The 57671-nt window shown below is 45.9% G+C and carries 44 protein-coding genes and 3 tRNA genes (1 of these 47 only partly in view); 21 read left to right on the top strand and 26 right to left on the bottom strand.

The annotated features are described in order from the left end of the window. Positions 1-596: 596 nt before the first annotated feature. The 14 genes from panP to CKQ84_RS23540 all read right to left on the bottom strand — a co-directional run bounded on the left by panP (position 597) and on the right by CKQ84_RS23540 (position 23120). The gene (gene panP, locus CKQ84_RS23605; protein ID WP_105252952.1) at positions 597-2246 is read right to left on the bottom strand and encodes a pyridoxal-dependent aspartate 1-decarboxylase PanP; all 1650 of its coding nucleotides are present in this window, start codon (positions 2244-2246) and stop codon (positions 597-599) included. Positions 2247-2527: 281 nt separating this feature from the next. After that, complete coding sequence (locus CKQ84_RS23600) at positions 2528-3742, bottom strand: glycerate kinase (protein ID WP_105252951.1); 1215 nt, start codon at positions 3740-3742, stop codon at positions 2528-2530. 232 nt (positions 3743-3974) lie between these two features. Then, complete coding sequence (locus tag CKQ84_RS23595) at positions 3975-5333, bottom strand: GntP family permease (RefSeq protein ID WP_028760489.1); 1359 nt, start codon at positions 5331-5333, stop codon at positions 3975-3977. Positions 5334-5659: 326 nt separating this feature from the next. Next, positions 5660-6667 (bottom strand): catalase family peroxidase, encoded by a 1008-nt coding sequence (locus CKQ84_RS23590; RefSeq protein ID WP_028760488.1) that lies wholly within the window; start codon positions 6665-6667, stop codon positions 5660-5662. Positions 6668-6876: 209 nt separating this feature from the next. Then, a complete protein-coding gene (locus CKQ84_RS23585) occupies positions 6877-8115 on the bottom strand; it encodes a sugar diacid recognition domain-containing protein (protein WP_028760487.1) in 1239 nt (412 codons plus the stop codon). An 8-nt stretch (positions 8116-8123) separates the two neighbouring features. After that, positions 8124-8804 (bottom strand): uracil-DNA glycosylase family protein, encoded by a 681-nt coding sequence (locus CKQ84_RS23580; protein WP_105252950.1) that lies wholly within the window; start codon positions 8802-8804, stop codon positions 8124-8126. A gap of 110 nt (positions 8805-8914) precedes the next feature. Then, positions 8915-9520 (bottom strand): hypothetical protein, encoded by a 606-nt coding sequence (locus CKQ84_RS23575; RefSeq protein ID WP_105252949.1) that lies wholly within the window; start codon positions 9518-9520, stop codon positions 8915-8917. A gap of 216 nt (positions 9521-9736) precedes the next feature. Beyond that, the gene (locus tag CKQ84_RS23570) at positions 9737-11824 is read right to left on the bottom strand and encodes an MtrB/PioB family decaheme-associated outer membrane protein (RefSeq protein ID WP_105252948.1); all 2088 of its coding nucleotides are present in this window, start codon (positions 11822-11824) and stop codon (positions 9737-9739) included. Positions 11825-11836: 12 nt separating this feature from the next. Continuing rightward, positions 11837-12838 carry a decaheme c-type cytochrome MtrA gene (mtrA, locus tag CKQ84_RS23565; protein WP_028760483.1) on the bottom strand — a complete coding sequence of 334 codons (1002 nt, stop codon included), beginning with the start codon at positions 12836-12838 and terminating at the stop codon, positions 11837-11839. Positions 12839-12906: 68 nt separating this feature from the next. Further along, positions 12907-14859, bottom strand: a complete 1953-nt coding sequence (locus CKQ84_RS23560; protein WP_105252947.1) for an OmcA/MtrC family decaheme c-type cytochrome — start codon at positions 14857-14859, stop codon at positions 12907-12909. Positions 14860-15261: 402 nt separating this feature from the next. Then, complete coding sequence (locus CKQ84_RS23555) at positions 15262-17790, bottom strand: OmcA/MtrC family decaheme c-type cytochrome (RefSeq protein ID WP_254053155.1); 2529 nt, start codon at positions 17788-17790, stop codon at positions 15262-15264. Between the two features lie 251 nt (positions 17791-18041). After that, positions 18042-19961: an OmcA/MtrC family decaheme c-type cytochrome gene (locus tag CKQ84_RS23550; RefSeq protein WP_105252945.1), complete on the bottom strand. Its 1920-nt coding sequence runs from the start codon at positions 19959-19961 to the stop codon at positions 18042-18044. A 35-nt stretch (positions 19962-19996) separates the two neighbouring features. Beyond that, on the bottom strand, positions 19997-22147 hold the full coding sequence (locus tag CKQ84_RS23545) for an MtrB/PioB family decaheme-associated outer membrane protein (protein ID WP_105252944.1): 2151 nt from the start codon (positions 22145-22147) through the stop codon (positions 19997-19999). A 13-nt stretch (positions 22148-22160) separates the two neighbouring features. Continuing rightward, entirely contained in the window at positions 22161-23120 is a 960-nt protein-coding gene (locus tag CKQ84_RS23540; protein WP_173913212.1) for a DmsE family decaheme c-type cytochrome, read from the bottom strand. A gap of 440 nt (positions 23121-23560) precedes the next feature. Between CKQ84_RS23540 and CKQ84_RS23535 the strand changes: the two genes are divergently transcribed. The 3 genes from CKQ84_RS23535 to glnS all read left to right on the top strand — a co-directional run bounded on the left by CKQ84_RS23535 (position 23561) and on the right by glnS (position 27974). Continuing rightward, positions 23561-23800, top strand: a complete 240-nt coding sequence (locus CKQ84_RS23535; RefSeq protein WP_028760477.1) for a FeoA family protein — start codon at positions 23561-23563, stop codon at positions 23798-23800. After that, on the top strand, positions 23793-26087 hold the full coding sequence (gene feoB, locus CKQ84_RS23530) for a Fe(2+) transporter permease subunit FeoB (protein WP_105252942.1): 2295 nt from the start codon (positions 23793-23795) through the stop codon (positions 26085-26087). The genes CKQ84_RS23535 and feoB overlap by 8 nt, the downstream gene beginning before the upstream one ends. Positions 26088-26303: 216 nt before the next feature. Then, complete coding sequence (glnS, locus tag CKQ84_RS23525; RefSeq protein ID WP_105252941.1) at positions 26304-27974, top strand: glutamine--tRNA ligase; 1671 nt, start codon at positions 26304-26306, stop codon at positions 27972-27974. A gap of 180 nt (positions 27975-28154) precedes the next feature. On the opposite strand, the gene CKQ84_RS23520 is transcribed toward glnS, so the two are convergent. Next, positions 28155-28751 (bottom strand): Yip1 family protein, encoded by a 597-nt coding sequence (locus CKQ84_RS23520; RefSeq protein WP_105252940.1) that lies wholly within the window; start codon positions 28749-28751, stop codon positions 28155-28157. A 283-nt stretch (positions 28752-29034) separates the two neighbouring features. On the opposite strand from CKQ84_RS23520, the gene miaE reads away from it, so the two are divergent. Next, the gene (gene miaE, locus CKQ84_RS23515) at positions 29035-29805 is read left to right on the top strand and encodes a tRNA isopentenyl-2-thiomethyl-A-37 hydroxylase MiaE (RefSeq protein WP_105252939.1); all 771 of its coding nucleotides are present in this window, start codon (positions 29035-29037) and stop codon (positions 29803-29805) included. Between the two features lie 167 nt (positions 29806-29972). On the opposite strand, the gene CKQ84_RS23510 is transcribed toward miaE, so the two are convergent. Together CKQ84_RS23510 and CKQ84_RS23505 are read right to left on the bottom strand one after the other, a co-directional pair. Continuing rightward, complete coding sequence (locus CKQ84_RS23510; protein ID WP_105252938.1) at positions 29973-30698, bottom strand: UDP-2,3-diacylglucosamine diphosphatase; 726 nt, start codon at positions 30696-30698, stop codon at positions 29973-29975. An 8-nt stretch (positions 30699-30706) separates the two neighbouring features. Continuing rightward, on the bottom strand, positions 30707-31201 hold the full coding sequence (locus CKQ84_RS23505) for a peptidylprolyl isomerase (RefSeq protein WP_105252937.1): 495 nt from the start codon (positions 31199-31201) through the stop codon (positions 30707-30709). Between the two features lie 140 nt (positions 31202-31341). Between CKQ84_RS23505 and cysS the strand changes: the two genes are divergently transcribed. Next, on the top strand, positions 31342-32721 hold the full coding sequence (gene cysS / locus CKQ84_RS23500) for a cysteine--tRNA ligase (protein WP_105252936.1): 1380 nt from the start codon (positions 31342-31344) through the stop codon (positions 32719-32721). 106 nt (positions 32722-32827) lie between these two features. On the opposite strand, the gene folD is transcribed toward cysS, so the two are convergent. Beyond that, a complete protein-coding gene (gene folD / locus CKQ84_RS23495) occupies positions 32828-33682 on the bottom strand; it encodes a bifunctional methylenetetrahydrofolate dehydrogenase/methenyltetrahydrofolate cyclohydrolase FolD (RefSeq protein ID WP_014610292.1) in 855 nt (284 codons plus the stop codon). 364 nt (positions 33683-34046) lie between these two features. Here folD and CKQ84_RS23490 point away from each other — a divergent pair. From CKQ84_RS23490 to CKQ84_RS23450, 9 genes are all read left to right on the top strand, one after another. Then, a tRNA-Pro gene (locus tag CKQ84_RS23490) sits at positions 34047-34123 on the top strand. Between the two features lie 117 nt (positions 34124-34240). After that, positions 34241-34317 (top strand) — tRNA-Arg (locus CKQ84_RS23485). Positions 34318-34326: 9 nt separating this feature from the next. Then, positions 34327-34402: transfer RNA gene (locus CKQ84_RS23480), tRNA-His, on the top strand. A gap of 261 nt (positions 34403-34663) precedes the next feature. Next, the gene (gene tig, locus CKQ84_RS23475) at positions 34664-35968 is read left to right on the top strand and encodes a trigger factor (RefSeq protein WP_105252935.1); all 1305 of its coding nucleotides are present in this window, start codon (positions 34664-34666) and stop codon (positions 35966-35968) included. 89 nt (positions 35969-36057) lie between these two features. Next, positions 36058-36666 carry an ATP-dependent Clp endopeptidase proteolytic subunit ClpP gene (clpP, locus tag CKQ84_RS23470; RefSeq protein WP_063883148.1) on the top strand — a complete coding sequence of 203 codons (609 nt, stop codon included), beginning with the start codon at positions 36058-36060 and terminating at the stop codon, positions 36664-36666. Between the two features lie 84 nt (positions 36667-36750). Continuing rightward, positions 36751-38031, top strand: coding sequence for an ATP-dependent protease ATP-binding subunit ClpX (clpX, locus tag CKQ84_RS23465; RefSeq protein WP_028760467.1), 1281 nt, complete (start codon positions 36751-36753; stop codon positions 38029-38031). A gap of 132 nt (positions 38032-38163) precedes the next feature. Then, positions 38164-40521 (top strand): endopeptidase La, encoded by a 2358-nt coding sequence (lon, locus tag CKQ84_RS23460; RefSeq protein ID WP_105252934.1) that lies wholly within the window; start codon positions 38164-38166, stop codon positions 40519-40521. 259 nt (positions 40522-40780) lie between these two features. Next, positions 40781-41053 (top strand): nucleoid-associated protein HU-beta, encoded by a 273-nt coding sequence (gene hupB / locus CKQ84_RS23455; RefSeq protein WP_006081127.1) that lies wholly within the window; start codon positions 40781-40783, stop codon positions 41051-41053. A 225-nt stretch (positions 41054-41278) separates the two neighbouring features. After that, positions 41279-43144, top strand: a complete 1866-nt coding sequence (locus CKQ84_RS23450; protein ID WP_028760465.1) for a SurA N-terminal domain-containing protein — start codon at positions 41279-41281, stop codon at positions 43142-43144. Between the two features lie 192 nt (positions 43145-43336). Here CKQ84_RS23450 and CKQ84_RS23445 read toward each other — a convergent pair whose 3' ends face one another. From CKQ84_RS23445 to pspF, 8 genes are all read right to left on the bottom strand, one after another. Beyond that, positions 43337-43549 carry a molybdopterin-binding protein gene (locus CKQ84_RS23445; protein WP_006085368.1) on the bottom strand — a complete coding sequence of 71 codons (213 nt, stop codon included), beginning with the start codon at positions 43547-43549 and terminating at the stop codon, positions 43337-43339. A gap of 138 nt (positions 43550-43687) precedes the next feature. Then, positions 43688-44890 carry an enoyl-ACP reductase FabV gene (gene fabV, locus CKQ84_RS23440; RefSeq protein WP_105252933.1) on the bottom strand — a complete coding sequence of 401 codons (1203 nt, stop codon included), beginning with the start codon at positions 44888-44890 and terminating at the stop codon, positions 43688-43690. 105 nt (positions 44891-44995) lie between these two features. After that, on the bottom strand, positions 44996-45781 hold the full coding sequence (locus CKQ84_RS23435) for an ATP-binding cassette domain-containing protein (protein ID WP_105252932.1): 786 nt from the start codon (positions 45779-45781) through the stop codon (positions 44996-44998). Next, positions 45762-46769 carry an oligopeptide/dipeptide ABC transporter ATP-binding protein gene (locus CKQ84_RS23430; RefSeq protein WP_028760462.1) on the bottom strand — a complete coding sequence of 336 codons (1008 nt, stop codon included), beginning with the start codon at positions 46767-46769 and terminating at the stop codon, positions 45762-45764. The genes CKQ84_RS23435 and CKQ84_RS23430 overlap by 20 nt, the downstream gene beginning before the upstream one ends. A gap of 3 nt (positions 46770-46772) precedes the next feature. Then, on the bottom strand, positions 46773-47663 hold the full coding sequence (locus CKQ84_RS23425) for an ABC transporter permease subunit (RefSeq protein WP_105252931.1): 891 nt from the start codon (positions 47661-47663) through the stop codon (positions 46773-46775). After that, entirely contained in the window at positions 47650-48681 is a 1032-nt protein-coding gene (locus CKQ84_RS23420) for an ABC transporter permease subunit (protein ID WP_028760461.1), read from the bottom strand. The genes CKQ84_RS23425 and CKQ84_RS23420 overlap by 14 nt, the downstream gene beginning before the upstream one ends. Beyond that, positions 48681-50306 carry an ABC transporter substrate-binding protein gene (locus tag CKQ84_RS23415; RefSeq protein ID WP_105252930.1) on the bottom strand — a complete coding sequence of 542 codons (1626 nt, stop codon included), beginning with the start codon at positions 50304-50306 and terminating at the stop codon, positions 48681-48683. The genes CKQ84_RS23420 and CKQ84_RS23415 overlap by 1 nt, the downstream gene beginning before the upstream one ends. A gap of 69 nt (positions 50307-50375) precedes the next feature. Beyond that, on the bottom strand, positions 50376-51467 hold the full coding sequence (pspF, locus tag CKQ84_RS23410; RefSeq protein WP_105252929.1) for a phage shock protein operon transcriptional activator: 1092 nt from the start codon (positions 51465-51467) through the stop codon (positions 50376-50378). Positions 51468-51644: 177 nt separating this feature from the next. On the opposite strand from pspF, the gene pspA reads away from it, so the two are divergent. The 7 genes from pspA to CKQ84_RS23375 all read left to right on the top strand — a co-directional run. Continuing rightward, complete coding sequence (gene pspA / locus CKQ84_RS23405) at positions 51645-52328, top strand: phage shock protein PspA (protein ID WP_006081137.1); 684 nt, start codon at positions 51645-51647, stop codon at positions 52326-52328. 17 nt (positions 52329-52345) lie between these two features. Next, positions 52346-52585, top strand: coding sequence for an envelope stress response membrane protein PspB (pspB, locus tag CKQ84_RS23400; protein ID WP_006081138.1), 240 nt, complete (start codon positions 52346-52348; stop codon positions 52583-52585). Then, on the top strand, positions 52572-52958 hold the full coding sequence (pspC, locus tag CKQ84_RS23395; protein WP_028760457.1) for an envelope stress response membrane protein PspC: 387 nt from the start codon (positions 52572-52574) through the stop codon (positions 52956-52958). Before pspB ends, pspC begins: the two co-directional genes overlap by 14 nt. Positions 52959-53071: 113 nt before the next feature. Then, the gene (locus tag CKQ84_RS23390; protein WP_105252928.1) at positions 53072-54532 is read left to right on the top strand and encodes a YcjX family protein; all 1461 of its coding nucleotides are present in this window, start codon (positions 53072-53074) and stop codon (positions 54530-54532) included. Continuing rightward, positions 54529-55749 carry a TIGR01620 family protein gene (locus tag CKQ84_RS23385; protein ID WP_105252927.1) on the top strand — a complete coding sequence of 407 codons (1221 nt, stop codon included), beginning with the start codon at positions 54529-54531 and terminating at the stop codon, positions 55747-55749. Before CKQ84_RS23390 ends, CKQ84_RS23385 begins: the two co-directional genes overlap by 4 nt. 341 nt (positions 55750-56090) lie before the next feature. Further along, on the top strand, positions 56091-57284 hold the full coding sequence (gene megL, locus CKQ84_RS23380; protein WP_105252926.1) for a methionine gamma-lyase: 1194 nt from the start codon (positions 56091-56093) through the stop codon (positions 57282-57284). Between the two features lie 226 nt (positions 57285-57510). Further along, positions 57511-57671, top strand: partial view of a ComEA family DNA-binding protein gene (locus CKQ84_RS23375; RefSeq protein ID WP_105252925.1) — the beginning only. Its footprint extends 202 nt past the window's final position; the window shows 161 of its 363 coding nt (coding positions 1-161); it begins with the start codon at positions 57511-57513; the stop codon falls past the right edge of the window.

Raw genomic sequence — 57671 nt, 5'->3', positions numbered from 1 at the left:
TAAAACTGGTTGTGCCACCGATAAAACAGCAGCCTTGTTTGAAAAGCCAAATCCAGCCACCTATTCAAAAACAATAACATAATGTGCTTTCTGCTTACATTCAAGCGAATAGTCACTGACGTGAGGTTTAGCTAGCCATCTATGGACGTTCCCGGTGAGTCAAGCCAATACTCTGTTCACCAAAGGTTTTTTACCTTCGTTTTCTGTTCAAGAAAAGAGTGAGGACACCCACAGCTTTCATGATTGCTCTTGCACACCATAATTCCTATGGGCTGTGGTTAAAATCGTAGCGATGTTATCACGGTATTTGTGTTTTAATATTCAGCAGATTACGCAGAAATTAGCCAAGGCGAATTCAGATGCGGACGTGACCTTCGATGACATGGATGTCATCGTAGAGCCGCCATGGATGGCTTCACGGCGTGTCACGGAAGCAGTTGAATTCGGCGAACGAGTGATGGATAAGCGCTTTGTCTTGTCTCTTAATGTTCAGCTTATTTCGTGTCGCGTAGCAAACAGCCGCAAATAATTTGCGGCTGTTTGCGATTAACACACTGTATTTGAACTGGGATTTAAAGCTTACATCAAACCACTTACTATTCAGCCACCATCGCCATGAGTGCGGGTAAAAACTCGTTATCTAATGCGGCGATTTCGCTTTGTTCGACCAGCACTTGATTGAGAATGTCATGGCTGGTGAGGGGGTTGGCGAGTACTACGCGAAACACCACGGTTGCTTGTCTAAAATAGCGGGCTGGCTGAATGCGGGTGCGGGAGACGAAGGACTTACCCTGTTCGCGTTGGTGCTTTTGAATAAACTGAGTAAGACCATCGAGCAGCTCGTTAAAGCGGGCGATTCTTATCGTGTCTGCTTGCTCACAGGCAAGCTGCATGGCGGCTTGGACGCGGGCGGGCACATAACGGTAAGTCAGCAGACAAAGTTCTGGCTCAGTGATTAGCTCAAAATCCTCATGGGCTTTGATTTGTTCGGCAAAATAGCGCGCTTTTTCAAGGCTGTTATTGATTAAGATTTCGTAGCCATCGCGGCCGATGATCTGTAAGCAAGCGTGCACTAACATCGCCATGCCGGGGCGTGAACCTTCCAGCGTTTGGCTGCCTAAGTCCTTTGAACCACGGCGCAGAATATACTCGGCGTGATGGGCAATGGCGTGGGCAAACTCTGGATCTTTAAATAACACCATGCCTGCGCCCATGGGCACGTACATTTGTTTGTGGGCATCGATAGTGACTGAGTCCGCAAGTTCGATACCTGCGAGTAAGTGGCGGTATTTATTGGATAATAAACTTGCGCCGCCCCACGCTGCATCCACATGGAAATGGCAGTTTAACTCTTTTGCCAGCGCAGCTAATTCTGTCAACGGGTCAACATTACCGGTTTCTGTGGTGCCAGCCACGCCAACAATCGCTAACACTTTGATGTTTTTGCTAGCAAGTTCAAGGGCGGCTTGGCGCATTTTTGCGACATCGACCTTGTTATCGCTGCCCGTGGGAATGCTGATGATATTATCACGGCCGATGCCAAGCAGATCGACGGCTTTGCCCAGCGAGTAGTGACCGCGCTCTGAGACCAAAATCGCTAAATCGTCATAGCCATAGTGGCGTAGTGCCTTGAGTAAGCCTTCGCGGCTGACGCCTTTAAAGTCGCCATCGGCCTTGAGCAGTTGGTTGCGGGCAATCCACAGGGCCGTGATGTTGGCAACCGTGCCGCCTGAGCAAAATGCGCCGAGGGAATGATTGGCGCTGTGCATCCAGCTTTGATAAAAATCCGTATCTTGGTCGTAAATCAAATGGTGCATCATGCCGAGCACTTGGCGCTCAAGCGGCGTAAATGCCTTAGAGGTTTCGATTTTGACCAGATTTTGATTGAGTCCCACCATCATCTTCGACAGTGGCAACACAAAGTAGGGCAGTGCAGAGGTCATGTGGCCGATAAAACTTGGCGCCGCTGTGTGTACCGAATGCGCCACCAAATTTTGCATGATTTCGTCGGTGTAATCGGAGACAAAACGCGGCTGAGTTGGGATCTCAAAGGCTTGAAAATCTGTTTCGATTTCCGACAAGGGTTTTTCGAGCGCGGCGATACTATCACCCAAAAAGCCTGCTAAGTCCTCGGAGAGCTTTTGCTCAATAATACTCAGCGTTGAGCTTGCATCTTCCGGTGCAGTAAAAATGCGCAGCAAACTTGCTTCGGATGCGGTGGCTTGGCGAGGGAGTTTCTGGGTCATGGGGCTTGCCGTCTATTAATTTTTATAGTGAAACTGCAAATTGGCTCGAAGAGTATAACGGACCAGTGACTTTCGACCAGTGATGCGCGATCAGTGACTCTCAAATTTTCAATCAGCGGAATACTAAAAAGGGAGCTCACTTTACTGCAAGGCCTTTTAGGCATCAAGCACTAAAATTTGGTATTACCAAAGCGTTGCGGCCTAAATAAGCAAAGGCGCCGTTATGGCGCCTTTCTTCAAATCATTAAACAGAGGGAATTACTTAAGTATTAGTTCCAGTATTAGCGTTGGCCTAACATGAGTACCGCGCCGATATTTCGGGCGGTATTGCAAAGGTTTAGCTTGGCATTGGCCAGTACATCATCAAGTGGACTTAAGTGCGGGATGATAGGGAAGATCGCCGCCATACCGTGATCCAATATGGCATTGGCGTTTTCACCGAGGCAGCCCGCGATACCGATAGTGGGAATGCCCTGCAGTTTGGCTTGCTTTAACACGCCCATTGGGGTTTTACCAAACACGGTTTGACCATCGATGCGGCCTTCACCTGTGATCACTAAATCGGCACCACGGATTTTGTCCGCAAGGCCAACGGTTTGCATTACAATCTCAACCCCAGGTTTAAGCTCGGCATTTAAAAAAGCCATCACGCCAAGACCCATACCGCCAGCAGCACCAGCTCCGGCATGATCGCGGTGATCGCTAATGCCATTGCGAGCAATCACATTGGCATAATGGGCAAGAGCGGCATCTAGCTGCTTAACCATCTCGGGCGTCGCACCTTTTTGCGGACCAAAAATTGCCGATGCGCCGCGTTCGCCACACAGTGGATTGTCAACATCGCAGGCAACTTCGAAGCTGCACTCACGTAAGAGTGGATGAGCGTTTGATATATCGATTTGGGTGAGTTTCGCCAGCGCTGCGCCGCCAGAAGGTAGCGTTTTACCTTGGCCATCGAGCAATAAAATATCCAGCGCTTGGGCCATACCCGCGCCGCCATCGTTGGTGGCACTGCCGCCTAGCCCCAAAATGATGTGCTTTATCCCCCGATTAAGCGCATCACAAATTAGCTCGCCCGTGCCATAACTTGTGGTAAGCAGCGGGTTACGTTGCTCCCTCGGCACATGGTGTAGCCCAGACGCTGAGGCCATTTCAATCACGGCAATCGCGCCTCGATGTGGCGATTTGTTCGTTGGATCTGCACGTGAAACTGAAGCAGAACTTGTATTGATCGCAGCGCTGAGAATACCTTCACCAAGAATGCCATAGTGTGCTTGCACTCTATGTCCCAGTGGCCCCATGACTTCTAAGCTGACAATACTGCCGCCCGTGGCGTCCACCATAGATTGCACTGTGCCTTCGCCACCATCAGCAACGGGTATTTTGACTATGTCGCAGTCGGGGATCACTTGTTTTAAGCCTTGTTCTATGGCGTTGGCCACTTCGAGCGCGCTTAAGCTTTCTTTAAATGAGTCGGGGGCGATAACTATTTTCATTAAAAATCCTACAGCTAAATGGGATAAAACAGGGCTCAATGTTGAACACTAAACCCAAGGCCACTTACGTTGGGCGCAACAACATCCCTGTGCTAAAACTGAGGTGATATAAGGGCATTTATATCCATCACTGGCACATTAATCTGTTGCAATTATTAGGGCGTATAACAGAGATATATCTTGGGCACGGTATGTGCCCAAGGGACAATATTGAATCAAGAACTCATTAATATTAGAGCAACACTAGGCTTAGCACATACACAGTTACCATGGACGTCACACCTTGGATTAGGGTCGCCATAGTTTGGGCTTTATAGGCTTGTTTGACGCTCATGCGGCTAAATTGGGTGACGACCCAAAAGAAGCTGTCATTGGCGTGGGAAACTGTCATTGCACCTGCGCCAATGGCCATTACTGTTAACACTCGGCCCATATCGCTACCGAGACCAATATCGCCAAGCATAGGCGCAACCAGTGCAGAGGTTGCGACTAACGCGACTGTCGATGAACCCTGCGCTGACTTAAGCGCGGCAGCGACGATAAATGGCATGAAGATACCGATACCCAGTGCCGACAGTGATGTGCCCAAAAAGTCACCGATAGGCGTGGCTTTTAATACCGCACCAAAGGCACCACCTGCACCTGTGATTAAAATAATCGGCGCGGCAGTGACGAGCCCTTGGCTGATGCGTTCGCTAAATTCGCTGATCTTATTCTCACCCTTTAACAGCAGCAGGGATAAAAACAGGCCAATCATCAGGGCATTAACGGGCTGACCGAGGAACACGAGCGCATCAAACACACCTTCTTTACCCAAAGGCGCTGAAGGGAGGTTAGCGATAGAACCTAAACAAATTAATACGATAGGCACAAAAATTGGTGCGAAAGCTTTTAATGGACTTGGTAGCGTGCCATAGCTTTTTTTCAGCGTTTCATAGTCACTGGCCTGCGCTTTAAGTTCTTCTGCGCCTTCACCATCGGGCTCAACATCGGCAAAGCGGTTTGCCCATAACATACCCGCGAGTGCCGCAACGGCGGCCACAAAGAGACCCACACCGATCACTAAACCTAAGTTGGACTCTAAGCCTAAGTTGCCTGCGGCGGCGATAGGGCCTGGCGTTGGCGGTACAAAGGTGTGAGTGGCGTACAGACCTGTGGCTAAGGCAACGCTCATGGAGACACTAGAGACCTTCATGCGGTTCGCCATCGATTGTTTCAGTGAGTTTAAGATCACAAAACCCGAGTCACAAAAGACCGGAATAGACACAAGATAACCGATAATTGACATAGTGAGTGTCGGGAAGCGTTTACCTAATATCTTGATCACCACATCGGCCATGGTGATGGCGGCGCCGCTTTTTTCCAGAATAATCCCTATGATAGTGCCTAAGACGATCACTAAGCCGATATAGCCTAAAATATTGCCAAACCCTGTGGTAATGGTTTTAGCGATTTCTCCGCTTGGCAGGCCATAGGCGAAGGCCGCGATAAAGGCGGCCAGAATTAAGGTTAAAAAGGGGTGGAGTTTAAATTTTGAGGTCGCGATAACAATAAATGCAATCACGCCGATGAGAATAAGCACTAAGTTCATAGTTTGTCCCGTTCAGTTCTTGGCTGAAGTTTTTGAGTAAGTTTTTTGACTTATAGTGTAGGGCGCAGTGCTTATTTGGGCCTGAGTCCAAATGAGGGCTGCTTTAAGGTCATCCTATTATTGTGCAGGTATGTTTGAATAGCTTTGGCTAAATCCACGGAATTACCGCGTTATGTTTCGCCATTTTTGTGCTCATGCACAAAAATGCTTAGGTGAATTCGAATGCAGGAGGAGGCGTTTTGTCGGTAAAGGAGGCGCTTGTCGATAAGGATTGGCAAATAGGGCTATTTGCCAATCCTAAACAGGAGGGACTTAACTCGACATCTTTATTGACGACGAATAAAGGATTCTACATAGGCTGCGGTGCGGGCATTGAGTATCGGATCGGCAGATGCAGTAATGCCCTTAGGTAATAACAGTGGGTTAAATATGCCTTTATCACACTGTTGAACTAGGGGATCGCTATCTCGCTCACCGTTAATCATCACTTGGCCTACCAGTAAACGCTGGCGAGTTTCAGGCCAGATCACGGTTGGGTCATTAATCTCATCACCCATTTCGGCGAGTTGAATATAGAGGTTCCATTGTGCTGGCTGGATTTTAATGCGCTCGAGTAATTCCGCCTTTAAAAAATCATCACTGAGATTGGCAAGTTCACTGGCTGACAGCGCGGCAGTACCTGCGACAGGTTCAAAAATCCATTTACCCGCGACCGTTTCACCTTGTTGAACACTGTTTTTTTGCGTGCTGAACAGGAAACTATTTACACCAAAGTAGCGGCTGTTGGCAAAACTTGGGCTAGGAGGCAACTGTTTAACATAGTCGAAAAAAGCTTTAGCGCTGGGTTGATTATCAATAAGCCACTGTTTACCTTCAGGGCCTTGTTTCACTTTGGTCTGAAAGTTAAAAAATTCTTCGAGATTTTTGGCAAAGAAAACAGGAACGTTAGTGGTGACAAAGTTAAGGTTTTCTTTATCGCCGTCAATTTTGAGTGACATAAAGCGCCCAGCGGTTTTATCTGAGATCTGCGGATTTGTACCGCCGAGGGAAAAGCGGGCTGTGACCTTGATACTATCTTGATTAAAAAATGGAATTGCCAACGTTTGTTGTAATTGTGGATTCGGTTTAAAACTGCCTGAGGTACAAAATCCCTTAGTGTGATTACGCAGTTTGACATTTTTACCCGCCTCGCGACTTGCCGCATCGGGTGTGCCGTTGACGGCATCGACCAGTTCGGGAATGGTTTTCTCGGCCGCGATTAACGAAGGTGAAGTCAGCGCAATGCCGCTAATGAGACAAGCTTTGGCGAGTAAAGTCAGTTTGATTGAGGTCATTATCATTCCTTTCAATGGACTAAGTCGAGAGCGCTAGCATATCGACGCGATACTATATGAAAGGATAGGAAAGGGGATACGGTATAAATCTTTCAATTAATTTTTTAGTACAGGCCAAGTTTTACTCAATTGATCTGGTTATAAGGTTTGCGCCGTCATCTGCGGGCTTTTTTCTGGCTAATCTGTTGAGTTGCTAAGTCATTTGAGCGTTAAGTTAAGCGAGTCGAAGTATCAATTAATTGCCCAAGATACAGGCTTAATAATCCATGCAGGGATTGAATGTCGGCTTGGGTGATTTGCTGAATTTTATCAAGGCGATATCTGAGTGTATTGCGATGAATAAACAGGGCATTCGCGCATTGCTGTGCATCGCCAAAGTGGGTGATGTATGCCGCTAAGGTTTTGCGTAATTGGCCGTTTTTGTCCGCCTTGGCGAGTTGCTGGTAGGGCGTTGCCAGCGCCTGACCGCGCCAGTCATGTTTTAGCCCTGCAAGTAACACTTGTAGGGAATAATCTTCAAACAGGTATTTATTCCCTTCTGCATTGAGCTGCTTACCGAGTGCTAAGGTTTCTTGAGCCGTGTGATAGGAGCGCGCTATCCCACCTTTTTCCGGGAAGAAATGGCCTAGGGCAATTTTAAAGTTTAAATCCATTTGGGCGGGTAAGCGCTGCAACAGCTTATCGATACGCTGATTTTCAAGCTCAGGATCCCATTGTTTTCCATCTAAAAAAGCAGGCTTTAGGATCACCAACTGCGACATTGAGGTCATGGCAATCAAGTTACCACGGTCAGGATATTGCAATAGATGCAGCACTTGCTTGAGGGTTTCACTGACTCTGGGGCTACGTTCATCGGCGGGCTGAGTGGATGCCTCAGCTAAGTACAAGGCCGCTGGGGTGGTGTCGGTTTTTAAATGGTGTTTCTGGATGTTTTTCTCGCTGATCTCAATAATGGCCGCGACTCTTGGCAGGCTGATATCAATGTCGAGCTGTTTTGCCCAGCGGTGCAACTGTGCATCATCGGTTTCAGCTTTGATCAGTTGCAGAATAAATTCTTCACGCTGGCGATTCTCCCATTGCAATTTATCCTGCAGGTTGGCTTGTTCAACAATCATTTCGGCGGTCATTTTAAGTAACTCACCATAATGGGTAAGCTCACGTGGATCACCGGTAATGCCGACGACGCCGATAATTTGTCCTTGATAATGTAAGGGTAAATTGATGCCAGGCTTAACGCCATGCAGCCCTGAGGCGACTTCTTGACTGATCTCAACATTGCGATTTTGGGCAATCGCCAGCAGCGCGCCTTCGTGGGTTGAGCCAATGCGCTTAGGGTCGCCTGAGCCTAAAATCACCCCTTGGCCGTTCATCACATTGATATTGTGGCCAATGATTTTCATTGTACGACTCACAATTTGCTTAGCAATGGCAGAATCAAGCAGATACATACAGGCGCCTAGTGGGGTTGAAGGTTTAACAGGGATGCAATACGCATTCTTAATCTGGGTAGCATATCGCTTTCAAACTCAGGATGCTGCTTAAGCCAAAGATTATTACGCGGGCTTGGGTGCGGCAAGACAAGATACTTAGGCCAATATTGCTGCCATTGCGCGCATGCTTGGGTCACTGTTATTGGTTTCAGTTTGGGGATGACTGTTACGTTAGTGCTGGTTGTTTGAGGCTTAGTGATTGGCGAAGTGGGGTTTACGGCCTCGGACGATTCGCGCGGTAGATGATAGTCGATGGCATATTGGCCGAGGATCACAATTAGCTCTATTTGCGGCATTAGGGCGAGCAAGGCCTGATGCCAAGTGGCAGCACATTCGGGGCGCGGTGGTTTATCACCCTGCTTTTTAGCGTTTTTTTCGATACTGCCCGGAAAACAAAATCCCATAGGGATAATGGCAAAAAGATTGGGGTCGTAGAATTGCTCCCGCGTGACATTTAACCAAGTGCGCAGCCGTTCACCGCTGGCATCGTCAAAAGGTATGCCTTTATGGTGGGTTTTCACGCCCGGAGCTTGGCCTGCAATCAAAATCCGCGCTTGGGTACTGGCCTGCAATATCGGCTTGGGCGCTAAGGGTAAATGGGCCTGACATAAAGTACAGGCGCTGATTTTTGCCAGCAGTTTGGCCATTGATGCCGAGCATGATGGCGATACAGTTACGCAAAGTGGCGATGGCGCTTTAGTGAGATTCGTCTTAGTCAATTTAATCGCTAATTTTATCGTTGCTCATTCATTTTCAATCAGGATTGGAGCATCATCACTGTTTGATATACCCAGTAGCCAAAAAGAGAATAGCCAAGGATTAAACCGATATAACTTAATATCTTAGGAATTTGATTTGGGCTTGAAGCTAAACAGATGTGGGCCAGTACAATCGTAAAGAAGGCTAAGGGGGCAATCACATAGCTTAAAGTTAAGATGAATAATGCCCCTAGGCTGATGATCCAATCAGCATTGCGATTGGTGGGCTTATCGATTTGGTAAAGCTGTAGTGGCAATAAAATCAGTCCAATACCGACACAGATAATACCTAAGTTAAGGGCGAAATCACTCCAACCTCTATGATCATAAATGGCTAACGCAATGGCAATTAATGGCACTATTAGTGCGCTTAATACATGGCGTTTAGCAAAAGTGGCGCTGCGATACTGACCCGCAAAAAAGAATAAGCCCTGTAGAAACAGATTGATTAAGGTAAAACCACCTAGGCCTAAAATGATAAATAGGCTCGCTGCGCCACCCGAAGGGTCGAACGCCATGGCGGGTAAGGGTAATAGGCTTAGCCCCAATAGTGCTTGAATTGATAACAGCCACTGAGATTGGGAGAGTGAAGAATAAATACGCATGGGCTCAGAGGATTAACTAAAAGATTGAATTAAGATCCGCTAAAGTGAGCCAAAACTCAAGGATTAAGGTTTTTATGGGCGGACTTTCGCGCCAGAGTCTGATCTTATTCAAGATTTTTACTGTTATCTGCCATGACGTTATCGCTTTAAAAGATCCTGCTGCACTTAAACAAAAGCCCGCAAAATGCGGGCTTTTCGTGTTATGAACAGTATCGATTAGAGTTTGTAACTCATGCTCAGCATGATCATTTGCGCTGTGTAGTCATGGCTATTGCTGCCAAAGCCTACGACGTTCCAGATCCCATCGACGGCGATATCATTGGCGGCATCATTGTCTTTATAATTCTCAATTTTATAATCCAAGCGCAGCGCCATTTTCTCGGTGGCTTGATATTGAGCATATAAGTTAATGTTGTGCACTTTGGCAAAATAATCGCCATAGTCGCCTGTGATACCTTGTCTGACTTGAGTGTTACTGTCGGAGTTTGAATAAGTGTAATCCAATCCCATGCGTAACTTGTTCTCAAGCAAGTTGTTGTAGCTCAGGCCTGCCCCGATCACATCTACATTGTCTTCAATGAATCCTGTCCATGTCGGGGTGCTGTAATTACTGCTTCCCGCTTGTTCTGACTCAATGATTTGGTAGTTGTAGAAGGCTGTCGCCAGTAAATCATCGGTGATCATGTAGCTGATGTTGGCATCATAACTGGTGTCTTTTGACTCCGTTAAGCCAATAACTGTGTCAGAGTAGTCATCTAATGCGTAACGGGCACCGAAATCTATGGTCAAGCTGTCGATTGGCGAGTGGGTGACTCGAGCTTCAATCTGGGTTCTGTCGCGGTTAGCCAGATTGTACTTACGTAACAGGCTGTTGGTTTCAGAAGATGTCCATTCAGAAGCTTGATATTGCGAGCCATCACGCTGACCGTAACTGCCCTTAACCCACATATCCCAAGTTTCAAAGCTGTTAACGCGCAAACGTGCCCAAACGGTATTTTCATCCGTGGTTTCACGGTCTTGATAATTACGGTCGTCACGTTTGAAGTCATAGCCGCCATCAAGCTTCAGTCCATGGGTAATACGATAATCCGCCGCCACTTTGAAGCGTTGGCTAGTGTTATCGTAAGGGGTGTTATAGGCCACCTTACCATTGACATTGTTGATGCTGACTTGGGTCCACTCTTCAATTTGAGTATTGTTATCACGGTCGCTATAGTCGTAGCTACCACTTAAGCGCAGTGAGTTAGTTACTTTACTGACGACTTTTAAGTTCAACCCTGTGAGGTCAACTTTGGCATCAACGGCCTCTGTTGGCACTTGATAGCCATAGCCTGAAGTGACTAATGCTTGGTCTTGACTCATTTGTCCCGCAAGCACACGACCTGTTAACACATTGGTATTGTCGTTGTATTGGCCCATGAGCGAGACTGTGTGTGACTGGTTGTCAGGGTCAAGGGCGAGTGTGCCAGAGGTTTGAGCACCAAAAGTTGGATTGAAGGCACTGTCGAAGTTTAACTGGTTGTACTCGTTCTTAAAAATTGAGCCATTGTAGTTAAGTGCAGTGAACCAACGATCGCCTTTTAGTTTAATGCCAGCTTCAATGGAGTCAGTGGTGTAATCAACTGGCTCAGCTAACATCATGGATTGGTTAAAGAATCCACCTGATGTTTTTTTCAAGCCGGTTTTTTCTTCACGCATGTAGCTCACATGCGTACTCCACAGCGATTCACCTTGATAGTCAAAACCTAACCCTGTGCGCTCACGTTTGAGCGACAGTTCTAAGGCATTTAGGTTATCCATCAGTAACGGCATCTGGTTGCTTGAACCCGCAGTTACCCAGTTGTCTGGCAAGGTTAAATTATCGCTGCCGACACCAGAGTAGGGCGTTAAGGCACTATTACTGTTGTAAGTGGCGATTTGGCGATAGTTTACATTGATATTATACTGGCCTTGTTTGCCCGCATTGACATCTAAACGGCCACCATCCATGCCCAGTTGATAAGCTTCAACGCTGGCTTGATAGCCTTTCTCACCACGGAAGGTGACATCGGCATCAAATTTACCTGCAACTTCGTTTGAAGTCCCAAAGGCATTCGCCGAGCGAATATCCTCTTCGCTGTTGTAACCCACGCCCACACCCACAGTGCCAGATGTACCCGTTTCAACAACGCAGCCTTTACAGCTCCAAGCGGACATTTTGACTTTTTCTGTATTGGCATTGGCTAAGCCATACCCGTCGGCCGCTATTGCAAAACCTGTGTTTGCTAGTAACGCCAGAGTGATCAAATTGAGTTTAAATTTCATTTTCTCGTCTCCTTAGCGCTGTAATAGCTTGCCAGATGGATGGTTTGAACCATGGACCTGACTGTGGCAATTTAAACAGCTTCTTCCACCCGTAAAGGCATTGTCGCCGACGTTTGAACCTAAACCAGTGTTACCTAAGTAAGCATTGCTGGCGTGGCCATCGCTGGCGTGACATTGCTGACACAGCTGCGGTGCGCGGGTTTTCAACATGGCATCATTCACACTGCCGTGAGGATTGTGGCAAGTCACACAGTTCTCAGTCACGGGTGCATGTTCCCACAGTTTTGGGCCGCGTTTCTCGGCGTGGCAGGAGTAACAGGTTTCGTTAATGCTAGGCTTGTTTAGATCGGAATCTGTCATGCTCCCATGGGGATTATGACAATCGCTACAGGTCATTTGAGCCCATTTTAGTGGGTGACTCGAGCGTTTATTCATATCTGCTTTTTGCTTAGTGTGGCAGCTAGTACAGACTTCCATTTCGGTGTTTTTTGATAACACAGGATCTTTTGCGACATGCACTTGGTGGCATGAGGCACAAGCGACATCGGCATTGTCATGGTGACTACCGTTCCAAGATACGCGTTTATCATCTTGGTGACAGCTCATACAGACACTGTTTTGTTTTTCTGCACTTAAGGTCGATTGCTTACCAAAAGTGATCATCGGCTCGTTGCCGCCTTTATTGTGTTGACCCATAGGACCATGACAGGCTTCACATTGCAGGCCAGCCATTGGGCTCTTTGATGAATCAATGGCGCCATGAACACCTTTGAAGAGGTCCATCACTTTTTCAGATTTTTTGTGGCACATCAAACAAGAATCGGCACCTTTAGGGGAGTAGCTGCCTTCGGCAAACTTCTTATCTAAGGTGGCTTCGACTTGTTCTGGAGTCATTTTGTCATCCCACTTTGAGGCGTGTGCACTCGGTGTGATGCATAAAGACATCACTGCAGACATTGCCATGGAGATGACAAGTGCCGGCAGTAGGTTTTTCATTTTTAGGCTGTTCTTCATAATAGGCTTCCCAATTTGTCCCAACAAAATTCAAGAAAGGGGGAGCGAACTCCCCCTGCTTGGGCAAATTACATCTTCACCTGAGTGTGATCTGTTGGTGTGGGTTTGTGACAGTAGAAACAGGTTTCTGACTGCGCCGCTTGATTGGCTTGAACATAATCACCGTTCACAATCGCGCCCATATTTTCTAAGCCGTGGCCAATAGATTCTGGCGCGTGGCATGAAGTACAAGTGGCAGTGATTGGTGTGGTGTATTTACCCGCAGTTGTTGCCAGAGCGCCTTTGACCTTGAATGCATCTAGGTTGAAGTCGTTATGACATTGGGTACATTCTTTGATGACACCTTGTTTACCATGAACAACGTGTAACTTCATCTCCAACGCACCTTTGTTAGCACCATTTGCATAGGTACCATCTGGGGTATGACAAGCGACACACGCATCCACACCGACGATTGGCTTACCGCTGGCATCTTTTGCATGTGATAGCTGTTCTGTCATCACAAAACCCGCATGGTGGCCTTTGTGAATTTCGAAGCTATCACCGTGACAACCTTGACAGGTACCAAACTCAACTGAGTTAACATGACGCATGCTCGGTGCTTTACCAGACTTAGTGCCAAAAGCTAGCTCGGCTTTCATGCTTGTTGTTGCGCTGTCAGCGGTACATGCGGTTAAGCTTGTACCAGTGCTACACACTTCTAAACCGATAATGGTAAAGGCGGTATCAGTATCGCCTGCACCGAAAGGTAGAGCGGGTGTTGTAAAGACCAATTTACCGTCAACTAAGGTTACACCTTCTTGCAGTGCGCCATCTTTGACTAAGTCTTTCGCTATTTTCGCTTTACCGCTACCTGGACTTGGATTGTAGCCCATGATCGGGAAGTTAGGGCCAACGTTGGTAACAGACTCTAAACGTTTAATCTTATCTTGAACGGTTGCCGCATCAATTGGGTTACCATCTTTGTCTAAGATAGACACGGTTAATACTGCTGTATCATCAGCTTGACCAGCAAGTACTGCTGACATACCTAACTGAGCGATAACGGTTTTTTTGTCTGCAGTCTTACCTGTGTGCAGTTCTGCAGTCCAATCGCTGTTATGACAGGCGATACAGTTAGAGTTATCTAGCTGTTGTGAGTGACCTTTACCGGCTGCAAAGTCCACTGCGCTATGGCAGCTTCCACATGAGGCGGCAGTTGGGATACGTGACCAATTACTCCAATCAGGCGTAGCCTCATTTGCTGCGTGACAGCTTTGACAGCTTTCTAATGAGCCTAAGGTGAGGTCTTTGTGTTTAGCGTGAACGAGAACATTGAACTCTTTACCTACGCCAACTTTTCCGGCAGTGTGGCAAGTTGCACAGTAATTAACGTCAGAATACGCGCCGCCATGTTTAACATTGGCTAAATCTTGGTGACAAGTATTACAGCTTTCTGTGGCGACAATTTTGCGACTATATGTTGGCAGTGCGCCAGTATCGGCAGTGAAGTCGACAAAGGCGTTACTATTTGGTACTTGAGTACCATCGGGAAGCGGAGTGTTATAAGCGCGGATTAATACTCGTTGAGCTAACTGTTCGTTATAGGTGACTTTAGTGTTAGCGGTCAGGTTCATACTAAAAGTATAACTGTAGTGACCGTTTTTCTTGTCAACGAAAGTCCCTGGGCATGTTGCAGCGACATCACAGGTTTCATCACCAAAGTATTGCCATTGTGACGCATTACCTGCACCAGTTGCACCTTGTGGGATTAATTGTGCTGCGGCAAAACGCATTTTTTGTAGGCCAACAACGGGTAAATCATTTTCGTTAGTGACGGTAAACTCAACACTCGGAATACCGTTAGTGACGACAGATTTGTCAAAGGCGAAATTAAGGGTTTGAATCGCTGGAGCAGGTTCGCCACCAGGTTCACCGGGATTACCATCATTACCATCGCTGCCACCACAGCCCGCTAAGGCCATAGTGACTGCACTTGCTGCTAACAGCAGTGCGATTTTAGTTGTTTGTGCGTTCATCATTTTTTTCCCTGCATAGGTTTGGCATTGCTTAAACGCTATGTTCTAGAGCCAACAGATTCTATGTCTGTGTTTTTGGTCACTAGAAGCGACTTAAGTGGATGCTGGAAATAGAATTCCCCAAGGAAAGGCTAACCTAACATGACCTTAAAATCTCCAAGGCCTTTGCTAATGTGTGACTTGGATCTTTCTATTTCTAAAGAGGTATTTAAAGCGAGAGGTAAAAATGATTCTAGAACAAAAAAACAGCGGATTTTATCTGGGTAATGTGCGTTGACTTTATACTATAAAAGCAAGGTTTGAATGGGATTGCTGTTATGTAAATAAAATCCCCCGCAGTGCGGGGGATTTTGCTGAATTTAATGTGAGTAACGACTGATTTGCGATTCGTTACTCGGTTCCATATTAGTATTTCACTGGGTGAACTTTATCCACACCAAATGATTTACCTTCACCATGGCAGGTCGCACAGGTTTCGCTACCAGGAGTATAAGTGCCAGCAGCAGCGTTATATACACCACCATTGGTTTCGAAGTGACCTATCACTGCGCTGTCAGTTGCGGTCGTTGCATGGCAAGATGCACAAGCTGCAACGGTTGGTGAGTATTCACCAGTACTTGCTAAGAACGCAGGTTTATCGCCTAGTGTAGCTAAGCTAAGTTGACCTTTATCATGACAAGCCGCGCAGTTCGCTGGGTTTTCAGGGAAGGTTGCTGCATCTGTTGTTAAACGGCGCACACTGCGAGTATCAGCGTGAATTTGGTGGATCATGACTTTAAAGTCAAAACCACGTTCAAATGGCTTTTTACTGTGAGCAGGAGCGCCATTGTGACAAGCCACACAACTACCATCGGCTAAAGCTACCGCGGTATTAGGTACAGCAGAGTGACAAGTACCACAGCTGTTATCAGGCTTGTCTGCCGCATGGGTCAGCGCATGAGAGGCTGAAAAGTCAGCTTTCTCACCATGACAGTTAGCACATTTTGCTTCAGAGACGACTATGCTACGTGCGGTAACATTACTTGCATCGGCAGAGAATGAAGCTTTATTACTGCCAACAATCACTTCGTAGATTGGTGCTTCAGTGTTACTACAATCAATCGCAGCATCCATCGTTGGATCGAGTTCTGCAGAGTTTGCACAGATCAGCAATTTGCCGTCCATGAAGCCTTTACCAATACTAACAATTTGTTTGTATGGAACAGAACTTGTGCCAATAACAGCTTTAATGCCTGTTAATGTGTATGTTACTTTTGAGCCATTTGGTACCGCTGTTAAGTTAGCGTTAGTCTCAACTTTGGCCAAATTTACAGAAATACGGTTTTCGCTACGACCTAAAGTACCATTCGATGGACGTGGGCCCATGGTGTATTCAGTGCCATTGAATGCCGTTAAGCTGACCCAAAACTCTTTCACTTTAGGATCTTGATGTGGAGCAACATCACTGTGCCAATCGACTGTGAATGTTAACTCTCCTTTAGCCACATCAAATGTGCCATTTTCTAACTTATAGGCATATTCAGTTCGCAGTAACTTAGTGGCATTAGCTTTTGCTAAGTGATATTTAGCGCTGCCTTCTTCACCTTGTTCGGCGTGACAAGAAGCACAACCACCAGTTTGGAATACATTGACTAGGTTTGCACCTGGAATACCGTCAATTTCAGGTGTTGCATAGTAATGGAAATAGTTACCAACGAAACCACGGTCTTTTTGACCTTCAGGTGGCGTTAACCATTCGCTGTTATCTACTGGATTAAAACCTGACATGTGACAAGATGCGCAGGCTAAACCTTTGTGATGTTTAAAGCTCGCGGCATCAACGGGTCCTTTGTCATCTGTGCTATGGCAAGACTGGCAGTTCCCGATAGAGACTGGCAGAGTGACTCGTTCAGAAACGTCTTTACCTTCACGGTATTGTGGGTAGCCACTTTCAGCCGCAGCTTTAGCCATAGTACCGCTAAAGTCATAAGCCGTTCCGCTGTAACCCACCATAGCGTAAGTACCTTTGTGAATGGCATGAACCATGGCGCCCATATCTAAAGGTGATCCTGTTTCTGGATCTTTACTGTAGCTGGTATGACAAACTTGACAGTTTGCTATTCCGATCCGTCTTCCGCCATGTAGTGCTAATGGCTTAGCAGTAGAAGATGTATCGCTATAATTTGTGCTGTGACACTTGATACAGTTCGCTTCTAAATCGACAACCGTACGCGTTTCCGTCTCTTTAGCTACTCTAAAGTTATCGCTTGGTAAGAAGTCGATATGGCTGTTGACTAACTTGGCATCTTTACTGCCATCGGTTTGAAGTTCTAAAGTAATGCGATGTATTAATGTTGGGTCGTAGGTTAAATCGAGACCTTCAATAGCGGGCAAAGTACTTAAATTAGTTTGGAAGGTATAGCGGTAAACGCCACTATCAACCACTGTTAAACAAGTGGTTTTACAACTAGATTCGATGTTCGCTTGAATAGCATCACCAGGTGTAAATTTCACTTCTTTAGTAATAGGATTGCCAGCGCTATCTTTACCATCGGTATAGCTATAATTTGCAAGACTGCGTGCAGGATCAGCTGCTTTCACTGAGTTGATATAGCTGACCCATTGAGGTGTTTTGTAACCTTTGCCACTTTCAGGGGTAAGTTTTGCAATACCCAATCCGATAGCATTGATTTGAGCGTATTGCTCTAGACCCGTCACAGGAACGCCATTCGCATTCGTTAGTACTATGTCTACGCTGACAGTGCCGTTGTCAATTTTTACATCTTCAAGTGTGGCTTTGAGTGTGGTGGCTTGACTTATGTCTAAGCCTACCGGACCCGGTTTTCCGTCTTCACCATCTTTACCGTCACTACCACCGCAACCGGCGAGTAGTAGAGAGAGTAAACCGGCACCCAACATCGCTTTTGTTGCGGTATTGAAATTGAACCGTTTCATCATGATATTTCCCTGCAATAGTTGTAATCATCATCAAACGCTTGGCAAATAAGAATAAATCTCATTACCCGCATAAGATGTGTGGAATTAGTTTTCCATCTGTAAGGCTAACTAAGTCACTGGTATTTATCAGTCACTTTAGGCGGGTAATGTGACTGAGATCTGACTATTTCTTTAGGAGTAGATGACTGCATCGTATGAGTTCCTTTTATATCTGCAGTTGCTGGCCTTTTTAGGCCAGCATCATAGGGTTAGTTTATTGGATGCACTTTCAACACGTCCGCGACTCCGCCCTGTCCATGACAGAAAGCACAGGTTTCAGTTCCTGCGGTTGCATCGGATTTTGTACCTGCAAAAACAGCACCTTGCTGAGCCATGTGGTTATGAGTGCTGGTATCTGAATGGCAGTTGCTACACACCGCGGCAATTGGGCTGGTAAAAGTGCCGTTATTGAGGGCAAGGGGTTGCACCGCTGAATTTAAGGGGAGGGCGACGGTAGAAATTCCCGCAGTATCGTTAACGTGACATTGGGCACAGTTACCGATTTTTCCTGGGTAGTTTAGGCTTTCAAACCCCGTGAATTGACTGGTGTGAATACCGTGGATCAGCTGCTTAAAGTCAAATGACGTGATTGAAGGATTGGCTGCCGTCGCATCGGCCAGCATATTGGCGTTATGGCATAGCTGGCATTGACCATCGAGATCGTTACGTGAGCCGTGAATATTCAGTTTTTGATCACCATGGCAATTACCGCAGCTTGCATTACTCACAACGCTACGGTGACCTTCATTGCTCAATGCTGCCATATCAAAATAACTGTGGCTGGATTTAATCACTAACACTTCCGCCAGTTCAGTCGTGCAATCAACCAGTACTTTATCTTTGGCACAGACTCTGCCTTGAATCGCAAGTCCACCATGATCCGTTTCAGTGCCTGCTGGCACGGTAAGGCCCGCTATCGTATAGGTATAAATGCCATTAGAGCCTGATATGGGGGTGGATTCCGGCAGTTTAATCGAGCGAGCTGAACGGGTCGCATAATCAAAACTGGTTCCCCAGTTGGCATATACCCTTAAATCATTGATAAATTTTAGTTTATCGGCACTTTCGCTATACTCAGTTCCTGTGGCTGGATTCATCAGCTTAACCGCAACAGTGACCGTACCATTGGCATCCATACTGGCGCTGGTGATGCTTGGGCTAAATTGCATCAGTGCCGCGTTTTTAGCTTCATCACTGTGTACGCTTGCGGTCCAGTCGGCATTATGACACGCCACGCAGTTACTGTTATCTGTTTGCACTGGGTGTCCTTCGCCTGCGGGGAAATTGATCTGTGTATGACAGGCACCACAGGCTTGCATGGTCGGGACTCTGCGCCAGTTTTGCTGTTCGGTTAACTCAGCCTTATCGACGTGACAGGTTTGGCAGTCACTAATGGGTTGCGGGAAGCCGGTTAAATGTTTGCTGTGGATCATTTGTGGGAAAATATCCGCAGGGTTACTGACTTTTTTGCTGTTATGGCAGGTGACGCAGGTTTCGATTTGATTATATCTACTGCCATGGAAAGCTAGATTACTGTGGCAACTATTACAGGTCTCTATTGTGACTAAGTTGCGGGTGTAAGCGACATTACTACCTGAAGATTGCCAGTCATAATGCTGATTGGTTATAGGTAAGGGCGTGTTATCGGCAAGTTTATCGCCGCCAATTTTGACCACCATTCTTTGGGTCGCTTCGGGCATAAACGTCACTCCATTCATGCCATTAAATGCGGCGCTGAAGGTATAACTGTAGTGACCGTTTTTATGATCTGTGAGACTGCCAAGGCAAGTTGCCGCGCAGGTTTCAGCGGTAAAGTGCTGCCATTCACTGCTATTCCCCGCGCCTGTATAACCTTTGGGGAGAAGCTGCGCAGCAATAAATGTCGCCGATGGGATACCAATCACGGCTTCATCATCTTGATTGCTCACTTGAAAATCCACTTGAGCAATGCCATCTGTCATCGCGATTTTATCTACCATGATGTTAAGGCTAGTTATCGTTAATGCAGGCGGTTTCGCAGGCTCACCGGGATTACCATCTTGGCCGTTATCACCGCCACAGGCGCTTAATAGCGAGACTAAGGCCAGCATAAGACTGAATTGAGTGCGAATTTTTGCAAACTTGTTCATATTTCTATCCTTGGAATGCGCTGTCAGTGCCTAAGTTACATTTGGTAGCTTAAGGTCAAGCCTAAGTAGTGAGCGTTGTAATCGTGGCCCATATCACCAAAACTGAGTACGTTGGGAATCGTGTCCCAGCTTGTGCCTTGGTTTTGCCAGTTAGCATCTTGATATTTTTCGAATAACCAATCGACGCGCAGCGACATACTGTCGGCAAACTTATATTTGGCGTAGGCATTAATATTGTGTTTGCGGGCGTAAAAATCGCCATAGGGACTGGTGATGCCGTAGGTCACTTCTGTATCACTCTGTCCGTCGGAATAGCTGTAATCCAAACCAATATCGAGGTGATGATCGAACAGGTTTTGATAACTAAGCCCTGCACCAATCAAGGTCGATTTTTCCTCGGCAGTGCTGTACCAATCGGGTGTCGAGAAGGAATTACTGCCCGCTTGGTCTGAATCGCGCCAATCTTGGTTAACAAAGGCGGTTAAATTGAGGTCACTGCTCAGCACATATTGGGCTGACAAGTCGTAACCGAGATAGGACACCTGAGTTAGACCAACGAAGGTATGATGATAGTCGTCATTAATGCTGTGTAAGCTGGCACCAAGAGATAGACCAATATCGCTCTGATAATCCGTGTGTAAGGTGACTTTCTGTCTTTTTCTATCGGCAAGGTAGGATTTACGTAGCCAAGGATTACTTGAACTTTGAGTGGTTGCGACGGGATGATATTCACTGCCATCTCGCTCTAGTGCTTCTCCTTTCAACCAAGCTGACCATGCGGGCGAATAGCGATAACTTAGTTTAGCAAACACGCCGGACTCGTCGACGGATTGGCGGTCGAGTTCGGCATAATCGTTTTCGCTACGGCTGTAACCCGCTTCGGCATAAGCCACTGAGGTAAAGCGGTATTTGCCTTTGAGTTCGAGTTTTTTGGTGCGCTTATCATAAAGGCTATTTTGGGCTGTGCCTTGATTAATACTGTCGGTGACGATCTGCGGAAAGTCTAATTGAGCCGTTTTGTTATCTCTGTCTTGATAGTTGTAGCTTGCCTGCATGCTTAAATCTTGGTTGATCCGTCCTGAATATTTAAGGTCCATCTCTACAATATCAACTTGGCCATTTAAGGTATCCGCAGGCAGGACGGGCGATGGGCCATTGATGGTGGCAGGAATAAAGGTGTCATCTTGGGTCATGCGGCTAAAGCCTGCGTGCATCAATACATTTTGACCATTTGTTCCCCCTGAGGCTTCTGCGGCAACTCGGTAGGCTTTATTGTCGGGGTCGATCGCATTCTGACCTAGGTATGCTGCACCAAAGGTGGGAGTGTAGGCAGACTGCCACAGCATGGCTTGGTGATCATTTTTATATTGGCTGATTTGGCTATTGATGCCTGCTTGCCAGCCTGAACCGTTAAAATAAACTCTCGCATCGACTTCATCAGTACTGTCATCAATTGGTTGGGCTAGCATAACGCTATTGGTGAGTATATTGGCACTGGTCTTTTTTGCGCCACTGCGGTCTTCATGCTGATAGTTTAGCGAGGCTTTGTAGTGACTGTTATTGTCACCTTCAGGTGATATTTTGCCAGCGTAGTAACCACCGATACTAAAGCGATCACGTTGAATACTTAAATCTTGGCTAACAAGGCTGCTCTGTAACATAGGCATAGATTGCGTTGTGCCGCCTGTTATCCAGTTATCGGGCAATAACATTTTATCTTGCACTGAGGTATAGGGGCTTTTGAGTTGATTATGGTTATAGTTTGCTAAGCCTCTATAACCTAAGTTGATTTGATAGTTTCCCGGCCTTCCTGTTGTGAGCTTGGCTGAGCCCGCATCAAAACCTAACTTATCCGCGACCAGCTCGGTTTGATAACCCGACGGTGTTTTGTACACCATATCCGCACCGACGGCACCAACGAGACCATCATTATCTGTTCCAGTACTGTTACCGAAACGGCTGTCCTCACTATCGTTGTAAGCGAGGCTGGCACTGACATTGCCAATATGCCCTGTCTTAGGTTGGCATTGCTTACAGCTCCATGCCTCTGTCTTTATGCTACTTCGATTCGCTTCTTGCAGCTCATAACCTTCGGCGTGTGCTTGAGTCAAAACACCGTTTATCGCCCAAGTCAGCAAAGTGAGGGAGAAATAAGCGCTAGGGTGAGACATTTTAGCTGTTCGCATGATCATTCCCTTGTTATCTCTGTAGTAATTTGCCAGAAGGATGGTTAGAGCCATGCACTTGTCCATGACAATTCATACAGGAATTACCAGAAGTGAAGGCATTGGTTTGATTGCCAAAATAGGCATTACTGCTATGGCCATCCGAAGCGTGGCACTGCTGACACAGTTGTGGCGGTTTGCTGATCAGCATGGCTTCGTTCACGCTGCCGTGGGGATTATGGCAATTAGCGCAGTTGTCGGTGACGGGGGCATGTTCCCACAGTTTAGGGCCGCGTTTTTCGGCATGACAGCTATAGCAATTTTCATTAACACTCATTTGCTTCAAGCTTGAATCGTTTAAACTGCCGTGGGGATTATGGCAGTCACTGCACACCATTTGTTGCCACTGTAATGGATGCGCCGAGCGCTTGTGCATATCGGCTTTTTGTTGGGTATGGCACTGGGTACAAATGGTGACTTCATTGGCTTTATCGCTGATAGGATCTTTTGCGGTATGCACTTGATGGCAGCTGCTACAGGCGACATCGGCGTTATCGTGGTGATTGCCTTTCCATGCGGTACGTTGACTGTCATTGTGGCAACTCATACAGACACTGTTTTGCTTTTGCGCGGGAACAGGGGAGTTTGCGCCAAAGGTGATCATCGGCTCTTTGCCACCTTTATTATGATTCCCTAACGGGCCGTGGCAGGCTTCGCACTGCAAATCGGCCATAGGCGAATCTTTCACATTGGGGTTGCCATGAACCCCCTCAAATATTGCCATCACCACGGCACTTTTTTTGTGGCACATCAGGCAAGTATCAGCGCCTTTAGCGGAATACTTACCTTCGGCGAATTTTTTGTCTAATGTCGCAACAACTTCTTCTGGTTTTTTGTCATCCCAAGGGGTCGCTGAGGCCGAAACGCTCGCGATTGATAACAAAATACATAGCATAGCCTTAGCTATGCTTCTGAACTTTAGCCCTATTTCCATGGTTATGTTTTCCCGAGTGCATTTATATTTGTTATTTTTACGCTTTCGACATTGCTAATTTAGCTTATTGAGCTTGGTTAATATTAGAACAAGTGTGTGACACGTGCTTAACATTGCGTGGTCTTTTCACTGTAAAGAAGGATGATTTTACAGGCGATATAGATTAAGTGTGATTTTGATCACACTTGCTTCGGGTGGGATTTGTTTACAGCGTTTTGACTTCTGTGCATCGCTTGATAGTCACTAATGCTAAGGTGCGGATTTTTATTTTCGGTTGGTCGTTTATTCATTGGAATTTTTATCACATAATACCCAACACAATTGAAAACTATTATCGTTACCAATCAAAAATCTTGATCTAGGTAAAGTTATTAGTGTCATCGCTCGGTTACAATGGGCGCAGTTTTTCGAGCTGAACCTGTTGCAAGGTGGAATACGTAATGAAGTTAAGCGAACTCAGTCCCGGCGATCGCGGTCTTATTTCTGAAGTGGGGCGTTTGGCGCTGCCACAAACCGTGAAGCGCAAGTTGTTGTCCATGGGGATCACGCCAAATACGCGTTTTTTATTGATCCGATACGCACCTATGGGCTCTGGTCTCGAACTGGATATTCGTGGTAGTAAACTTTGTATGCGCAGAGATTTGGCAGACATCATTGAGGTGGAAAAGACGAATGGCTAAGCAGTTTCATTGCGTCACAGTAGGAAACCCTAACGCGGGTAAATCTACACTCTTTAACGCGCTAACAGGCGCAAATCAACAAGTGGGTAACTGGTCTGGTGTTACGGTCGAAAAAAAGACTGGTCATTTCACCTTAAACGGTGCTGACGTCTATCTGACAGACTTACCGGGTATTTACGACCTTCTTCCTGCGGGCAATAGTTGCGATTGTTCACTTGATGAGCAAATTGCGCAGCAATATCTTGCTGAGCAACGTGTCGATGGCATTATCAATTTAGTCGATGCCACTAATATCGAACGTCACTTATATCTCACAGCCCAATTACGTGAACTCGCTATCCCTATGGTAGTGGTGCTGAATAAAATTGATTCGGCTGTCAAACGTGGGATTAAAGTCGATTTAAAGAAAATGAGCCAAGAGCTGGGTTGCCCTGTGATTGGCGTGTGTTCGCGAGATCCTGCCGATGTCGCTAAAGTGCAGGCACAGGTACTCGATTTACTTCAAGGCCGAGTCTCAGAAGCCCCATTAGTGCTTCATTATGATGAACAAATTGAAGCGGGCGTGCAGTTACTCTGCAGCAAAGATGCCCAATTAAGTCGCGGCCGCGCTTTGGCTATGCTAGGTAATGGTTCGGGTTGTGGTAGCTGTAAAAATGCTGAACTGCAGGATGAAGTGAATTCCTGTACTCAGATTATCGCTCAGCAAGGCCATGATATTGAAGTGATGGTGGCGACCACGCGCTTTAATTTCGTTGAACAAGTTTTTCAAGGTTCAGTGAAAGAGTCAGGGTTCCTCACCCTCAGTGACAAATTAGATAAACTCGTCTTACATCCTGTGCTTGGCATTCCTGTGTTCTTGTTTGTGATGTATTTGATGTTTATGTTCAGCATTAATATTGGCAGTGCTTTTATTGATTTCTTTGATGTTTTTGCTGGCGCATTGTTTGTCGATCACTTCGGTTCATTCTTGACGAGCATGGGCTCTCCGGCTTGGTTGGTCACTATCTTAGCGGGCGGTGTCGGCCAAGGCATTCAAACCGTATCAACCTTTATTCCTGTTATTGCGGCGCTTTTCCTCGGTTTGTCGATCCTCGAAAGTTCTGGCTACATGGCACGCGCTGCATTTGTGGTTGACGGTTTAATGCGTCGTATTGGCCTGCCTGGTAAAGCATTCGTTCCTATGATTGTCGGTTTTGGTTGTTCAGTGCCGGCAATTATGGCTACGCGAACCTTAGGCAGTGAGCGTGAGCGTATTGTGACAGGGATGATGGCGCCATTTATGTCCTGTGGTGCACGTCTTCCGGTTTATGCACTATTTGCGGCGGCTTTCTTCCCTGATTCAGGTCAGAATTTAGTCTTCTTGCTGTATATTATTGGTATCTTTGCCGCTATCGGTACGGGTTTATTACTCAGAAGCACTTTATTACCCGGCAGCAGTAGCGCTGTGGTGATGGAGCTACCAAGTTATGAACTACCTAAGCTGAAAGCCGTTATGGTCCGTACTGGTAAACGCACTAAGAGTTTTATTTTAGGCGCAGGTAAAACGATTGTTCTAGTCGTGACCTTATTGAACTTCATCAATGCTATTGGTGTTGATGGCACATTTGGCCATGAAGATAGCCAAGCATCTTTGCTGAGTGTCGCGAGTCAAAAAATCACGCCTATCTTCTCGCCTATGGGCATAGAGCAGGATAACTGGCCAGCAACCGTCGGTATTATCACGGGTATTTTCGCTAAAGAAGCGGTTGTTGGTACCTTAAACAGTCTATACAGCAGCGCGGCGCCGACAGATGAAGAGCTTGCACCATTGAGCGAAAGCTTTAATGCGGCTCTGGCAACGATTCCAGCTAACTTGTTTGGTTTAGATCTTGAAGATCCGCTTAAACTGTCGGTCGGTGATTTAACCAATAAAGAAACCGTTGCTGAAGAACAAGGTGTTGCGACATCGACTTTCGGTGCTTTACAAGCAGGTTTTAGTGGTAAAGTTGCGGCTTTCTCCTATTTGCTGTTTATCTTACTTTATACTCCTTGTGTTGCGGCAATGGGCGCCTTAGTGCATGAGTTTGGTTCTCGGTGGGCGACGTTTGCGGCAACGTGGACTTTCTCACTGGCTTATGGTTCTGCAACGGTAGTTTATCAAGCTGCTACCTTTACGCAGCACCCAGTTCAATCAAGTCTGTGGATTGGTTTCTTCTTGTTTGCATTAGCCGCTTTTTATCTGTGGTTGAAACGTAAAGGTAAAAGAAGCCAGCAGATTATTCCTGGGATCCGCATTATCACCGAGTAAGATTTACTGAGTCGGCGTGACTGAATAATAAATGTCAGCTTAGTTAGGTCAAAGATAAAAGCAGCTTTCATGGCTGCTTTTATTGTTTTACTATCGCGGTTATAACCCCAGACAGTCAAAAACCAGAGTTTTTAACCCTAGGCATTGTAACTAGTGGTGATCTGTAGGATCATGCTGGTTTTCTTAAAATTGCCATTGTTCGCAAAGAGGAATTCCATGAGTCATGTGGACACTGAAGTACGTCCGAGTAACTTTATTCGTAATATCATAGATGAAGATTTACAAAGCGGTAAGCACACGAGTGTACAGACTCGTTTCCCGCCGGAACCGAATGGCTATCTTCATATTGGTCATGCTAAATCTATCTGCTTAAATTTTGGGATAGCGCGAGACTATAACGGTCTGTGTAATTTACGTTTTGACGATACTAATCCTGAAAAAGAAGACATTGATTATGTGAATTCTATTCAGGCAGATGTGCGTTGGCTTGGATTCCAGTGGGATGGCGATGTTCGCTATTCATCAAACTATTTTGATCAGTTACATCAATATGCGGTTGAACTGATTAATAAAGGTTTGGCTTATGTGTGTTTTTTGAATGCAGATGAAACCCGTGAATACCGTGGTACGTTAAAAGAGCCAGGTAAAAACAGTCCTTTCCGCGACACATCAGTCGAAGAAAACCTCGCCTTATTCGCTAAGATGCGCGACGGTGGTTTTAAAGAAGGCGAGTGCGCATTGCGTGCCAAAATTGATATGGCATCGCCATTCATGTGTATGCGCGATCCTATCATCTACCGTATTCGTTTTGCCCATCATCATCAAACAGGTGACAAGTGGTGCATTTACCCAATGTACGACTTCACGCACTGTATTTCTGATGCGTTAGAACATATTACCCACTCTTTATGTACATTAGAGTTCCAAGACAACCGTCGTTTATACGATTGGGTGTTGGATAATTTGAACGACTTTCAAGCGCCGAATCGTACTCGTCAATACGAGTTTTCACGCTTAAATCTCGAATATACCTTGATGTCTAAACGTAAACTGAATGACCTTGTGACCCGTAAACTCGTGTCAGGTTGGGATGACCCACGTATGCCAACGATTGCAGGCTTACGTCGCCGTGGTTATACACCGGCGTCAATTCGCGAGTTCTGTCAACGTATCGGCGTGACTAAGCAAGAGAATATGATTGAAGTCGGCATGTTAGATGCGTGTATTCGTGAAGAATTGAACGAACATGCACCGCGTGCGATGGCCGTATTGCGTCCATTGAAAGTCATCATTGAAAACTATGCTGAAGGTGAACTTGAGTACATTCAAGCGGCCGCTCATCCAAATGATGAGAGCATGGGGACGCGTGAATTAGCCTTTGGCCGAGAAATATTGATTGATGTGGCTGACTTTAAAGAAGAAGCCAACAAACAATACAAACGCTTAGTTACAGGTAAAGAAGTGCGTTTACGTAATGCTTATGTGATTAAAGCTGAACGTTGTGACAAAGACAGCGAAGGTAATATCATGACGGTTTACTGTACTTATGATCCTGAAACTTTAGGTAAAAACCCTGCTGATGGCCGTAAAGTTAAAGGCGTGATCCATTGGGTTGAGGCATCTACAGCCAAGCCTGCTGAATTCCGTCTCTATCAGCGTTTATTTACCGATCCTAATCCTGCTGCGGCAGAGACTGTGGATGAGGTGTTGAACCCTGAATCATTGATCGTTGTACAAGGTTTTGCAGAAGCAAGCTTAGTGAATGCACCTGCGGAACAAGCCTATCAGTTTGAGCGTGAAGGCTATTTCTGCGCTGACAGTAAAGATTCATCGCCGGATAATTTAGTGTTTAACTTAACCGTAGCGCTGCGTGATTCTTTCGAGTGATTTTGCTTAAGTGGATCTGTTTGACTGAATGAGTCAAACAGATCTGCTAACTCGCTCAGAGCGTTAATTCAACTCAAAAAAGAAGGCCTTGACAGCCTTCTTTTTTATTTTCTGCTAAAAATTCAATTGCTATGCAGAGCTTGAGTTGCTGTTGATTAAATTTGTGATGAATTAAAGTGGTTATTGGTACATAGGACCAAAGCCTAAGCTCCATAAAATGACACTAGTTGCCATTAGCCCCACCAAGAGTACTAAGCCAGCAGTCACCATAGAGCTGGCGTAGATAAAACCTTTCTCTTCGGGGATATTCATAATGATAGGGACCCCCGCGTACAGTAAATACACTGAGTAGGCTAAACCAATCAACCCCACTATCATGATAAACCATAGCACTGGATATAATGCGGCTAAACCAACCATAAACAACGGGGTTGCAGTGTAGGACGCGAGCTCTAATGCTTGGGTGTAAGTTGGGTTAGCATCGAAGGTTTTTGCCATCCAATAGGCTAAATAGGCAAGGGCGAATACGCCTGCAATTAGGCCTAAATACATGCCTGCGGACATAAACAGGGCACTTTGTGGTGTAAGGTAAATAGGATCGCCAGCGCCAGGATTCCAGCCAATGTAAGCCGTAGCTATATAGCTGCACACCGCCGGAATTAAGGCGATAAGAACTACATGGCTTAAGCTACTTTTCAGTGCCTCATGGTTTTTTTCAATTGTTTGCCACTCTTGTTTTGGATGAGTGTATAGCCCCATTAAGTGATTCAGTATCATTATAATTATCCTTGTTCAGCATTGATGAATGGCTCGCCAAACGTCAGACGAGCTGATAACAGCTCTACAATCGAGGTTAAAATGGTGTCCTGTCTCTTTATCCATCGATTGGTTACACATAGAGAAGTGAGAGGCTGTGTGATCAGGATCTCAGTTCTTTAGAGTGTAGATTATTTATTGAACAAAAAGTTCAGCGCGTCAAGTTTACTTAAGCCTAATGCTATAGCTTATGAGTAAATATGCGTAAAATAGCGCGATATTCAGAATGATATTGAGTGAGTCCATGCTGCAACTTCTTGCCCCCATCCACGCATTTCTTCACTGTGAAACACCGCAAACTTGGATTGATGTCGCGATAAAATCAGATTCCTTGGATGAGTTGCTGATCGACCATTGTAACTGTGAGTTAAAAGCCGCTCAGACAGCGATTTTTTTGCTACGAAAATATGCGTTAGATAAAGACTGTGGTCGAGCTCTGTTGGCGTGGGCTAAACCTTATGAAGAGTTTATTTATTCGCAAGAACATGATGTGGAAAGTTTTTTAGCCCGTGATGTGAAAAAGAATGAGTTGGTAACTGACCTTATACCTAAGCCCAACTTTAAGTTTGCTGCGAATTTAGTTTCACCTTTAATCCGCTTGATTAAAGAAGAGTTTCATCATTTTGAACAAGTATTGGATTTAATGCACAAGCGCAGTATTGATTACCGCAATATTCGCGCGGGTCGTTATGCCAAGGGGATGATGAGTCATGTGACAACCCATGAGAAAGATATTTTGCGGGATAAGTTGATTGTAGGGGCATATATTGAGGCTCGCTCGTGCGAGCGCTTCGCTAAACTCGCGCCTTATTTAGACGGTGAGCTGAGTAAGTTTTATGTGTCACTGCTGCGCTCTGAAGCGCGACATTATCAAGATTATCTTGCGTTAGCTCAGTTGGTTTCACCTGAGGATATTAGTGAGCGAGTGAAGTACTTTGGCGAGTTAGAAGCGGAGTTGATTTTGGCGCAGGATGATGAGTTTCGTTTCCACAGTGGGTCGCCTCTATTAAATTAATTTGAACGGCTTTGCTTCCCCAAACGAGTAGAGTTAAGTCCATATAGCTGAAACGATTAACGGTTCTAAAAAACCGTTAATCACAGTATTTTCAAGCTATTAAAGCTAAAGATTTAAGCTATTTAAGCTTAAGTAACGCTAAATGAGGCCTACTTAAGCCAATGCCTTTAGGTCATCATCGGGTCGAAGGGTAAGGACTGTAAATTAATCCCTTCAGCGCTCACACTGAGCACACTGCCTTGTTCATACCAATCGCCAACCACTATACGCTTACAGCCATTAGCAAGTTGATGAATGGCTGGTCTGTGGGTATGACCGTGGATCATATGCTTAGTGTGTGTCTTGGCAAATAACACATCGACCGCATTGGGCTCTACATCCATGATAGTGTAGCTTTTTTGCTTATTGCTGTTCTTGCTCTTGCTGCGAATTTTATCAGCAATGCCCTGACGGGTTTTCTTGGATAAACAACCGTACAGCCAACGAGACAGCGATAAACTGCGCAGTTTTCGAAAGCGTTGGTAGGCCTTATCTAAAGTACATAAGCTGTCGCCGTGCAAAATTACAGTGTCGACACCGTATAAATTGAGGCGAGTGACTTCGGGTAAAATTTGCATGCCTGCGGCGCGCGCAAATTGTTTGCCTAGCATGAAGTCACGGTTGCCATGGATAAAATACACTGGCAACTTTTGTGATACTTGCTTGAGTTTTTCGGCGATGTCGAGGGCAAAAGGCAAGGCAATATCATCACCAACCCAGACTTCAAACAAATCGCCTAGGATATAAAGGGCGTCGGCATCATCGAGTTCAGTGTCGAGAAAGCGAGTGAACGCTTGGGTGATATCAAGGCGATCTGCACTCAGGTGTAGATCGCCTATAAATAGAGTTCGCATTCGCCGTATTATGCCGCGACGCTGACTTTTTCAATCACAATGGCTTCTAATGGCACATCTTGATGCATACCACGGTTACCAGTGCTAACGGCTTTGATTTTTTCGATAACATCCATGCCTTCAACGATTTCGCCGAATACGCAGTAGCCCCAGCCCTGTGAGGTTTCTGATTTAAAATCGAGGAAAGTGTTATCGTTCACGTTAATGAAGAACTGCGCAGTAGCTGAATGTGGATCTGAAGTACGCGCCATAGCGACAGTACCAGTACGGTTTGATAAACCGTTATTGGCTTCGTTCTTCACTGGCTCGTTACAACGCTTTTGGCTCATGTCTTCGTTGAAGCCACCACCTTGGATCATAAAACCGTCAATCACACGGTGGAAGATAGTGCCGTCGAAGAAACCTTCGTCAACATATTTCATGAAGTTTGCTACTGTTAACGGTGCTTTTTCAGCGTTCAGTTGCAGTTTAATGTCGCCCAAATTAGTGTGTAATGTGATCATGTTTTCATACTCTGTGTAAATAGTGGCGCGATTCTAACTTATCTCGGATTGCGCGCAAAGTGCAGTATTCAAAACCTGTCAGGCCGTGATAGACTGACTCCTTGATTTTACACCTGAATGTATCATTGAAGAGAATATCGATGTTGAAGATTTACAACAGTATTACCCGCCAAAAACAGGAATTTAAGCCAATTAATCCCGGGAAAATTGGGATGTACGTGTGTGGTGTGACCATATACGATCTCTGTCATATTGGTCATGGCCGTACTTTTGTTTCTTTCGACATGATAGTGCGCTACCTGCGTTACGCGGGTTATGAAGTGAATTTTCAGCGCAATATTACTGATGTTGATGACAAAATCATCAAGCGCGCTAACGAGAATAACGAAAGCTGTGAAGCCTTAACCGAGCGTCTTATTGGTGAAATGCACCAAGACTTCGATGCCTTAAATATGTTGCGTCCCGATTTTGAACCGCGCGCGACCCTTCATATTGCTGAAATCATCGACATGGTTGAGTTATTACTCGCCCGTGGCCATGCCTATGTGGCGAGCGATGGTGATGTGCTTTTCAGCGTGGCCTCATATCCTGATTATGGCCGTTTATCGGGCCAGAATTTAGATCAACTGCAAGCCGGTGCTCGGGTTGAAGTGGACGAAACCAAGCAAAATCCAATGGATTTTGTGTTGTGGAAAATGTCGAAACCTGGCGAACCAACGTGGGAATCCCCATGGGGACCGGGTCGTCCTGGCTGGCATATCGAATGTTCGGCCATGAACAGCAAACATTTAGGTCTGCATTTTGATATTCATGGCGGCGGCTCTGACTTACAGTTCCCACATCATGAGAATGAAATCGCCCAGTCTTGCTGTGCCCATGACACGCCATACGTCAACTATTGGATGCACACTGGCATGGTGATGGTTGACCGTGAAAAGATGTCTAAGTCCTTAGGCAACTTCTTCACCATTCGCGATGTACTTGGTCATTATGATGCTGAAACTGTGCGTTATTTTTTATTGTCTGGCCATTATCGTAGCCAACTGAACTATTCAGAAGATAACTTGAAACAAGCGCGTTCAGCCTTAGAGCGTTTGTATACCGCTATTAAAGATGTCGACTTGACTGTCGTTGCGGCGCCTGCAGAAGAGTTTATTGCCAAGTTTAAAGCGGCGATGGATGATGACTTTAATACACCTGAAGCCTACTCAGTGCTATTTGATATGGTGCGTGAGATCAATCGTTTAAAACTGACCGATATGGCACAGGCATCTGCGTTAGCAGTCACCTTGAAGCAATTAGCGGATGTGTTAGGTCTATTAAGCCAAGAGCCAGAGGCCTTCTTTCAAGGTGGCGGTAGTGACGATGAAGTGGCTGAAATCGAAGCCTTAATCGTTGAGCGTAACCGTGCTCGTACCGAAAAGGATTGGGCTGCTGCGGATGTGGCGCGTAATCGTTTAGATATTTTGGGCGTTGTGCTTGAAGATGGTCCAAGTGGCACCACTTGGCGTAAGAAATAAGCTTATTCGCTATATTTTTAATTCAAGAAAATCTTCAGTAAATAAAAAACCTGCATCATGCAGGTTTTTTTATGCTTGCTAGAACCTAGAACCTAGAACCTAGAACCTAGTCATGATACTGCTCGGCGGCATATAAGGTGTTTTCTAATAGGCTTGCAATTGTCATCGGGCCAACACCGCCGGGGACTGGAGTGATAAAGCTGGCATTTTGCGCTGCAATGTCATATTGCACATCGCCGACTAAGGTGCCGTTATCTAAACGGTTAATGCCTACGTCAATGACGATAGCGCCGGGCTTGATCCACTCGCCAGGAATAAAGCCAGGTTTACCCACTGCAACGACTACGAGATCTGCCTGACGGATTTTTTGTTCGAGATTCTTAGTGAAGCGGTGGCAAGTAGTGGTGGTGCAGCCAGCCAGCAGCAACTCTAAGGTCATTGGGCGGCCGACAATATTGGATGCGCCAACCACAACAGCATCTAAACCATAGGTATCAACGCCGGTGGATTTGATGAGTGTCATTATGCCCATTGGGGTACAAGAGCGCAGCACCGGAATACGCTGGGCTAAACGGCCGACGTTGTACGGGTGAAATCCATCGACGTCTTTATCTGGGCGGATACGCTCGATGACTTTTGAGTCTTCGATATGTGCGGGTAATGGCAGTTGCACTAAGATGCCATCAATTGTCGGATCATCATTAAGACTATCAATCAGGTTGAGTAATTCATCTTCAGTGCAGTTTGTTTCTAAATCGTATGAACGAGAAATAAATCCAACTTCTTCGCAAGCCTTACGTTTACTGCCAACATAAACTTGTGATGCCGGATCGGCTCCCACTAATATTACGGCTAAACCCGGTACGCGTTGTCCAGCCTCTTTGCGGGCGGTGACTTTTTCGCTGAGCTTAGTGCGGATGGATTGAGCAATCGCCTTGCCGTCGATTATTTGGGCTGTCATGGGTGTAGGATATCCTTTATATGGGCGATGGTGAAAACAGTAGTTAACACAGAGATTGGCAATCGTGGCTATTTTAACAGGGCACAGCTACTGTGTCATGGTTAAAGCCGTTGCCAAGTGGATAAAAAAAACCAGATTAGCCTGATAATTCAGCACCTAGAGTCGAACGATAAAAAAATCGTTGACGGGTGTAAAGTGAGGGGATAAGATGCGCTCCGTTCTCAGGCAGATGTGTTCATCTTGCGCTGAAACTGTGATGTAAGACCTTGGGTGATTAGCGCAGTCCGATAGTGCATCCAGATTTTGGATGAGAGTGGACCAGAGGAAACCCTCTGAGTTGATACCAAGTAAAATGTAAGACCTTCGGTGATTAGCGCAGTCCGGTAGCGCATCTGGTTTGGGACCAGAGGGTCAGAGGTTCGAATCCTCTATCACCGACCACTTTATTATCGTTTGCTTCAATGAATTCAAAGATAATTTGGACTCAAATAGGCGAGTGATAGGGTTAGCATAAATGCTTTCCAAATCGGTTAGGATACAGAAAATTCTGTAAACCATGCGCCCGTAGCTCAGTTGGATAGAGCACCCGCCTTCTAAGCGGGTGGTCGCAGGTTCGAATCCTGCCGGGCGTACCAGTTTCAGTGGTGATTGTAGCTCAGTTGGTAGAGTCCCGGATTGTGATTCCGGTTGTCGTGGGTTCGAGCCCCATCAGTCACCCCATTTTTAGTACTTTGAGTACAAATTAAAAAAAGCGACCTTGTGTCGCTTTTTTTATACCCCAGATTCGGCTGTTGAGGCTCGACTCTGCAGAAAACGGTGGCTATAATGTCGCGTCTTGATAGATATCAACTATGAGCGACCTGTGCCTAAAGCCAGTTGTGGTGGGCATTGTAGTCAAATTTAATGATCAAGAAACGAATACCTGAATAGTTGATGAATCGGCTATTACAAAGGACGTTAGACAAATTTCGAGGTAAAACAATGCAAGTTTCTGTTGAAGCAACCCAAGGCCTAGAGCGTCGCCTGACCATTTCTGTTCCTGCTGAACAAATTGAAAAGCTGGTTAAAGACAGTTTACAACGTGAAGCTAAGCGTGCTCGTATCCCAGGTTTCCGTCCTGGTAAAGTGCCTGTTACTGTTATAAACAAACGTTACGGCGCAGCGATTCGTCAAGACATCATGGGTGAAGTGATGCAACGTAACTTCATCGAAGCAATTATTGCTGAGAAGTTAAACCCAGCGGGTGCACCGACTTTTGTTCCTGGTTCTACTGATGGCGAAAAATTCGAATTTATCGCTACCTTTGAAATCTATCCAGAAGTTGAGCTGAAAGGCTTAGATGCAATCGAAGTAGAACAGCCAAAAGCTGAAGTGACTGACGCTGACGTTGACACTATGATTGAAACCTTACGTAAACAACACGCGACTTTCGCTGCTGTTGAGCGTGAAGCTGCTGATGGCGACAAAGTGAAAATGAACTTTGTTGGCTCAGTTGACGGTGAAGAATTTGAAGGCGGCAAAGCTGATGATTTCGAACTGCAATTAGGTAGCGGCCGTATGATCCCTGGTTTTGAAGCAGGTATCTTAGGTCACAAAGCGGGCGAAGAATTTGTTATCGACGTGAACTTCCCTGAAGAATATCACGCTGAAAACCTGAAAGGTAAAGCGGCTAAGTTCGCGATTACGCTGACAGAAGTGCAAGCGGCTAACCTGCCAGAAGTAAACGATGAGTTTGCTGCTCTGTTTGGTATCAGCGAAGGTGGCTTAGAAGCCCTTAAAACTGAAATCCGTAAAAACATGAACCGTGAACTTGAGCAAGCGTTAAAAGCTAACGTGAAAGAGCAAGTGATCAACGGTCTGTTAGCGAACAACGACATCACTCTGCCAAAAGCACTGATCGATGGCGAAGTTAACGTACTGCGTCAACAAGCCATGCAACGCTTTGGTGGTCAAACTGCTAACATGCCTGAACTGCCAGCGGAATTGTTCACTGAACAAGCTGCTCGTCGCGTTAAAATCGGTCTGCTATTAGGCGAAGTCATCAAGACTAACGAACTGAAAGCGGAAGATGAACGTGTACAAGGCTTGATCGCTTCTATGGCTTCAGCCTACGAAGATCCAAGTGAAGTAGTTGCTTATTACAACAGCAACAAAGAGCTGATGCAAAACATGCGCAACGTTGCTTTAGAAGAGCAAGCGGTTGAAGCACTGTTGAAATCTGCCAAAGTGACCGAAAAACAAGTCGCTTTTGAAGAATTTATGAACAAGGCTACCGGTCGCGCATAAGCTAAGCTTGACTTGATTAGCTGTTCGCCATTTATAATGGCTCGTATGAGGCTCCTCATGCGAGCCATTTTTATTTAGGGAAGTGAATAATGCATAATGCGTCAGACATACAAAGTGCTTTAGTGCCTATGGTGATCGAACAGACTGCTAAGGGTGAACGCTCATACGATATTTATTCTCGTTTGTTGAAAGAGCGGATTATCTTTTTGGTAGGTCAAGTTGAAGAACACATGGCAAACCTTATCGTGGCGCAACTATTATTCTTAGAATCAGAAAGCCCAGATAAAGATATCTTTTTATACATTAACTCTCCTGGTGGCTCTGTCACCGCAGGCATGGCGATTTATGATACCATGCAGTTTATCAAACCGAATGTTAGCACTGTCTGTATCGGCCAAGCCGCTAGTATGGGCGCTTTCTTGTTAGCCGGTGGTGAGAAGGGTAAGCGTCACTGTTTACCAAACTCTCGCGTGATGATCCATCAACCGCTGGGTGGTTTCCAAGGTCAAGCATCAGATATTGCTATTCATGCCAAAGAAATCTTAGGCATTAAAAATAAGCTTAACCTAATGCTCGCTGAACACACAGGTCAACCGCTCGAAGTGATTGAACGCGATACTGATCGTGACAACTTCATGAGTGCAACTCAAGCCGTCGAATATGGCTTAGTTGACTCTGTGATGACGAAACGCGGCTGATTTTTGCTTTTGACTGAGCTATGCTTTGTAAAAGTTAAGCAAATTTAAGACAGGCAGTAGAGCAGACTGCAAATGAGGTAATTAATGGGCGACAACAAAAATAATGGTGACAGCGGTAAATTGCTGTACTGCTCTTTTTGCGGAAAGAGCCAGCATGAAGTCAGAAAACTCATTGCTGGCCCATCAGTGTATGTATGCGACGAATGTGTTGAGTTATGTAACGACATCATTCGTGAAGAGATTAAAGAAATCTCTCCAAAGCGTGATAGCGATAAATTACCGACACCACATGAGTTGCGTGCACATTTAGACGATTATGTTATTGGCCAAGACAGAGCGAAAAAAGTGCTTTCTGTGGCAGTGTATAACCACTATAAGCGTTTAAAAAATGCATCGCCTAAAGATGGCATCGAGCTGGGCAAGAGTAATATTTTGCTTATCGGTCCAACGGGTAGCGGTAAAACCCTACTGGCTGAAACCCTTGCGCGCTCACTCAATGTGCCTTTCACCATGGCAGATGCTACTACGCTGACTGAAGCGGGTTATGTGGGTGAAGACGTTGAAAACATCATTCAAAAGTTGCTTCAAAAGTGCGACTACGATGTTGAGAAAGCGCAGCGTGGTATCGTTTATATCGATGAAATCGATAAAATTAGCCGTAAGTCAGACAATCCATCAATCACCCGTGACGTATCGGGTGAGGGTGTACAGCAAGCGCTGCTTAAGCTGATTGAAGGTACTGTTGCCGCGGTTCCGCCACAAGGTGGCCGTAAGCATCCACAGCAAGAATTCTTACAAGTCGATACTTCTAAGATCCTGTTTATCTGTGGTGGTGCGTTTGCAGGGCTTGAGAAAGTGATTGAGCAACGTGCGCACGTTGGCTCGGGTATCGGTTTTGGTGCACAGGTGAAAGGCGAGAAAGAGAAGGCGACGATCTCTGAAACGTTATCGCAAGTAGAACCTGGCGATTTAGTCAAATACGGTTTAATCCCTGAGTTTATCGGTCGTCTACCAGTGGTTGCGACTCTGACTGAGCTGGATGAAGAAGCTTTAGTACAAATTCTATCTCAACCTAAAAATGCCCTAACTAAGCAATACAGTGCGTTATTTGAGATGGAAGGGGTTGAGCTTGAGTTCCGCGAAGATGCGCTTAAAGCGATTGCTCACAAAGCCATGTCTCGCAAGACTGGTGCCCGTGGCCTACGCTCCATCGTTGAAAGTATTCTGCTGGATACCATGTACGATATTCCATCCGTTGACGGTGTGGTGAAGGCCGTTGTGGATGAATCAGTCGTGAAAGGGGAATCTGCCCCAATCTTGATTTACGAGCACAATGAGGCCCAAGTGGCATCAGGCGAACAATAATTGTACTGATCGCTAATAAACTGAAAAACAAGGAGTCCAATGGACTCCTTTTTTCGTATTAGCCATTGAAACTCCATAAAGCGTCCCAATATACTCCAGTATTAATCCATTTCACCAAAACGGAATCGAACTATGACCCAAGAGCGTGAAGCGCATATCGAACTCCCCGTGCTGCCACTGCGAGATGTGGTGGTCTATCCCCATATGGTAATTCCGTTATTTGTCGGACGAGAAAAATCTATTCGATGTCTCGAAACGGCAATGGCGCAGGATAAGCAAATTATTTTAGTGGCGCAGCGTGATGCCGAGCTCGATGAACCATCAAAAGATGACATCTTCGAAGTGGGTACGGTTGCCTCTATTTTACAGTTACTTAAGCTGCCAGACGGTACAGTCAAAGTGCTGGTTGAAGGCGGTCGTCGCGCCCGTATTACCCGTTATACCCAAGAAACAGAATTTTTTGTGGCTAAGGCTGAGTATCTGGAATCAGAACCGCTGGAAGACAAAGAAGAAGAAGTGTTAGTGCGCAGTGCTATTGGTCAGTTTGAAGGTTATATCAAGCTGAACAAAAAGATCCCGCCAGAAGTCTTGACCTCTTTATCGGGTATCGATGAAGCGGCGCGTCTGGCCGATACTATGGCCGCACACATGCCACTTAAGCTTGAAGATAAGCAATCTGTGCTTGAGATGGTCAACGTCGGCGAACGTCTGGAATATTTAATGGCGATGATGGAATCGGAGATCGACCTATTACAGGTTGAGAAACGTATCCGGACTCGCGTTAAAAAACAGATGGAAAAGAGTCAGCGTGAGTACTATCTGAACGAACAGATGAAAGCCATCCAGAAAGAACTGGGTGACTTAGATGAAGGCCATGACGAATTTGAAGCCTTAAATCGTAAGATTGAAGAGGCTAATATGCCCGCTGAGGCGAAAGAGAAAGCCCTCGCCGAGCTTAACAAGTTACGCATGATGTCACCAATGTCGGCTGAAGCGACGGTGGTTCGCAGTTATGTCGATTGGATGACGGCTGTGCCTTGGAGCCAACGCTCTAAAATCAAACGTGATTTAGCCAAAGCCCAAGAAGTACTCGATACCGATCATTTTGGTCTTGAAAAAGTCAAAGAACGTATCTTGGAATATTTGGCAGTCCAAAGCCGAGTGCGTCAGCTTAAAGGGCCAATCCTGTGTTTAGTGGGGCCACCAGGTGTGGGTAAAACCTCGCTAGGTCAATCGATCGCTAAGGCGACCGGTCGTAAGTATGTGCGTGTTGCCCTCGGTGGCGTGCGTGATGAAGCGGAAATCCGTGGTCACCGCCGTACTTACATTGGGTCTATGCCGGGTAAAGTCATTCAAAAGATGGCTAAAGTCGGCGTGAAAAACCCGTTATTCTTGCTCGATGAAATCGACAAGATGAGTTCTGATATGCGCGGCGATCCGGCTTCTGCTTTATTAGAAGTGTTAGATCCTGAGCAAAATGCGACCTTTAACGATCATTACCTCGAAGTCGATTACGACCTATCCGATGTGATGTTTGTTGCAACGTCAAACTCTATGGATATTCCTGGGCCACTACTTGACCGTATGGAAGTCATTCGTTTGTCGGGTTACACCGAAGACGAGAAGCTGAATATTGCTAAGCAACATTTGCTGAATAAGCAAATTGAGCGCAATGGTTTAAAAGCCACTGAAATTAAAGTAGATGATAGTGCAATCGTTGGCATTATCCGTTATTACACCCGTGAAGCGGGTGTGCGTTCACTCGAGCGTGAATTGTCTAAGATTTGCCGTAAAGTCGTGAAAATGATTTTGCTCGATAAGTCTGTCAAGTCTGTGACTGTCAACCAAGAGAATCTTAAGTCTTTCCTTGGCGTGCAGCGCTTTGATTACGGCAAAGCCGAGTCTAAGAACCAAATCGGTCAAGTGACTGGCTTAGCTTGGACTCAAGTGGGCGGTGACTTACTGACGATTGAAGCAACTTCAGTGCCTGGTAAAGGGAAGTTAACCTATACCGGTTCCCTTGGCGACGTGATGCAAGAGTCGATTCAAGCAGCGATGACAGTTGTTCGCGCCCGTGCGGAACAATTAGGTATCAATGCGGATTTCTACGAGAAGCGTGATATCCACGTGCATGTGCCAGAAGGTGCGACACCCAAAGATGGTCCATCTGCAGGTGCGGCAATGTGTACCGCGTTAGTATCAAGCTTAACGGGTAACCCAGTGCGTGCCGATGTGGCCATGACAGGTGAAATAACCTTACGTGGTGAAGTGTTACCTATCGGTGGTTTGAAAGAAAAACTGCTAGCAGCACACCGCGGCGGCATAAAATTGGTGCTTATTCCAAAAGAAAATGAGCGTGATTTGGAAGAAATCCCTGCCAATGTGATTGCCGATTTAGAAATTCGTCCCGTGCGTTGGGTCGATGAAGTGTTAAAACTGGCCCTAGAAAGACCAGTGGAAGGCTTCGAAGTGGTTAAAAACTTGGCATAACGCAAGAAATTGCGCTATCACGTTAAAAAAAATGAAAAAAGGGGCTTAACAAAGCGCAGACCTGTGGTAGCCTAGGTCTGTGGAGAGCCAGCTGCTCCAAGCCCTTGGCGCAACTGGCTTTGAGCTGTATCCAGTTTTAATTCTTTGGTTTTCGAACTCAGCTTGAACTTTGAATTCAAGCTTGTTATAAAAGCCTCCGCAGACCGCTCTAGAGACGGATTTGGTTGCGGCGCAAAAAAATTACATTCAAGGGGATGACATGAACAAATCTGAACTAATCGAGAAAATCGCATCTGGTGCTGACATTTCTAAAGCCGCTGCTGGCCGAGCACTGGATTCTTTTATCGCTGCTGTGACCGAAGGTCTGAAAGAAGGTGATAAAATTTCTCTTGTTGGTTTTGGTACTTTTGAAGTGCGTGAACGCGCTGAGCGTACTGGTCGCAACCCACAAACGGGTGAAGAAATCAAAATCGCAGCAGCTAAAATTCCTGCATTCAAAGCTGGTAAAGCACTGAAAGACGCTGTTAATTAATAATTAATATCGTAGCCTTTGTAAGGCGTTCGTAATGACAAGCACTGTTTATCAGTGCTTTTTACGAATTGAAAGTAATGGAATATGAAGCTTAACTTCTACCATTACTCGGGGTTTTAGAATTTACCAGTGGTAGCGTCTGAATATTCCCCATAAATTACAGAAAGGCGCATCTCAACCTGATGCGCCTTTTTATTTTGTTAATCGCAACAAGCGAGAAATCTGATGTTAGAAAAGATCCGCGATGGTTCGCAAGGCGTGATTGCTAAAGGCATTCTCGTACTTGTGATTTTATCTTTTGCATTTGCAGGAGTCAGTAGTTACTTAGGTTCAACAACTGATGTGCCTGCGGCAGAAGTGAACGGTGACAAGATCACTAAAGCCGAGCTAGAGCAGGCGTACCAGAGCGAGCGCTCTCGCATGGAGCAACAGCTAGGTGAAATGTTTGCTGCGTTATCTGCTGACGAAAAATACTTACAAAGCATTAAGCAGAGCGTATTAGAACGCTTAGTGGCTGACAAGTTGATAGATCAAGCTGCTAAGGCTATGGGTCTACGTGTATCTGATGAGCAAATTGTTGCTGCAATGAGAGCTGAACCGGCATTTCAAACTGATGGCAAATTTGATAACGATCGTTATCAGGCGATTCTGCGTCAGTTAGGTTATCAGCCACAGACTTTCAGAGACATGATGCGTGTCGATATGACCCGTCGTCAGTTAACTGCAGCCCTTGTGGGTACTGAATTCGTGTTACCTGGCGAAGCTAAGCAATTGGCTGAGTTACAAGGCCAAACCCGTGATGTGCGCTATGTTATTGTCGATTCTGCACCATTCTTAGCGACAGCGGTTGTGACTGACGAGCAAGTGAAAAACTATTACGACGCAAACCAAGGGCAGTTTATGAGCCCTGAGATGGTGAGCTTAGAATATGTTGAACTGAATGCTGCTGATTTTGCTAAAAATAATCCAGTTTCTGATGAAGAAGCACAAACGTATTACGAAGAACATAAAGCACAATATGTTTCTAACGAGAAGCGTCTTGCCGCGCATATTTTGGTTATGCCAGGTAACGATGAAGCGGCAGCAAAAGCCAAGGCTGAAGATCTCGCTAAGCAATTAGATAGCGGTGCCGATTTTGCTGATCTGGCTAAAGCTAACTCTGATGATACTTTGAGTGCAGAGCAGGGCGGTAAACTGGATTGGTTTGAACCTGGTGTAATGGACCCCGCATTTGATGCCGCTTTATTTGCATTAAATAAAGGCCAACATTCTGCGGTGGTTAAAACAGACTTTGGTTTCCACATTATCAAGCTATTAGATGTGCAATCTGGCGCGACTGTACCGTTTGCTGATGTGAAAGCTAAGATAGTGGCTCAATTGCAAGATAAGAAAGCGGTTGACCAGTTCTATAGCTTACAAAGTAAATTAGCGGATACCAGCTATGAAGTGCCAGATACACTATCTGAAACCGCAAAAGCTGTTGGCGTTGATGTTAAGACTACAGCACTGTTTTCTCGCGATAACGCACCTGCTGAGCTAAACAAGCCTGACTTAGTTAAAGCGGCCTTCTCTGAAACTGTGATGCTGAAAGGTTTAAACAGTGAAGTGATTGAGCTTGAACCTAACCATGTGGTTGTTATCCGAGTGAAAGAACATCACGATGCGGGCACTTTGGCCTTAGCTGAAGTGAAAGCCAACATCACTGAGCGCTTGAAGCAAGATCAAGCAAACGAAGCCGCCCGTGCAAAAGCACAGGAACTGATGGCACAAGTTAAAGCGGGTGCAACTGATCTTGGTTTAGTGTCTAAAGCGAAACTAGGCCGTGGCGCGCAAGATGTTGATGCTGCGATTGTAGGCAAAGCGTTCCAAATGCCAACACCAAGTACAACTCCTGTTGTCGATACCGTTGGTTTAGCAAACGGTTATGCAGTGGTTGCACTGGATAAAGTCAACGCTGCAGAAGGTGTGAGTGATGAGCTAGTTAATGCACTTAAACAACGTCTGAACGCACAATACAGTGAAGCAGACTACCGTGGCTTGATCGATTCGCTTAAAGCCAATGCCAAGGTGCTTTATCCTGTAGAAGAATAATTTCAGTGAGGATAGTGAGTTATTAAATTTACTATCCGACTGATTAAATAGAAAAGGCCAAGTGAGTTCACTTGGCCTTTTTGTTTTTAATTCGATAAAGTTTACCAATGAAGTTCGAAGGATATCCGCTATCGCAACACTGTCAGACTCCATATTCCATTACTTCAATCGCCACGTTACTGAATTGAATGGTTAATCATCAACGCCAATCATTACGCTGCTGGCTTTGATGAGGGCATAAGCCGAATCACCCACTTTGAGCCCTAGGCGCTCACAGGAAGCTTTAGTCACCACAGAGGTCAGTACGACACCGGGTGCAAGTTCGATTGTCACTTCATTGTTTACAGCGCCCATTTCTATGGATTTGATTGTACCGCTGAGGGTGTTTCTTGCGCTAATTTTCATTGATTTTCCTTATTGAGGGATTATTAGGGGTCAACTGCAGCTAGTGTAGCGCATCTTAATCTGGGAGTTATAAATAAAAACGCCACTAAAAAGTGGCGTTTAACGTTTGTGATAAGCAGTGATTCGCTATCGAGTTGATTAGAGTTCGATAACGTCAAATTCAACGTATGGGTTAACGTCGGCATCGTAATCAATGCCTTCGATACCAAAACCAAATAACTTAATAAATTCAGCTTTGTATTCACGGTAATCAGTCAATTCTGATAAGTTTTCTGTGGTCACTTGTGGCCACAAATTACGGCAGTGTTGCTGAATATCTTCACGCAGTTCCCAGTCATCTAAACGTAAGCGATTATCACTGTCGGTCTCAGGTTTTGCACCATCGGCACGGAATAGACGCTCACTGAATAAGCGATAGATTTGCTCCATACAACCTTCATGGAGACCTTCCTGACGCATTTTCTTGAATACCATAGCGATATATAAAGGCATGACAGGAATGGCCGAACTCGCTTGAGTCACAACGCTCTTTAGCACTGCGACGTTTGCGCTGCCGCCAGTGGCTGACAGTTGTTCATTTAACGCTTTTGCTGCGCGGTCCAGATCCATCTTGGCCTTGCCAAGGGCGCCGTGCCAGTAGATTGGCCACGTCAGTTCAGTACCGATATAGCTATAGGCTACGGTTTTGCAGTTATCGGCTAATACACCGGCTTCAGATAAGGCTTTGATCCACAGTTCCCAATCTTCGCCGCCCATAACAGTGACAGTATCAGCAATTTCTTGCTCAGTTGCTGGCTCAACGGTGGCTTCAATGATGCAGTCTTTATTGGTATCAACGGCAGTCGCTGTGTAAGTTTCGCCAATGGGTTTTAAAGCTGATCGGATAAGCTCACCTGAATCTGGGAGTTTGCGCACTGGTGATGCCAGTGAGTAAACAACCATGTCAATTTCACCAAGATCTTGCTTGATAAGCTCGATGACTTTTTGTTTAGCTTCATGGCTAAAGGCATCGCCGTTAATGCTTTTAGAATATAAACCTTCCGCTTTAGCAAATTTGTCGAAAGCGGCAGAGTTGTACCAACCTGCAGTACCCGGTTTCGCTTCAGTACCTGGCTTTTCGAAGAACACGCCAATCGTTGCAGCATCGCTACCAAAAGCGGCTGCGATACGTGAAGACAGACCATAACCACTTGATGAACCGACCACTAATACCTTTTTCGGGCCGTTAGCGATCTTGCCTTTTGCTTTAGTTAAGGTGATTTGTTCTTGAACGTTTACTTCACAACCGACAGGGTGTGTAGTGGTACAAATGAATCCACGAATTTTTGGTTTGATAATCATGTTTAAGCTTCTTCTATCAAAATGACCAATAGGATAAATATTTCGGCGGGTAAATGGCACCTATTTTTAGCCAATTCACCTGATTATTTAAGTGGTTGGAGCAGTTTAGCGTTTATGAACAAACAGACTCTGCTCTTGGACCAACCTCTGGGTGTATTCATGTTTTGGTGAGTTAAATATTTGTTCTGTATCAGCTTTTTCAACCATTACACCTTTGTGCAGTACCATAATTTTATCGCTGACATGGCGAATAATATTGAGATTATGGGACACGAAGATATAAGACAAGCCGAGATCTTTTTGCAGTTTTAACAGCAAATTAAGAATTTGCGAACGCACCGAAAGGTCCAGAGCGGTTAAGGCTTCATCGGCAATGATAATTTTAGGATTGAGCATTAAGGCTCGTGCTACTGCGACTCGTTGTTTTTGCCCTTCGGAAATCATGTGCGGATAAAACTCCGCATGCTCAGGTAATAAACCTACTTTTCGTAAGGTATCGACCACTTGGGTGTGCCGCGATTGCGCTGACATTTGGGTGTTGAAACGCAGCGGCTCATCGAGTAATTGACCAATCGTTAGGCGCGGGTTCAGTGAAGTATTCGGATCTTGGAAAATCATCCGAATTAAGCGGCATCTTTGCTTCACATTGCGACTGTCTAAGGCTTCACCTTCGAAAAATATCTCACCACCGCTGCGGGGCTCTGCACCGACTAAAATGCGGGCGAGAGTACTTTTACCTGAACCCGCCTCACCCACTATCGCTAGGGTTTCACCGCGTTCGAGTTCAAAGGATACGGGCGCTAATGCATCGTTATATTGGCGGGAAAAGCCCTTATAACCAGTATCATATCTTTTATAAAGGTCATTAACTTTAAGCAGTGGGGTCGTCATTATGGGTTTCGCCGTGATAAGGGAAATGACAGGCAAAATAGCGGTCTTTGATATGACTCAAATTTGGCTGATTAACGCATTTTTTTTGTGCTTCAGGGCAGCGTGGCCCTAAACGACAACCAATTGGCAAATGCTGTAAGGCGGGCGCAGAACCCGGTAGGGTAGGCATAATCGCCTTGTGACCACCTGAGCCTGAATAGTCGGGCATATTTTCGAGTAACGCCTTAGTGTAAGGATGATAAGGCTGCTTAATCACTTCGTCCGTTGGCCCAGATTCCATGACTTGACCGCAATAGAGCACGGATAAGTGATCGCACCATTGGGCTAAGGTTTCCAGCTCGTGGCTGATCAATAGAATCGATACGTTTTGTAATTGATTTAATTGGGATAATAATCTGAAAATTTGCGCCTGAGTGCTGAGCTCCATCGAGCTTGTGGGTTCGTCTGCAATCAAGAGGCGAGGCTGGTTAGCAACCGCCATCGCAATCATCACCTTTTGGCATTCGCCTTCGGATAATTCCCATGCGTAGCTAGACATCACCTGCCGCGGATTCTTGATCCCGACTTTATGCAGCCATTTCTGTGCTGTAAGTCTTGCATGCCTGCGCCGTTGCCAAAAATAGGCGCTAGGATTTTTAGGCATAGCTTGCATTAACTGACTGCCGACGGTTTGTGCTGGATCTAAGCTGCCAGACGGATCTTGGAAGATCATCGCCATGTCTGAACCCATCAGATTACGGCGCTCTTTTGAGCTCATGGCCATCAAGTTATTGCCATCCCACATCATGCGGTCTGCAGTAATAGTCCAGTTGGGTCCGGGGATGCCTAAAATCGCTCTGGCTAACAAACTTCGTCCTGAGCCAGATTCACCAACTAGCCCATGAATTTCGCCCGCATTGAGTGTTAAGCTGACTTTTTCTAGCGCCCGCACTCTACCGTGGGGCGTATCGAGTTCAATCGTTAGATTTCGTACGTCGAGTAAGGGCATAAGTTAGTTTCTGATGGGCGCAAGCGCCGACCGTAGGCCATCGCCAACCAAGTTAATGGAAAGCACACTGAAAAGAATCGCTAAGCCTGGGATAGTTACGGCCCAAGGTGCAGTTAGTAAATTATCCATCCCTTGGGCGACCATAGCACCCCATTCTGGACTCGGGGCCTGTGCGCCCAAGCTTAAAAAACCCAGGGCCGCGATATCTAAAATAGCAGCTGAAATGGCAAGTGTGGTTTGAATAATCACCACTTCCCACACGTTTGGCATAATGACATACCAAAAAATTTGCATCGAGTTAGCGCCGTCTAAACGCGCGGCTGTGACATATTCTTTTTGTAATTCTTCATGCACTGACTGGTGTATGGAGCGCACAAATTGTGGGGTTAAGGCAATCCCGACGGCCCAGAACACGTTTTCAAGCCCTGGTCCCATTACAGCGACCACTAAAATGGCCATTAATAATGAAGGAATCGATAACAGCGCATCGAGCAAATGACCGAGAATACTGGATTTTAAGCCCCGCATCATGCCCGACAACGACCCTATGATAAAGCCTGTGAATAATGCGGTAACGACGATCAGCAGCGCCATGCCAAAGGTCAAGTGCGCGCCGTGTAATAATCGGCTAAAAATATCGCGGCCGAGATCGTCAGTCCCTAAAAAGTGCGCCACTGTCCCTGAAGGGTCCCAAGAGGGTGGCAACAGCAAGGCTCTTGGATCTTGTGCTTCTGGCGGAAAGGGCGCAATCATAGGGCCAAACAGGGTTAGCAAGAGCAGAAATGCAATCGTCCACAGACCCGCTAAGGCGAAAGGATTAGCCGAAAAGTTAATCCAAACCCGCATAGTCGGAGAAGCTATTTGATCTTCTTGATAAATTTTAACTGGTGGCATAAAGGTCTTTTCTGCTCAGTGGATTAAAGGCTGTGTGCAGCACTTCAATCAAGATACTTAGGAAGATAATCAATAGGGCCACGGCCAAAATCCCACCTTGGATAACAGTATAGTCCCGTTGGTAAATCCCTGAAACTAGCCAAGATCCTACACCAGGCCAAGAGAAAATCATTTCAACCACTATGGCATAACTGGCAAATGAGCCAAGCATTAGCCCTAAATGTTTAAGTACGGGGATTAACGCATTGGGCAGGGCGTGGCGCAGTATAATCGTGCCAGTATGCATGCCTCTGGCTTCGGCGGCGCGGATAAAGGTTTGATTCATCACATTCACCATTGCCGAACGGGTGCTACGAACCACTACAGTAAAAGGTAACACGGCCAGTGTTGTGGCTGGCAAAATGATATGCAGCAGGGCATCTTTAAATGCCGACATGCCGTATTCAGACTCTGACAACAAGGTATCCACTAGCATAAAGCCTGTGACAGGCTTGATTTCATAGAGCAAATTGATTTGTCCCGAAATTGGTAACCAACCAAGATCGACGCCAAACCAAAGCGAAAGATACAGACCTAACCAGAATACGGGTACAGAGTAGCCCGTTAGGGTAATCGCCATAATGGTATTTTGGGTGAGCTTATGTTGACTCTGGGAGGCGAGCACGCCTAAGGGCACGCCCAAGCAAATTGCGATAATGCCCGCCATCACAGCAAGTTCGAAGGAGGCGGGCAGGACAGCACTGAGTTCTTCGGCGACTTCTTGATGTGACGTGACTGAAATCCCTAAATTACCGCTAAGCCTTTGTTGTAGGTAAGCGATAAATTGCCACGCTTGGTTTTTATCTAATTTGTAGTCTTGTTCTATTTGAACCAGTTGGGTCGCCGTCGGTGTATGTATGCCAGTGAGTGCATAGGTGCGCTCAACTGGAAACAAGCCTGTAGCGTAAAATAAGACACCCACCATGACTAACGAAGTAGCAAGAAATAAATTGAGGCGACGCAGTAGGTATGTAAACATTAATTCGCCTCCTGTGGTGCTTGGCTAGTATGGGTGAAGGAAATCCCACCAAAAGGCGTAAGCTGCATATCCTTGATATCACTACGAGTTAACGCTACACGTTTGGCATGGGCCAGACTCAGCATAGGTACTTGTTCAGCTAAAAAGGCTTCTGCTTGTTGATAAATCACTTTACGTTCCGCTTGATCTGATACTTCCCTTGCGCTGTTTAAGATGGCATCAAACTCAGGGTTACACCAGCGAGAACGATTGTTGTTTGATTGCATTGCTGCGCAGCTCAGCAGCGGATTAAAAAAGTTATCGGGATCGCTGTTATCAGCATTCCAGCCAATCAGCACAGAATCATAGTCGTCGCGGCTCAGTCTCTGATTAAATACGCTCCAATCGTAACTGACGATATTCACTTTTACGCCGATGTTTGCTAAATCGGATTGAATTAATTCGGCCGTTTTCAACGAATTGGGGTTATAAGCGCGGGCAACCGGTATGGCCCAAATATTGATGCTGAGATTTTTTATACCAGCTTCTTTTAATAGGTCGCGTGCTTTTTGCGGATTGTAATCGACAAGTCCTTTGTTATTTTCGTAGGCCCATGATGCTGGCGGCAGAACGCCGGTGGCTTCAATGGCAGTATTTTGATAAACCGCTCGCAGGATATTTTGTTTATCAACAGCATAGGCCAGTGCACGACGTACGCGAACATCATCTAACGGTGGCTTTTGCGTATTAAAGGCCCAAAATGCCACGTTAAGCCCTGGTTGTGATTCGATGTTTAATTCTTGATGCTGTTTGATAACAGGTAGTTCACCCGCTTTGGGCAGCGCAGAAACGCTGCAATCTCCTGCGATAAGCTTAGCGAGCCTAACTGTACTTTTGGGTGTGATATCAAATACCAGCATATCGATTTTTGCTGGCTCTCCCCAAAAATCGGGATTACGGCGATAGCGGATATATTCGTTTTTAGCGTATTGCACTAAGGTGAACGGTCCTGTACCAATGGCAAAGTGGTCGACGTTTTCAGGATGACCTAAAGCTAACTGCTGCTGCGCGTATTCGTTTGATAAGATCACCGCAAAGTCGGTGGCTAAATTCGACAGAAAAGAAGCGTCTTTGCGGGTTAAGTAAAAGACCACTTCATGATCGTTTATCTTCTCTATCCCTTTAACTTGCTGAGAAAAGCCAATACTTTGGAAGAAGGGATAACCCGTGCGGGAGACAAAATGATAAGGATGCTGGGTATCGATAATACGATTAAAGGAGAACAACACATCGTCGGCATTAAAGGGGCGAGTTGGGTAAAAACGCTTTGAATGCTGGAACTGCACGTTTTTCCTGAGAGTGAAGCGATAGCTTAAGCCATCATCAGACATGGCCCAACTCGTCGCCAAGGCAGGGACAAGCTTGCCTGACTGGGTGTCATAATCCACTAGGCGACTATAAATTTGATGCGAGGTGGCATCGATTGTCGTGCCAGATGTCACCAATTGTGGATTAAAAGACTCAGGGTTCCCTTCGGAGCAATACACCAAACCAGAAGGGAGTCGTTGGGGGCCACACGCGACCAACAACCAACTCATGCAAGAAACTGCAGTTGTTAGGCACAGGCGTCTAATTAGCACACTCATTTATAAATCATTATTTTATCGACTATGAACGGCTATTTTAGCAGTGCATCTCCCCTGTGGGCAATCTGCTTATGCTTTATCAAGTAAATTGTACTTTTTAAGGATGCCACGCAGTTGGTGGTAGCTTAATCCGAGCATGTCGGCGGTTTTCTTTTGGTTATATTGGCTGTTTGAGAGTGCCTGCTGGATCAGATCCATTTCGTACTTCTCAGTTTGCTCTTTAAAATCCAGCGGAAAATTAAAGCAATTCGTTGAACACTCAGTATTGACTTGCACTTCAGCCTCAAATGTCGGCGCAGATTGTGGCGTACTGGCAACAGTTGTTGGCGCGACTGAGGTGATTTGACGTTCGCGGGTCTTGATCCGAGTTTTAGGCCGATACGGTGAAGCAAAGGGATCGAGGGTAATATGATCGATGGGTCTATTTTCACCGCCATTACGGTAAACGCTGCGCTCTACAACGTTTTTAAGTTCACGGATATTACCCGGCCAGTCGTGGGTCATTAATTGCTCGACCGCATGGGCGCTGAAACCGCTGAACAGCTGCAGCTTTAATTGGCGCGCCATGCCAACGGCGAAATATTCCGCCAGCGTCATTATGTCTTCTGGGCGGCAACGCAGTGGGGGCAGAGTGATTACATCGAAGGCGAGTCTATCGAGCAAGTCGGCACGAAATTCGCCTGCGTCAGCAAGTGATGGTAAATCTTCGTTGGCGGCGCAGATTAACCGAACATCAGCCTGCACGGTTTTACTGCCGCCGACCCGCTCAAATTCGCCATATTCAATAACGCGTAGGAGCTTTTCTTGGATAAGTCCTGAAGTGTTGGCTAATTCGTCGAGGAATAAGGTGCCGCCGTCGGCGCGCTCAAAGCGGCCTTCGTGTTTGCCTTTGGCGCCAGTAAAGGCTCCTGACTCATGGCCAAATAATTCACTCTCGAGTAAATTTTCACTCAAAGATGAACAGTTTAGCTTAACAAAACTTTGATCCCAGCGCTTAGACAGATAATGTAAGCGTTCGGCAATAAGCTCTTTACCTGTACCACGTTCACCAATAATCAGTACGGGTTTAGATAGAGGCGCTATTTGCGACACATGTTCTAACACTTCGAGTAGGGCGTTGGATTGACCGATGAGGTTGTCTTGCTGAAATTTATTATCCACGATATTTTTTAGTCTTTCGCGCTAAAATTTGGTGAAAATGATAATAAGTGGCTTGAAGCGTAAAAGGAAGTAAAAGTTAATGTTTTGTTTAAGTTACTGTATTTAAATAAGAAGTAAAAGTTGGCACGGTTAGTGTATTACCTTGTACGAGACCAACATCAATTTGAGGATAGGATTATGGGAATTTTCTCTCGTTTCGCCGATATCATTAACTCTAATATCAGCGCATTGCTGGATAAAGCCGAAGACCCAGAAAAAATGGTTCGACTGATTATCCAAGAAATGGAAGACACACTCGTTGAAGTGCGTTCTACCTCAGCTAAAGTGTTAGCTGAAAAGAAAGAGCTGCAACGCCGTATCAACCGCGTGTTAGAGCAAGTACAAGATTGGCAAGATAAGGCTGAACTGGCACTGTCCAAAGACCGTGAAGACTTAGCGAAAGCCGCTTTAGTTGAAAAACAAAAAGCGACCGGTTTAGCTGATACGCTGAATCAAGAGTTAGCCGTCATCGATGAACATATCGCACGCTTGAAAGATGAAGTGGGCATGTTGCAAGAAAAGCTGCTCGATGCAAAAGCGCGTCAAAAGACCATTATTTTGCGCACTCAAACCGCGTCATCACGCTTAGAAGTGAAAAAGCAGCTAGATTCAAGCAAGATCGACAATGCTATGCTCAAGTTTGAGCAATATGAGCGCCGTGTCGAAGGCTTAGAAGCCCAAGTTGAATCTTACGATCTTGGCAGCAAGAAGACCTTAGCCGATGAGTTTGCGGCGCTAGAAGCGGAAGATTCTGTGAATGCAGAACTGGCAGCGCTCAAAGCCAAGGTAAAAGGTAAAGCGCCAACTAAGTCAAAAGAATAACAATTCAGAGGTGAGTTATGGATATGGACGTGCTAATGGCGCCGATTATTATTTTCATGGTGATAGTCGCGCCAATATGGTTAGTTCTTCATTATCGCAGTAAGCGACAAGTGAGCCAGGGACTCACTGAGGAAGAGTTTTCACAACTCAATGATTTGATATCCAAGGCCGATAAAATGGCGGCGCGTATCGAGACCTTAGAGGCCATTCTGGATACAGAATCGCCCGAATGGAGGGGGAAACATGAGAGGATCTAATGGCCGTACTTTGTACCGCATTCCCCAGTCAGGCAAAATAGCGGGTGTATGTGCAGGGATTGCCGAGTACTTTGCGATTGAAACTTGGTTAGTGCGAGTGCTGACTGTGTCTATCTTCTTACTCGGCGGCTCAGGTGTGGTATTTATCATCTATGTCGCTTTGTGGGTGATTTTAGACATCAAGCCGCAAAAGCATTACGATAGAGACGATATCGAGGTGAAGAAGAAGCCGTGGCAGTCGGGAGAACCCGCAAAGCAAGCGCTAAGCGACGTGAGTCGTCAATTTCGAAGTCTAGAAGTTAGGCTACAAAATTTAGAACGCCATGTCACCTCTGACAACTTTGATTTAAAAAGACAAATCAATAGTTTGTAACCCTTCTAAAGGGCGGCCATGTCCGCCCTTGTTGCTTAATCTCTGCTCCATTCCAGTGTATAGTCAACATCACTTGACATAAGTTAACATCATTCGACATAAGGGAAGTCTCTATGGGAATGCTTGATGCCTCGCTCCATAAATTAACCCAAAAGGGCCAATCCCTGTTACATCGCACCGCGGACCGGCATTTACGTTTGGCCGTGACTGGGCTTTCTGGTGCGGGAAAAACCGCATTTATCACAGGGTTAGTTAATCAGTTACTCAATTCTGGACCTGTCTCAACGTTACCCCACGCCCGCAACAACAGCGCTTTGCCACTTTGGCAGGTGAGCCGCGATCAGCGTTTGCTCGGTGTTAAGCGTGCCATGCAGCCGGATCTTGAAATCGCCAGTTTTGATTATCAAGGCGCCATGTTAGCGCTCACTTCCGAACCTGCGATCTGGCCAGCCTCTACCCGTACTATTTCTGAGTTACGATTGGCGATTAAATACCAACCTAAGAAGGGCTTACTGGCCAAGTTTTCTGATACCGCCACCTTGTATTTGGACATAGTCGATTATCCTGGCGAATGGTTACTCGATTTACCTATGTTGCGCCAAGACTTTGTAACCTGGTGTCGCGCTCAACAAGTTCGCATCGAGAATCTTAAAAGCTCGCCTTTGTATGCTGAGTTTGAACAATCTTTGATTTCATTGGATTTAGCCGCCAGCGCCGATGAGCAGCAATTAAAGCAGATTGCCGATCAATATCAGTTATTACTCAATGATTTAGTGCACGTGCAAGGTTATTACCAAGCACAACCTGGGCGCATGTTATTGCCGGGTGAATGGCAGGGTGCTCCCTTATTGGCTTTTTTCCCCCTGTTATTGGTTAATGATGAAAAGTTTGCTGCGCTTTCGCAAAGCGATAAACACAGTGGATTCCATGTACTTGAAAAACGTTATCAAGAATATGTGGCTAAAGTGGTTAAGCCTTTCTATAAAAACCACTTTGCCGGTTTTGATAGGCAGTTAGTACTCGTTGACTGTTTTAGTGCGTTGAATCGCGGTAAAAAGCAATTTGAGGATATGGGCGCGGCGCTCAATGCCATTATGGAAAGCTTTCAGTTTGGCCAATCGAGTTATTTACGGCGGTTATTTGCACCGCGTATTGATCGTTTGCTGTTTGCCGCGAGCAAGGTTGACCATGTGACCCGCGATCAGCAGAGCCATGTTTTGTCCCTGCTGACCGATATGTTGAAACACAGCCAGCATTTTGCCAGTTTCGATGGTTGTAAAGTGGAGACTATGGCGATTAGCGCCATTAAAGCGACTCGCCATGGCATGGTAACGACCCAAGAGGGCGAGGTGGAAGTCGTGCAGGGGATGGGACTCAACGGTAAAGCCCTGACCTTGTTTCCAGGCGAAGTGCCCACTCGCTTACCTGAGCCCGATTTTTGGCGTGAACAAGGGTTTAACTTTGTCGGCTTTGCACCGCCGAGCAATGCCAATGTTGACCCATCTCAAGTGCACTTTGACCATATTCGTCTTGATCATTTGCTGCAGTACTTACTGGGAGATAAGTTGGAATGACGCTAAAGCTATCGGATAACGCTAACGAGCAGGCTTCTAATTTTTCTGCGAACTCATTTGCACACTCAGTTGAACATAAGCCGCTGAAAAAGCAGCAGCTGTTTGACCCAGAAGTCGTGGAGCTCAAACCCAGCAAAGAGGAGCTCAAAGGGGCGAAAGCCTTTGATCCACATACGCCAGTGCAAGAAGTGGCTGCTGATATTGAGGAATTGATGGATGAAACGTTGTCATCCCATCCAAAAATGATCGATGCTAAATCGGTATCGCCTCAACTTTTAAAATCACGCCGTTGGTCTTGGCTCGCTCGTCTGGCAGTAGCGAGTTTATTGCTGCTTGTAGTAGTTCAAACAGGATTAGGACTGAGGGATGCTTGGCTTGAGAGCCCTTGGTTGTTCAGTTTTTATGGTGTGGTGCTTGGGGTTGTCAGTGCGTGGGCATTGGCGGGCGCAGTCAGTGAATACCGTAAGCTCAAGCGACTCAAACAGGTCGCCGATACTCAAGAAACAGGTGCAAGGCTAGCGCAGAGCATGCAAATGGGTGAAGCAGACAGCTTTATCGATAATATCGTTTGCCACTATGAAGACAGCCAAGGTTTGCAGCAACTTCGCCGTTCATTAAAAGATGAACATAATGATGCCGAGAAAGTCTTGTTATTCGAGGACTTAGTGCTGACGGAGCGAGATGAACTGGCCAAAAAAGTCGTGCGACGCTATGCGGCTGAGTCGGCAGTGTTACTGGCGGCGAGTCCGTTAGCTGTGCTCGATATGGCGATTATCCTCTGGCGTAATCAACGTATGCTGCGCGATGTCGCCCGCTGTTATGGCATTGAACTTGGTTACTGGAGCCGAATTAAACTTATCCGCAGTATCATCATCAATATTATTTATGCGGGCACCAGTGAGTTAGTCACAGATTTAGGAACACAGCTATTATCGGTTGAAATGACAGGTAAATTGTCTGCTCGCTTGGCCCAAGGTTTAGGCGGCGGTATGCTAACGGCGCGCCTTGGATATCAAGCCATGGCGCTGTGTCGGCCGATTGTGTTTAGAGAAGATCAAAGGCCTAAATTGTCTAAAGTGCATCAGGAATTGTTGATCGAACTTAAGCAGTTTTCAGGCAAGCTGTTTACCAAAGAAGGTCGCGACGCATTAAAAGGCCAGTTCGCCGATGTTGATGACAAAGTCTCTCGGCCAGCTAAAGATAAGTCTAGAGAGTAAATGCTATTTAATATCAAATAATTGGCTGATTCAAATCGTCAAAATAAATGCGCTAATGGGCTGGTTCCTTAGCGCATTTTTTATGTTTTTTTACAGGTAGCGAGTATGACAAAGTGCGACTGAAAAGTGCTATGTAACAAGTTAATTACACTTTTGAACGCTGCTATTTTCGTCATGCCACTGGCTTAAGTGCTTGGCCGCGTTATGGTAGGGCTTATTCGATAGGGCTAATGTTTCATTAACTTATCTATTAGATTATCCATAATGCGGGTATTGAGCGCTCCACACCAACAATCAATCAAGAACGGGAACTGCTCAATACCAATGACAAGGAGCTAGGTATGCGAGATGAGTCAGGCAAGATGTGGAAGGCGGCAACACAGGTTATTCATGGCGGCCATGAGCGAGAGGCCTTTGGTGCCTTAGTGACGCCGCTTTACCAAAGTGCGACTTTTGTGTTTGAGTCTGCACAGCAAGGTGGTGAGCGATTTGCGGGCAATGAGCTGGGGTATATTTACACGCGTTTAGGTAATCCGACAACTGCCGAGCTTGAACGTAAAATGGCGATTTTAGAAGGGGCAGAGGCCGCAGCAGCAACTGCTTCTGGTATGGGCGCAGTATCCGCCGCATTGCTGGCTAATTTGCAGATGGGCGATCACTTAGTGGCGTCGAATGCCGTATACGGTTGTACTTATGCACTAATGACGACTCAGTTTGCCCGCTTTGGTATTGAAGTGTCTCTAGTGGACTTTTCATCGGTAACAGAAATAGAAGCGGCGATCAAATCCAATACTAAGGTCATTTTCTGTGAAACCCCAGTCAATCCGCATTTGCAGGTATTTGATTTAGCGTCAATTGCGAATATTGCTAAACGTCATCAGTTAGTCAGTATTGTCGATAATACCTTTATGACCCCATTACTGCAGAGGCCGCTGGATTTTGGTATTGATTTGGTGATCCACAGTGCGACTAAATATCTCAATGGTCATGGTGATGTGATTGCGGGGATAGTGTGTGGCAGTGAAGAACAGCTCCATAAAGTGAAGTATGAAATTTTAAAGGATATTGGCGCTGTGATATCGCCACATGATGCTTGGCTGATCTTACGCGGCCTTAAAACCTTAGATGTGCGTTTGCAGCGCCATTGCGATAGTGCCCAGCGCGTGGCAGAGTTTTTGGCGGAACATCCAAGCATTACACGTGTGTTTTATCCCGGGCTTAAATCTCATCAAGGGCATAAATTCATTGGCCAGCAGATGAAGCGTGCTGGTGGTGTTATCGCGTTTGAACTGGCGGCAAATTTAGAAGAAGCCATGGCCTTTGTCGGATATCTAAAGTTGTTCTCAATTGCGGTGAGTCTAGGTGATGCTGAATCCCTGATTCAACATCCTGCATCGATGACGCATTCACCTTATACGCCAGAGGCGAGGGCTGCCGCTGGGATTGGTGATAATTTGTTGCGGATCTCTATTGGTTTAGAGGATTGTGACGACATCATCGCCGACTTGAACCAAGCGCTAGCTCGATTAGCTTAATGAATGTTGTTATTTTAAAGACCGCTAGTTATTTGAATGATAAAAGGATGCTTTTTGCATCTTTTTATCATAGTCAAGCACTGGCTCATTGAGCCGAAGACAGAAGTTTAGCGATAGTGAATATTTATGACGCCGATTTGGTATTTCGGGACAGCTTAGACTATTTTTGATTTGAGGCCACGGAAGTAGGACGAAAGGCCGCAAATCATGGAATAGAGGAATTGTTATGAAAACCACAAATCGTATACCTGCTTTTATGAGTGCCATAGCATTAACGGCTTTTTTGGCAAGCCCAGCAATCGCAACAGAAACCCCAACCAAAGCCGCCGTGAAAGTACAGGCTAAAACTGAAGCGGGTGAAATGGCATCTGATGCGAAAAAATCTAT

The organism is Shewanella sp. WE21 (assembly GCF_002966515.1).
In the GTDB taxonomy this organism is placed as follows: domain Bacteria; phylum Pseudomonadota; class Gammaproteobacteria; order Enterobacterales; family Shewanellaceae; genus Shewanella; species Shewanella oncorhynchi.
Note: the sequence above shows the minus strand (reverse complement) of the source record. Positions and strands in the feature narration are given on the sequence as shown.

What these genes read in the sequence shown, in the direction of transcription:
- CKQ84_RS23575 (WP_105252949.1), bottom strand. Translation starts at nt 9,520, where the DNA reads ATGCGTATTTATTCTTCACTCTCCCAATCTCAGTGGCTGTTATCAATT.
- glnS (WP_105252941.1), top strand. Translation starts at nt 26,304, where the DNA reads ATGAGTCATGTGGACACTGAAGTACGTCCGAGTAACTTTATTCGTAAT.
- CKQ84_RS23385 (WP_105252927.1), top strand. Translation starts at nt 54,529, where the DNA reads ATGACGCTAAAGCTATCGGATAACGCTAACGAGCAGGCTTCTAATTTT.
- CKQ84_RS23560 (WP_105252947.1), bottom strand. Translation starts at nt 14,859, where the DNA reads ATGATGAACGCACAAACAACTAAAATCGCACTGCTGTTAGCAGCAAGT.
- CKQ84_RS23435 (WP_105252932.1), bottom strand. Translation starts at nt 45,781, where the DNA reads ATGACGACCCCACTGCTTAAAGTTAATGACCTTTATAAAAGATATGAT.
- mtrA (WP_028760483.1), bottom strand. Translation starts at nt 12,838, where the DNA reads ATGAAGAACAGCCTAAAAATGAAAAACCTACTGCCGGCACTTGTCATC.
- CKQ84_RS23420 (WP_028760461.1), bottom strand. Translation starts at nt 48,681, where the DNA reads ATGTTTACATACCTACTGCGTCGCCTCAATTTATTTCTTGCTACTTCG.
- CKQ84_RS23570 (WP_105252948.1), bottom strand. Translation starts at nt 11,824, where the DNA reads ATGAAATTTAAACTCAATTTGATCACTCTGGCGTTACTAGCAAACACA.
- panP (WP_105252952.1), bottom strand. Translation starts at nt 2,246, where the DNA reads ATGACCCAGAAACTCCCTCGCCAAGCCACCGCATCCGAAGCAAGTTTG.
- CKQ84_RS23450 (WP_028760465.1), top strand. Translation starts at nt 41,279, where the DNA reads ATGTTAGAAAAGATCCGCGATGGTTCGCAAGGCGTGATTGCTAAAGGC.
- CKQ84_RS23590 (WP_028760488.1), bottom strand. Translation starts at nt 6,667, where the DNA reads ATGACCTCAATCAAACTGACTTTACTCGCCAAAGCTTGTCTCATTAGC.
- CKQ84_RS23555 (WP_254053155.1), bottom strand. Translation starts at nt 17,790, where the DNA reads ATGAAACGGTTCAATTTCAATACCGCAACAAAAGCGATGTTGGGTGCC.
- pspB (WP_006081138.1), top strand. Translation starts at nt 52,346, where the DNA reads ATGGATATGGACGTGCTAATGGCGCCGATTATTATTTTCATGGTGATA.
- CKQ84_RS23520 (WP_105252940.1), bottom strand. Translation starts at nt 28,751, where the DNA reads ATGATACTGAATCACTTAATGGGGCTATACACTCATCCAAAACAAGAG.
- CKQ84_RS23595 (WP_028760489.1), bottom strand. Translation starts at nt 5,333, where the DNA reads ATGAACTTAGTGCTTATTCTCATCGGCGTGATTGCATTTATTGTTATC.
- CKQ84_RS23600 (WP_105252951.1), bottom strand. Translation starts at nt 3,742, where the DNA reads ATGAAAATAGTTATCGCCCCCGACTCATTTAAAGAAAGCTTAAGCGCG.
- lon (WP_105252934.1), top strand. Translation starts at nt 38,164, where the DNA reads ATGACCCAAGAGCGTGAAGCGCATATCGAACTCCCCGTGCTGCCACTG.
- miaE (WP_105252939.1), top strand. Translation starts at nt 29,035, where the DNA reads ATGCTGCAACTTCTTGCCCCCATCCACGCATTTCTTCACTGTGAAACA.
- CKQ84_RS23505 (WP_105252937.1), bottom strand. Translation starts at nt 31,201, where the DNA reads ATGATCACATTACACACTAATTTGGGCGACATTAAACTGCAACTGAAC.
- pspA (WP_006081137.1), top strand. Translation starts at nt 51,645, where the DNA reads ATGGGAATTTTCTCTCGTTTCGCCGATATCATTAACTCTAATATCAGC.
- hupB (WP_006081127.1), top strand. Translation starts at nt 40,781, where the DNA reads ATGAACAAATCTGAACTAATCGAGAAAATCGCATCTGGTGCTGACATT.
- clpX (WP_028760467.1), top strand. Translation starts at nt 36,751, where the DNA reads ATGGGCGACAACAAAAATAATGGTGACAGCGGTAAATTGCTGTACTGC.
- CKQ84_RS23390 (WP_105252928.1), top strand. Translation starts at nt 53,072, where the DNA reads ATGGGAATGCTTGATGCCTCGCTCCATAAATTAACCCAAAAGGGCCAA.
- tig (WP_105252935.1), top strand. Translation starts at nt 34,664, where the DNA reads ATGCAAGTTTCTGTTGAAGCAACCCAAGGCCTAGAGCGTCGCCTGACC.
- CKQ84_RS23550 (WP_105252945.1), bottom strand. Translation starts at nt 19,961, where the DNA reads ATGAACAAGTTTGCAAAAATTCGCACTCAATTCAGTCTTATGCTGGCC.
- CKQ84_RS23510 (WP_105252938.1), bottom strand. Translation starts at nt 30,698, where the DNA reads ATGCGAACTCTATTTATAGGCGATCTACACCTGAGTGCAGATCGCCTT.
- clpP (WP_063883148.1), top strand. Translation starts at nt 36,058, where the DNA reads ATGCATAATGCGTCAGACATACAAAGTGCTTTAGTGCCTATGGTGATC.
- CKQ84_RS23585 (WP_028760487.1), bottom strand. Translation starts at nt 8,115, where the DNA reads ATGTATCTGCTTGATTCTGCCATTGCTAAGCAAATTGTGAGTCGTACA.
- feoB (WP_105252942.1), top strand. Translation starts at nt 23,793, where the DNA reads ATGGCTAAGCAGTTTCATTGCGTCACAGTAGGAAACCCTAACGCGGGT.
- CKQ84_RS23445 (WP_006085368.1), bottom strand. Translation starts at nt 43,549, where the DNA reads ATGAAAATTAGCGCAAGAAACACCCTCAGCGGTACAATCAAATCCATA.
- pspC (WP_028760457.1), top strand. Translation starts at nt 52,572, where the DNA reads ATGAGAGGATCTAATGGCCGTACTTTGTACCGCATTCCCCAGTCAGGC.
- CKQ84_RS23545 (WP_105252944.1), bottom strand. Translation starts at nt 22,147, where the DNA reads ATGCGAACAGCTAAAATGTCTCACCCTAGCGCTTATTTCTCCCTCACT.
- CKQ84_RS23430 (WP_028760462.1), bottom strand. Translation starts at nt 46,769, where the DNA reads ATGCCCTTACTCGACGTACGAAATCTAACGATTGAACTCGATACGCCC.
- megL (WP_105252926.1), top strand. Translation starts at nt 56,091, where the DNA reads ATGCGAGATGAGTCAGGCAAGATGTGGAAGGCGGCAACACAGGTTATT.
- folD (WP_014610292.1), bottom strand. Translation starts at nt 33,682, where the DNA reads ATGACAGCCCAAATAATCGACGGCAAGGCGATTGCTCAATCCATCCGC.
- cysS (WP_105252936.1), top strand. Translation starts at nt 31,342, where the DNA reads ATGTTGAAGATTTACAACAGTATTACCCGCCAAAAACAGGAATTTAAG.
- fabV (WP_105252933.1), bottom strand. Translation starts at nt 44,890, where the DNA reads ATGATTATCAAACCAAAAATTCGTGGATTCATTTGTACCACTACACAC.
- CKQ84_RS23540 (WP_173913212.1), bottom strand. Translation starts at nt 23,120, where the DNA reads ATGGAAATAGGGCTAAAGTTCAGAAGCATAGCTAAGGCTATGCTATGT.
- CKQ84_RS23425 (WP_105252931.1), bottom strand. Translation starts at nt 47,663, where the DNA reads ATGCCACCAGTTAAAATTTATCAAGAAGATCAAATAGCTTCTCCGACT.
- CKQ84_RS23580 (WP_105252950.1), bottom strand. Translation starts at nt 8,804, where the DNA reads ATGGCCAAACTGCTGGCAAAAATCAGCGCCTGTACTTTATGTCAGGCC.
- CKQ84_RS23415 (WP_105252930.1), bottom strand. Translation starts at nt 50,306, where the DNA reads ATGAGTGTGCTAATTAGACGCCTGTGCCTAACAACTGCAGTTTCTTGC.
- CKQ84_RS23535 (WP_028760477.1), top strand. Translation starts at nt 23,561, where the DNA reads ATGAAGTTAAGCGAACTCAGTCCCGGCGATCGCGGTCTTATTTCTGAA.